We start from the raw sequence: 48,067 nt of genomic DNA on the forward strand, positions 1-48,067 counted from the left end.
GTGGTCAATTTCTCGCGAAATTGACCACGCCCCGGGTGACGGAGCGCGTTCCGAAGGGTGTTTGCTCTGGTGGCTACGCCGTGCTGGGTATAGCCCGGTGGTGTTCGGGTCAGGTGCGTTGTTGGGGGGCGTAGACCTGGTTGTTGGCCGGGGCCGCGCCGATCGGGGGGAAGCCGCCCGTGCCGCCCGGCATGGTCGACGTCCAGCCATCCTCACCGTTGTTCGCGCTGTTCTGGCGGCGCGGCGGGGCCGAGCGGTCCTGTTCGCGCTGAGCCAGCTCCTCGTGCAGCTTCCGCAGCAGGTTGCGCTCCCGGTCGGTCAGCTTCGCGTCGACCGCCGCGGGCACGCGCATCCCCGGCCCCTCGGCCACCGCCTCGGCGCTCCGCGCGACCGCCCGGAGCTCCTCGCGCTGCGGCTCCGCCTCGCGCTGCGGTTCCGCGCTCTGCTGCTGCTCGCTCCGCTCGCTGCGCAGCTCCGCGGCGGGTGCCGCTAGCGCGGCGGCCGGCTGCGCCGCAACCACTTCGCGCTGCTCCGCGGGAGCCGGCGGAACCACCGGAGCGTGCTGCTCGACAGGGGTCTGCTCCACCCGAGCCTGCTCCACCCGAGCCTGCTCCACCGGCGCCTTCACCGGAGCCTTCACCGGAGCCGGAGCGGGAGCAGGAGCAGGCTCCGGAGTCGGCTCAGCCGGAGCCTGCTCCTCAACCACCTGCTCCACCGGACGCTCCGCAACCGGTTCGGCCGGCGCCGCGTCCAGGTGCACGCGGTGCGCCGCAGCCAGCGCCTCGCGGTGGTATTCCGGCAGCTCAGTACCGCTGCCGAAGACCTCGACCGAGCAGTTCAACCCAGCCCGGCGCAAGGCCTCGAGCAGCTGATACGCCACAGCCGGAGTCGATCCGTCGGTACCGACCTCGGCGAGCAGAACCCGGCGCGGCACCACCCCGTAGCTCACGCCAGCCGGGGTCGTCCGGTCCGTGCACCACAGGCCGCGCAGCCCCTGGAGACGGGCTGTGACCGGGGCCAGCGCCGCAACGAGGTTCGCGTCGACATCGCCCGGGTTGCCGAAGCGGTGCTCCCCGGTCGACGCCCCGTCCACCACGTTCAGCCGGTCGGCGAGGGCCTGCGCGGAGCGGGTTTCCTCCAGGACGCGGCGCAGCTGGTGCTGCTCGGTGGTGTTGACCGGGATGCGCCCGGCGATCAGGCAGCCGGTGAGGTATTCCGCCGCGGCGTCCGGGAGTCCGGTGCCCAGCAGTTCGCGGGCCGAGTTGATCCCGTCGTCGTCCACCCGCCCGGCCATGGCCAGCAAGAGGTTGTGCAGCCTGTCCTCCGGGCCGACTCCCTCAGCCACGTGCACCACGTTGCCTCCTTCGGATGTCCGCTCAGCCACGACGACCGGCGAGTTCTTCGGCACCCGCGCAGACCAGCGCCGATTGGGCGAGCGCCGCGCGGTGGTAGGCGGTCGGTTCGTGCTCCGGTGGGAGCACCTCGACTCGGGGTTCGGATTCGCCGAGGGCGCGCAGGACGCGTTGAATCTCCCCGGTGAGGGCGACGGGATCGGTGGATGCGGTCACCAGCAGCACCAGCTTGGCGGCGCTGCCACCACCGGTGCTCCACCAGCTGCTGCGCACTTCCCGGACACCGGACCGGCCGCGCAGCGTGGCGCCGAGCACGAGCAGCGCGGAGTCGGCGACCGGCTCGCCGGGGCTCTCGGGGCTGAACGCGTGCTGCGGGAGCGGTTCGGGGTCCGCGGGGAGGACCGCGTTGACCATCGCGGGGTCGGCTCCCAGCGGGAGCAGGGCTTCGGCCAGCAGTCGGTGTTCGTCGTCTTCGATGCCGATTCGTTCGCGCACGAGCGTGCCCGGGAGCACTTGCGCGATCACTTCCGCCGCGTCACCGGCGAGCCAGTCGCGGAAGCGCCACAGATGCCGGTCGGGCAACCGGTCGGCGAGTCGAAGCAGCAATTCGTGGCACACGTCGTTCTCACGCACCGCCAACGTCGGCCCCTCCCAGCCTCGTCCACGTCGATGCGGGTGTCGTCCCCCGACTCAAGTTACACCCGTCCAGGTGAACCTTGGTCGCACTGGCGAGATCACACAAGCCTCTGAGCGACCGTTTCGCACCACACTGGATTTGATCGCCCCCTGATCGAGCTAACCGGTTCCGGCGAACCCAGTCACGGGATGATCGCAGCGTACTGGTCGACGCGGCTAGTACGCGGCCCAGCCGCCGAAAAGCCGATGTGGATCACCCGACGTGTTCCGAAAAAAACGCGGCGTCACCCGAAAAGGGCGACGCCGCGCGTTCGATCCGAAAAGTCTCACTCGACCTCGACGACGATCTCCACCTCGACCGGGACGCCGAGCGGGAGCTCCGCCACGCCCACCGCGGAGCGGGCGTGCTTGCCGGCCTCGCCGAAGATCTCGCCGAGCACCTCGGACGCGCCGTTGACCACGGCGGGCTGCCCGGTGAATCCCTCGGCCGAGGCGACGAACCCGACGACCTTGACGACCCGGACCACCGAGTCCAGCCCGACCAGGGCGTCCACCGCGGCGAGCGCGTTCAGCGCGCAGATCCTGGCGTACTTCTTGGCGTCGTCGCCGCTGATCTCCGCGCCGACCTTGCCGGTCGCAGCGACCTGGCCGTTGACCACCGGCACCTGGCCGGCGGTGAAGACCAGCGAGCCGCTGCGCACCGCGGGCACGTAGGCCGCGACGGGCGTCACCACGTCGGGCAGCGGAATGCCCAGCTCAGCCAGGCGGTCAGTCCAGCGCCCCATGTCAGGCCTCCTTCGGCCGCTTGAGGTAGGCCACCATCTGCTCGCCGGTCGGGCCGGGCAGCACGGAGACCAGCTCCCAGCCGTCCTCACCCCACTGGTCGAGGATCTGCTTGGTCGCGTGGCTCAATAGCGGAACAGTCGCGTACTCCCACTTCTGCATGCGGGCAGCTTAGGAGACGCACCTCGGAGGGCGCCGCCGCGGAGGCGTGCTCGTGATCTGAACGGGGCTCACCGGGCGACCCGCAGACATTTCACCGACCCGGGACCTACGCTGATCGCGTGACCGACTGGAACGGGGAACTGAACCAGGCCCGATTGCATGTGGTCAGTGGCAAGGGCGGCACCGGCAAGACCACCGTCGCGGCCGCGCTCGCCCTAGCCCTGGCGACCGGTGGCCACAAGGTGCTGCTGATCGAGGTCGAGGGCCGCCAGGGCATTGCCCAGCTCTTCGACACCGCGCCACTGCCCTACTCCGAGGAGTGGATCGCCGCGGCGCCCGGCGGCGGCGAGCTCCGCGCGCTGGCCATCGACGCCGAAGCGGCGCTGCTGGAGTACCTGTCGATGTTCTACAACCTCGGCTTCGCCGGGCGCACGCTGCGCAGGATGGGGGCCATCGAGTTCGCCACCACCCTCGCGCCGGGACTTCGCGACGTGCTGTTCACCGGGAAGATCAAGGAGTGCGTCGGCCGCACCGACGAACGCGGCCGCCACGTCTACGACGCGGTGGTGGTCGACGCGCCGCCGACCGGTCGGGTGGTCAAGTTCCTCGACGTCACCCGGGCCATGGCCGATCTGGCCAAGGTCGGGCCGATCCGCGATCACAGCGACGGCGTGGTGCGGCTGGTCCACTCCAGCGACACCGTCGTGCACCTGGTGACGCTGCTGGAAGAGCTGCCGGTGCGCGAAACCCTGGAGGCGGTCGCCGAGCTCGACGCCGCTGACCTGCGCCCCGGCGGAGTGCTGTGCAACCGGGTCCGCCCCAACCGGATTCCCGACGATTCCGTCACGGACGCTGCCGAGGGCCGGGTCGACGCTGACAAGGTTCGCGCCGGCCTGGAAGCCGCCGGGCTCAGCTTGGAAGACGACGAGCTCGACGGGCTGGTGCACGAAACGATCGAGCACGCGATCCGGGTGCGCACCGAGGAGAGCGCTCGCCGCCAGCTCGCCGAGACCGACCTGCCCACCGTTCCGCTGCCCGACCTGACCGCCGGGATCGACGTCGCCGAGCTCTACGAACTGGCCGAGATACTCACCGAACACGGCATCCGGAGCCCCCGATGAGCGAACCGCTGCGGCCCTCGCAGGTCGACGTCGACGCCCTGCTGGACGACCCGAGCACCCACGTCATCGTCTGCTGCGGATCCGGCGGCGTGGGCAAGACGACCACGGCGGCGGCGCTGGCGGTGCGCGCGGCCGAGCGCGGCCGCAAGACCGCGGTGCTCACCATCGACCCGGCGCGGCGGCTCGCTCAGGCCCTCGGCCTGCGGGAACTCGGCAACCAGCCGAAGCAGGTCATGGCGGAGGGCTTCGAACCGGCCGGGGATCTCAACGCGATGATGCTGGACATGCGCCGCACCTTCGACGACATGGTGCTCGCGCACGCCGGACAGGAACGCGCCGAGCAGATCCTGAACAACCCCTTCTACCAAACGATCTCCACGTCCTTCTCCGGCACGCAGGAGTACATGGCGATGGAGAAGCTGGGGCAGCTGTCGGCCTCCGGCCAGTGGGACCTGATCGTGGTGGACACCCCGCCGAGCCGGTCGGCGCTGGACTTCCTGGACGCCCCGCAGCGGCTGTCCACCGTGCTGGACGGGCGGCTGATCAAGATGCTGTCCAGTCCGGCGCGGGTCGGCGGCAAGGGACTGCGCAAGATCGTCGGGGCCGGGTTCGGGATCTTCGCGAAGGCCGTTTCGATGGTCATCGGCGGGCAGCTGCTGGCCGACGCGGCGAGGTTCGTGCAGGCCTTCGACTCGACCTTCGGCGGATTCCGGGAGCGCGCCGAGCAGACCTACCGGCTGCTGCGCTCCCCCGGCACGGCGTTCCTGGTGGTCGCGGCACCCGAACCGGACGCGCTGCGGGAGGCCACCTACTTCGTGGAGCGCCTGGCCGGCGAGCAGATGCCGCTGGTCGGGCTGGTCGCCAACCGGACGCACCCGGTGTTCGCCGGGCTGGCCGGGGCTCGCGCGACGGCGGTCGCTGAAGAAATCGAGTCCGATGGTTCGGCGCCGATGGCTTCCGCCGCGCTGCGGGTGCACGCCGATCGCGTGGCCATCGCCGAACGGGAGAAGCGGTTGTTGGCCCGGTTCACCCGAGCTCACCCGGAAGTGGCGCTGGTCGGAGTTCCCGCACTTCCGTCCGATGTGCACGATTTGACGGGACTGCGCGAGATCGGCCGCAGACTGGCGGGTGAATAACGGGCAACGGGGCCGGACAATCCGCGATGGAATTGCCCGGCCCGACCCAAATGAACTAGCTCACTTGGTACTCGTCGAAATCGACGTATTGCTGCCGAGCCGCTTCCAGCAATTCCCGCCAGTTGCGGACATCGGGCCGACGACGCAGCAGCGCACGGCGCTCCCGCTCCGTCATTCCACCCCACACACCGAATTCGATCTTGTTGTCGAGCGCCTCGCTCAGGCACTCGGTGCGGACCGGGCAGCCGAAGCACACCATTCGCGCCTTGCGCTGCTCCGCACCTCGAACGAACAATTGGTCCGGATTCTGGTCACGGCAAGCGGCGGTTACCCGCCAGTCCCCCTGCTCGAACATAGAGTTCCCCCAGCTCCTCACTGGATCGTCGGCGACCGTATTTCGTCCGGAGCCCCCCGGCACCGGATGCTGCGGCGGTACGCTTCATCCGCAGCAGTGCTGTCGCTGGACGTAGACGGACTGTAGAGCCACTCGGTTCCACAACCAACCAAGGGTTGTCGCTCCGTTATCTTTCGAACTCATCACATCGGGCGGACTTCTCCTGTAACACTCCGTCACGAACAGGTTCCGATTTAGGCTGGCGAAGTGCGTGTCCGGGACAGCTTGTTGAAGCTTTTCGGTCTGTGTGTGCTGGCTGGCGTACTGGTCGCCGGATTGTTGTTCCCGATAACGGGGTCACTCGGCGTGGTCTCCAACCGGGCCAGCGATGCGGTGAACAGCATCTCCGCGGACCTGATGACCAAGGAACCTCCGCTTGTGACTACAGTCACAGATAAAGACGGGAGGCCGATCTCCTACCTGTTCGACCAGGACCGGACCCCTGCTGCCCCGGATCAGATCGCCGACACCATGAAGGCCGCGATCGTGGCCATCGAGGACCGGCGGTTCTTCGACCACCAGGGCGTCGACTGGGCCGGCACGCTGCGCGCCGCGATGACCAACCAGGTCTCCGGCGCCATCTCCCAGGGCGGTTCCACGCTCACCCAGCAGTACGTGAAGAACTACCTGGTGCACGTGGTCGCCGGCGGTGACCCGGTCAAGCAGCACAAGGCCATCGAGCAGACCCCGGCGCGCAAGCTGCGCGAGATGCGGATCGCCCTCCAGCTCGAGAAGCAGCTGCCCAAGGAGGAGATCCTCACCCGGTACCTCAACGTGGTGCCCTACGGGAACCGGGCGTACGGCATCGCCGCCGCCTCCCGCACCTACTTCGGCACCACCCCTGACAAGCTGACCATCGCGCAGGCCGCGCTGCTGGCGGGCATGGTGAACAGCCCCAGCGCGCTGAACCCGGAGAGCAATCCCAACGAGGCGCTCGACCGGCGCAACCTGGTGATCAAGGCGATGGAGGACCAGCAGCGGATCACCCCGGAGGCCGCGGAGGAGGCGAACAACTCGCCGCTCGGCCTGGTACAGCCGCTGCAGAGCATCCCCAACGGCTGCGTCGGCGCCGGGCCGTCCGACGGGTTCTTCTGCAAGTACGTCATCGACTACCTCGAACGCGCCGGGTTCACCGAGGAGCAGCTCCGGACCGGCGGCTACACGATCCGCACCACGCTGGACGAGAAGGCCACCACTGCCGCCAAGGCCGCTGCTGAGAAGGGCGTGCCGAAGACGACCAGGGGCATCGCCAACGTGATGAGCGTGGTCGAACCCGGCAAGGAGAAGCACCGGGTTCGAGCGCTGGTCGCCAACCGGGACTTCGGCCTCGACGCCTCGCAGGGGCAGACCGCGTACGCACTGCCCAGCGGTGTGATCAAGTTCGGCGCCGGGTCGGTCTACAAAGTGTTCACCTCGGCCGCCGCGATGGAGAAGGGGATGGGCATCTACAACACCATCCAAGCTCCGGGCAGCTACAGCTCGCCGGTCTACAAGAACGGCACCGCGCCCTACACCGTGGGCAACGCCGAAGGCGTGTCACCGGGCCCGCGGACCCTGCAGAAGGCCCTGGCGACCTCGCCGAACACCGCGTTCGTCGCGCTGGAGGAACGCGCCGGGCTGGATCAGACGGTGGACATGGCGGTGCGGCTCGGCATGCGGCAGACGCTGCAGAACTACACCGCCTCCGGTGATCCGATCGGAGCGAACGGCTCCAGCGGCGTCTCGCAGGGCGACTTCGTCAAGCAGCACAACATCGGGGCGTTCACCCTCGGGTACGCACCGACCAGCCCGCTGGAGATCAGCAACGTCGGCGCGACGATCATGAGCGGCGGCACCTGGTGCCCGCCGACGCCGGTCGAGCAGATCCTGGACCGCAACGGCAACCCGGTGTCGATCACCGAGGACCCTTGCGAGCAGGTCGTCGACGAACCGCTGGCGAACGCTCTGGCGGTCGGCATGAGCCAGGACGACCAGCCCGGCGGCACGGCGGCCGCGGCGGCGTCCGGAGCGCACTGGAGCCGTCCGCTGGCGAGCAAGACCGGTACCACCGAGTCGTACCAGTCCGCCGGGTTCCTCGGCGCCACCCCGCAGTACTCCGGGGCGGTGCTGACCTTCAGCGACGGCACCTCGCCGCAGGGCATCTGCGACTCCGATCCGCCGCGGCTCTGCGGGGCCAACGGCGGCAACATCTACGGCGGCAAGATCCCGGCGCGGACCTGGTTCGACGCGATGAACGTCATCCACGAGGGCCTGCCGGTCGAGCCGTTGCCGCCGACCACCGACCGCTACGAGAACGGCGGCGACGAGTTCCAGGTGCCCAACGTCGTCGGCATGACCTCGGACCGGGCCACCGACGCGCTGCAGAAGGCGGGCTACAAGGTCCAGGAGCGTTCGGTGAACAGCGCGCGCAAGCAGGGCCTGGTGGTCAGCCAGACGCCGCGCGGCTTCGCGCTGCCGGGCGAGACCGTGACGCTGTCGGTGAGCACGGGTTACGTCCCGCCGCCCTCGCCGGAGAAGCCACCGCCCCAGCCGACGGCGCCGTCGAAGCCACCACCCGAACAACCACCGGCGCCACCACCGGAACAACCGAATCCGCCCGGCAACCCGCCGGACGCCTTCCCGCCGTGACCGACCAGTGCGGGCGTCTCCGAACCGGAGGCGCCCGCACCATCGTTTCCGGTCCTGTGGACAACTCCGGGTCCCTGTGGAGAACTTCCACGATTTCAATGAGGTTTTTCCAGGCTCGTTTTGCGTGGCGGTGCCGGGGACGGGACCGTGGCGCGGACGCTGAGTGCCTGTCTTTAATCCTGGTTCTTGGTCTTTTGCCTTGATGCGCCGAGGCGGCGTCTGAGGTTCCGCTACCTGCACCGCCTCGCAGAACGGGTTCGAGACAGGCACTTAGACTCGGTTGTGTGACGAACACGCAGGTGAGCACCAGGCGCGCGCGATCTCGGTACCGGTTGCTGGAAGTGCGGTCCGCGGAGCGGATCACGCCGCGGATGGTGCGGGTCGCGCTCGGCGGCGAGGAGCTCGCCGACTTCGTCAGCAACGGCAGCGACCAGCGGATCAAGCTGTGCCTGGCGCAGCCGGGCCAGCCGATGCCGCTGGGCCGGACCCGCGCCGAGGTGTTCGCGCTGCCCCGCGAGCAGCAGCCCCGGCAGCGCACCTACACGGTCCGCTCGTTCGACGCGGAGCGGCAGGAGCTGTCGATCGACTTCGTGGTGCACGACCACGACGGCCCGGGCAGCGCGTGGGCGGTGCAGGCGACACCGGGCGAGCAGATCGTGACGGTCGGCCCGAGCCCCGCGTACCAGCCGCAGGCCGACGCGGACCCGCTCGTGCTGGTCGGGGACGAAACGGCGCTGCCCGCGATGTCGGCGATCCTGGAGGAACTGCCCGTCGAGACGAAGGTGCAGGTCTTCGCCGAGGTCTCCGACGCTGCGGAAGAGCAGGAGATCAACTCGGCGGCCCAGGTGGAGTGGCACTGGCTGCACCGCAACGGCACCCCCGCCGAGGACAGCACGCTGCTCGCAGACGCGGTCCGCGCGGCCAGTCTCGGTACGAACCCGCACGTCTGGATCGGCGCGGAAGCCGAGATCGTCCACGAACTCCGCGAGCACTGCCAGCGCGAGCTCGGCCTGGAACGCCGCCGCCTCTACGCCCTCGCCTACTGGCGCCGAAACACCGCCGCCGACTGACGGCTCCGCGCGGCCAGAGGTCGTGAGTGAGAACCGCCGTCCCCACTCACGCCCCCAAGCCCACCACTGCGCGTTCCGCCCGGTCCCCGACCACAGTTTCAATTGAAACTGTGATCCGTCGTGCCTGGGATTTACAGTTTCAATTGAAACTGTGGTTCTGTACCAGCGGGACCGGAGCTTCGGAGCTGGTGATCAGCTGGCGAGTTCGGTCTTGACGAGGGCTGCGACCTTGCCGCCCTCGGCGCGACCCGCGACCTTGGCGTTGGCCGCCTTCATGACCTGGCCCATCTGCTTCATGCCCGGGCGCTCGCCCAGTTCCGCCTCGACCTCGCTCACGGCGTCCTTGACCAGCTGCGCCAGCTCATCATCGCCCAGCGGCTTCGGCAGGTAGCCGCGGATGATCTCCGCCTCGCCGAGCTCGGCTTCGGCCTGCTCCGCGCGTCCGGCGCCGCCGAACGCCTCGGCCGCCTCCTCGCGCTTCTTGGCCTCCTTGCTCAGCACGCGCTGCACCTCTTCGTCGGAGAGCTCGCGCGCCTGCTTGCCGGCCACCTCCTCCTTGCCGACGGCGGCCAGCACCATTCGCAGCACTCCGGTGACGACGGTGTCGCGTTGCTTCATCGCGGCGGAGAGATCCGCCCGCAGCTTGTCCTTGAGCTCGGCCATGTGTCGATTATCCCGCCGTGCGCACGGGCCGGGCACGCGGTCCGCCGTGTCGACGTAGGGTTGGTGGGGTGAACAAGTTCGGGCGATTTCTGCTCAGCGCGGGCGCTCTCGGCGCCGCGACGGTCACCTACTCGGCGGCGATCGAGCGGCGGCACTGGACGCTGCGACAGGTCTCGCTGCCGGTGCTCGACGAGGGCACTGCCCCGCTGCGGGTGCTGCACATCTCCGACCTGCACATGACGCCGAACCAGCGGTCCAAACAGCGGTGGGTGTCCGAGCTGGTGGACCTCGACCCGGACCTGGTGGTCAACACCGGCGACAACCTCGCGCACCCGCAGGCGGTGCCGGCGGCGCTGCGCGCGATGGGTTCGCTGCTGGACCGGCCGGGCATTTTCGTCTTCGGCAGCAACGACTACTACGGGCCGACCGCGAAGAACCCGGCCCGCTACCTGCTGCCGTCGTCGAAGACCAAGCGCAGCCACGGCGATCCCCTGCCGTGGCGGGACCTGCGCGCGGCGATGGCCGAGCGCGGCTGGCTGGACGCGACGCACCGGCGCCACGAGATCGAGGTCGCCGGGGTCCGGATCCACATCGCAGGCCTGGACGACCCGCACCTGCACGCCGACCGCTACGACCTGATCGCCGGGACGCCGCCGGAGGGCGTGCAGCTGCGCCTCGGCGTGACGCACTCCCCCGAGCCGCGCGTGCTGGACAGCTTCGCCGAGGACGGCTACGACCTGGTGCTGGCCGGGCACACGCACGGCGGCCAGCTGCGACTGCCGGGCTACGGCGCGCTGGTGACCAACTGCGAGCTCGACCGGCCCCGAGCGCGCGGCGCGTCCACCTGGGGCGAGCGGATGCACCTGCACGTCTCGGCCGGGCTGGGCACTTCGCCGTACGCGCCGGTGCGGTTCGCCTGCCCACCGGAGGCGACTTTGCTGACTCTGCTGCCCCGCTCCGAAAATTCGGCCGCTACCAGCGGAAACGTCAATAAGGGGACCCCATTCGGGACGGGTGAGGGCGTCCGGTAAAGTACTCTTCAGCGGTTGGGGCGAGCACCCGAGATGCTCCTCCGCTGAAGTATCGGGGTGTGGCGCAGCTTGGGAGCGCGCTTCGTTCGGGTCGAAGAGGTCGTGGGTTCAAATCCCGCCACCCCGACAGGTGAAAGGGCCTGGTCAGGACTTCGCAAGAAGTTCCGACCAGGCCCTTTCTTCATGCCCGACCCCCACTGTTGGGAGAATTCTGGGAGAAAATCTCGGAATCCTCTCCCCTACCGGCCTCCCTTCCGTGCCTGCAGCAGCTCGTCCAGGGCGCCTACCGGCGAGCTCGGCGACATGGCCAGCCGGGCGTCCAGCGCCTCTTCCCAGCGCCGGGTCAGGTCGCTGGCGAGGCGGGTCCGCATCTCTGACGTCACATGCGTGTAGCGCCGCTGGACGGACCCGTCCGTGTGTCCGATGCGGTCGTCGGCGAGCACTGCTGGCGTGCCGAGCTCTTCCATCAAGGTCCGGTGGGAGTGACGAAGGCCATGCGGGGTGAGCCCCGGTGCAATCGGCACCCAGCACGCCTCGGCGCGTGCGTGCGCGCCTCGCCCACGTGCCGGCACTCCTGGCCATGGTTCGGCCAGAACCGGAACCGGCTGCGACGGCCGCGGGGACTTCTTGGGGTACCACCCGGTGGCCGCTGGCTGGAACAGCCACGTGGCGAACCCGGTGCGTCTCCAGTGAGGAGCAGGAACCGGCGCTCCAGCGCCGCGCACATACCCGAGATCAGCGATCGCCTTCTCCACTCGCGTCCGGGTGTCCTCGGCGACCCCGGCCGGACGGTTCAGCACGTTCGACACCGTGCCCGTGGACACCCCAGCCCGCCGAGCCACATCGATCAGCCTCGCGCCCGGTCGGCCAGTCGCGCCGTTCGCAGTGCCGAAACCTCGGAACACGTACGTCCGGCCGTGGCATGGGCACGGCTTCGGCGAGGTCCGGGCAATGTGACCAGAGACCAACCTCGACAACCACGGCGGCATGTCGACCGTGCGGTACGAATCATCCTTCGGCGGACAGCGCAGCAGCTCGCCAGAGTCCAGCTCGTAGAGCTGCCACTCCACCCGCACTGACTTCTCACGGGCGAATCGTGTTTCCAGGCCGACCAGCTCAGCCCACCGCAGTCCGGTGAAGCCTTTCAACGTGACGCCAACGAACTCGTCGTCGCGACCAGCGAGCAGTGCGGCCCGCTCCGCGATCAGCAACACCCCGAGCGGGCCGGTGATGACCTTCTCCGGGCCTCGGTCGCTGGAGCGTCCGGCGCGCTTGCCCCGTCCCCTTCGCTTGGTGGCCGGATTCGCGCCAATCAACTTTTCCTCGACCGCGTCGGCCAGCACCAAATGCAGCGTGCCCCGCCAGGTCTTGATGCTCGACACCGCGTAACCGCGTTCCCGCTCCTTTCGCTCCCATCCGTCGACATCTGCGGTCAGGATCTCGGCCAATGCGTGGTGCTCGAACTCCGGCAGCAGGTGTTCCTCGATGTGTCGGCGATAGTTCTGCATCGTTGACGCCGCCAGGTCCTGACCGGCATACCAACGCCGCACGTAGGCGCCGAAGGTGATCCGGCCAGCCGACGGATCGCGCCACCCGCCCGCCCGGATCTTCGCCTCTTCGTCATTCGCGGCCGTCTCAGCCTCGCGCTTGTTACGGAACTTCGCCGTCGCGCCGGACGCATCCCGGACTGTGCCGTAGCGTCCGGGCGCGATTTTGAACCTGGCGCGGAAGTAGCTGCCGCGATTCTCCGCAAAACCCATAACCTGGCGTTTTCCTCTCAGGGTTCACTAATCCCGTCACCTGACGTCCTCGACGAGTCACGTCACGCCGCGCTGGATGCGTCATCCGGTGCTGCAGGTCGGCTCCGACGAGGCGGCCGAGCTCGAAGCTGGACGACGGATCCGCTCGACGAGAGCTGACGCCGGGGGCGCCTGCTGGCCGCGCGCTCCTGCTGCGGCGATGACTCAGGGCGGCGCTCCAGGACCTGCAAGACCTCGTCAAACTGTTCACGGGTAAAGCGGATCGCGCCCGCCGCCCGCGTATGAGGAAAGCGATCACGTCGGCACTGCTCTCGCACCCACCAGCCGGACCGGCCGAGCGTCCGGCCCACCTCTTCCGGCGTGTACAGCACTGGCAGGCCGCCCTCGCCTCGATTACGTCCATTCGTCACTGCTGACCTCCTGTGCTTCCTTTTCGAGCAACGCCACGTACTCGTTGAGCCGGTTCGGAATCTCTTCCGGCGTGAAGTGCGCAGTGGGCCTGGATCCTCTAGTTGGTGACTGACCAGAAGAGGCGGCTGCAGGCGGTGCACAGCCAGCGGCGGTTGTCGAGCTGTCGCCAGTTGTCGCTTTCGGCGGAGGAAGCGACTTCTTCGCGGTGGGGGGAGATTTCGGGGAAGTCGTCGCAGAGGACCTCGTCGCATCCGCGGCGGGCGCAGTGCAGTTCCCAGAACGGGTCGGACAGTCGGCTGATCGTGAGGTCGAAGCTCTCGTCGGTGTCCCCGACGTAGAGGTTGCCGAGCTGGAGGGCGAGGCGTTCCGCCTGGGCATAGGTCCAGCAGCAGGATCCGTCGAAGAAGTCGCCAGCGGTGTCGACCATGGCGACCGACCAGGGCGGCGGGATCTGGCGCCAGCTGGTGTCGTGCAGCAGGACGGGGCGGTGCTCGAGGATCGCGGGAGTCGTCTGTTCGCGGAGCGACTCGACGGCGTCGAGCGCTAGCGGGTCCGTGCGTAGGAGTTCGGCCGGCTGGGTCCAGTCGGTACGCCCGCGGCCCAGGATGTCGGCAGCCTCACGGGCGTGCCCCAGGCCTGCGTCGATCAGCCACGCCACCACGTGGCCGGATGCGGCGTGTACCACCTGCCACTCACCGGTGAAGCACCACTGTCCCTCGCCGGGCTCTCGGCTGATCCGTGGTGCGACGACCAGGCCCGCTGCGGAGGAGGCTTCGACGGGGCCTGGCACTGGGGTGGCAAGGGGGCCGAAGAGGTGGTCGATGACGGTCGGGGTGGTCGGCGTGATGGTGCGCATGACGGTTCTCCCTTCTCGGCGCCTGTTTCAGGCGACAGCTGCGGTGGTGGTGTGTCCGGGAGCGCGGGCGATTCCGGTGAGGAGGTGCTCGGCGGCGGGCAGCCGGGCGCCTGACAGAAATGACGTAAATGACAGAAATCGCTGGCGCCACTATTTGTGCTGGTCAAAGCTTTGGATGACGGTGTGGGTGGGCTCTGACAGAAATCGACGAAAAATCTGACAGAAATCCGGGAGGGCGCCTCGGCGGTGGTCGGCGGCCCGGTGCGGCACTCGTGGCGGCGTATTTGTGTCAGATTTTCGGGCGGTTTCTGTCAGGCCTCCGCCGGGCGAGCGGGCGGCGGGTGTGACCTGCGGTTTCGGCCTGCTGCTGGGGTTTGTGTCATTTCCGTCATTTCTGTCCGGGGTGGTAGCGGGGATGGGTCCAATAGGACGGGCTGCGCGGCCTGCCCCGGCCGGTGTGGGGCTGCTCCACGCAGGCGATGTGGCCGTGGTCTTCGAGCATGGCCAGGGCGGGGTTGAGGTCGGTGGCGCTGGGGAAGCGGCTGGCCAGGGACCGGTGCGCTTCGCGTTTGGTGAACGCCCGGATCTGGTTCTGGGTGATCCACTGCAGGACCGCGTGCGCGCCCTGGACGGCGGGGTCGGCGCCGAGTCGCTCGAACACGGCGAGCGCGTGCTGGGCGAAGTAGTCGCCGAGGGTGCGTGCGGCTTCGGCGAGGTCGCGGTCGACGGGGCGGGCCCACGGTTCGCCGGGGTGTTGGGCGGCGTGCAGGAGCGCGGCCAGCCGCGCGGTCTGGCCGACCTGCTTTCCGGCCCAGTCGCCGATGTGGGCCCATTCCCCGCGCTGGGGGTGCAGTTTCGGTTCGATCGTGTTGTGCAGGTCGATGAGGACCTCGTTGGCCTCCGGGGAGAACGCGAACACCGCCGGGTCGGTCCAGTCGTGCAGAGTCATCACCAGCCCGCGCAGGTTCTCGTCGTAGGTGGCCGAGATCTCGGCGGGCACCGGGGGCGGGTCGGCGAGCCGTGTCCCGACGGTGTTTTCGGGCAGGGAGTAGAGGAATCGGGCGAGCAGGCCGGTGCCGCGGAATATGGCGGTGCGACCGAGCTCGTCGATGACCGCGGGCTGCACGGTGACGCCGAGGGTGAGCGCGGGGTTATCGACCCGCTCGGGCGGGCGGCCTTTGCGGTCGACCAGCAGCAGGTCCCCGCCGTGGCCCTTGAGGAAGACACCGAGGTTCGGGGACCCGCTGTAGCGGCCGGCGAGGATGTCGAAGATCCCGCCCTCGGCGGACAGAACAGCCAGACGCCCGCCGTGCTGGGACAGGAGCGTGGCGACCTCCTCGGGGGTGATGTCGTCGACGATGAGCCGCGGCTCGGCCGGGACTTCCTTCTCCTTTGCTTCCAGGGCGGCGTCGAGGGCCTCGGCCAGTGCGGTGTCCCGGTCCCCGCTGTCGGCGGTGGCGGCGGCTCGTTCTGCCCTCTCCAGCACGGATTCGGCGGTCTTGCGCTCGAGCCGGGCCTGCTCGATCACCGGGGTCATCTTCGCTGTCAGCTCCCGCTCGGCAGCGGTCAGCGGGGTGGTCATCGCCCGGAACACCGCCGTTTTCCGGCTCGCGGGCGGCAGAGCGACCACGCTGTAGATGTTGACCGGTTCGTCCCAGCCCTGACGGATCCGGGCGACGGCCCGCCCGCCGACCGCGGTGGACAGTGCCGCCAGCGCCACGCACCCCGGCAGATCCGGCGGGGTCTGCGTCGCGGTGGCCACCGCGTTGACCTGCTCGGCCAGCCAGTTGGGCAGAACTTCGACCGGGAACGGCGGCAGGACACGCTGGCTGCCCAGCGGAACGGGCTGTTCCCAGATCAGTCCGGGTTGTTCTCCGGCGTCGGGCATGTCGGGAACGGCTGCCAGGTGTGCGGCCACCGGGGCCTCCTCTCCAGCGTCGGCGGGGTGGTTGGGGCGCTGAATGCGCCCCAACCCAGGGGTTTGCGGAAGCGGGGAGCTCATGCCGCCAGGGCCTCCCAGCCGGTCGGCGGCTCGGCGCCCAGCAGGACCGGCATGGCGCGCGGCCTGCGGGTGATCGCGATCAGTCGGTCCGCCGCGACCACCGCTGTGAGGGCCTCCAGCTCCCCGGTGCGGTCGGGGTGCCAGTGGCGAACTCGGTACGCCGGGCGCCCGTGAACGCACTCGGGGTGCGGGCACTCGACCTGGCCGACGCCGGCGTATCCCTGGTGCCCGCCGGGTTTCCGGCACGCCCGGTGGCAGGCCGGGGTGTAGACCGGGTCGCGGTGGAAGGTCACCCAGTCCCCGCGCCGGGGCTGCAGGTAGCCGCTCATGCCGCCACCTGCCCCGAACCGGAACCGGTGTGCCTGTCGATGCGCCGGGGCGAGGTGGCCGCCGTGCGCAGGCCCGAGCTGATCGTGGCGTCGATCGCGCTCGGGGTCCACGGATCGTGCGGGCGGACGTCGGGCAGCCGGGACATGGCGCGGTGCAACACATCCCGGACCCGCGCCTCCTCGACCGCACCGCCCGCGACCAGACGGCCGAGCGCGAGCGCGGCGGTGTAGAGGGTGTTGTTCTGCTGCCCTGGTTCGGCCTCCCTGACCCGCTTCGCCTCGGCCCGCAGTGCTGCCGACACGTAGGCGGAGGGGCGGGCAGCGGCGATCTCACGAGGCGCTGAGATCACCGGAGACGGCCGAAAAGCCAGCGCCTGGGCCAACCACCCCGGCAAAACCGCAGGTTCGGAGTCGTCGTAGAGCTCGTACCCGCCCTGCAGGGTGATCGATCCGGCGGCGACGACGTAGCCGCCGTGGCCTCGGGTGTCGATCAGCGGCCCGAGCACTCCGGAGGTGTTGCGCAGTTCGGTCTCGGCCGGTGCCCGGAAGTACAGGTGGGTGCCGCCGGACGGGGTCGTCACGGTGTAGGTCTCCGGGACCTCTTCGCCATGCCGGCGGGCCAGGTCCGCCAACCGCTCGGCTCCGCTCCGCTCCTCCTGCCCAGGCTTGGGCTGGTCGAGGTCGATGACCAACTGCAGGGAGGGGCCGGTGGCCAGCCCGATGTTGTACGGGCGGTGCGCCCAGCACCGGCAGATCCGGGTGGGGTCGGAGGTGGCGCGCTGCTCCCACCCCAGGTGCCCGTCCCGGCAGACGCCCTCGCCGGTGCAGGTGCGGTGTCCGTGCAGAGCGGGCCGCTTCGTCCCCGGCAAGAGCGGAAACACCTTCCACCCGAGTTCGGCCAGGCACAACGCCCACTGGCGGAGCTGTTCGACTGTCGTGTTCACTGCTCAGCCCTCCACGCTGCGATCTGGCGCAGACGAGCGGCGGTGACCTTGATCGGGCAACCAGCCGTCAGACGAACGCCGTGAAAAGTGAGCGCGCCCACGTCCTCCAGGTCGAAGTGCGTCCACACAGCCACATTCCGGGCGGTACGTGTCGCAGCGGAGATCTTTGCCTGGACGAATCTGGAGGTCCTGGTGATGGATACATCAGTCGCGAGGTGTTCGGCCCAGACGGCCATGGCGATCAGGGAGTCGTCGGTGGTCCCCAGTTGGATCTCCACTTCGTCCACCCACAGCCCGCTGGGGCGGATGCTCACGTTCGTGACCGGGGGCAGAACGTCGAGCGGCAGGCCGTCAAGCCATTCGGCGAGGTCGGTGGTGATGGTGGCGAGGTCGGACATCAGGCTGCCTCCTTGGGGAGATCGCGGCGCCGCGCTGTCGGCTGCGGGGCGCGGGTGGGTCTGGCGGTGGGGTCAGACGGTGGTGAGGTGGCCGGCGCGGGTGAGGCGGTCGGCGAGGCGCTCGATGCGGGACCAGTGGGTGACGAGCTGGCGGTGTGCGAGCTGTCGGGCGGCGGTTTCGGTGGGCAGGTCCTTGCCGAGGCGGCGGTACTCGCGGAACGCCGCCATGTCGTGCTTGCAGCCGGGGCGGCTGTCCCGGATCGCCGCTCCGCGCGACTGTTTGAGGTGGTTGGCCCGCCACAAGGCCTCGGCTTCGTGTCCGGCGACCGCGGTGTGCAGGCTGGCGGTGAGGTCGTCGTGGTTGTCCTCGTCGATCGGGGTGAGGACGTGCCCGGCGTAGCTGTGTCCGCTGCGCCAGATCTTGATCTCGGTGACCTGCAGGCCGAAGAGCACGGCGATGATGGCGTGGCCCGCTTCGTGGGTGGCGGTGAGGCTGCGTTCCAGGCCCAGGAGGTCCGGGCCGCCGTCCTGGAGGTCGAATCGCGTCACTGGGGTTCTCCTTTCTTCCGGCCGTGGTGGGTCAGGCGAGGAACAGGGCGAGCAGGGCGACGGCGAGGGCGAGCAGGAACAGGTAGACGGCGTAGGCGATGCGCTCGTACTTGTTCACCGCGAGCCGGGAGAGCTTCGCCAGCTCGGCGGCCGCGTGCCCGGTCTCCAGCTGGGCGGGGCGTTCCAGGTCGGCCAGGAGCGCTTCGGGCTCACCGACGAAGTGCGCCCACCGCACGAATCCCGCTTGGGCGCCGCCGAGGAAGGGGCGGATGGTCAGTGCCAGGAACACCACCGCGGCGGCGGCCGGGATCGCGGCCAGCACCAGCAGCACCTCGGCGGCGGTGGACACCCCGGTGCGGGTCAGGCCGACGATGCCGGCCAGGGTGCCGACGATCAGACCGAGCAGGATCTGCGCTTTGGTGTCGGCCCGCTTGAGTTCCTCGACGACGCTGGTCTTGTTCTGGGCGATCCGGTCGGCCTGCGAGGAGGCCGGAACGTACTCCACCATCGGTCTCTCCAATCTCATTTCAACTACCCTCTGTAGTCGATACTGGGCACACTTCGAGCCGTGCAAGTGGGGTGTGCAAATTTGGAAACGTTGTTATAAAACCCGTTTCGCGCGCGCACGCGCCCGCGCGCATTGGTCCGGGACTAGAGGGGTGTGTGCACGGTGCGCACTGTGTGCACGCCTCACGCACCCCTGTTTGTCACGCTGCGTGTCCGCGCGCGGAGCGGGTGCGGTAGGTGCCCGGGTCGTCCGCGCGCTCGATACGTCCCTGTTCGGCGAGCGCGGAGAGCTCGCGGGAGGCCCAGGAGCGGTCGCGGCCGTGCAGGTCCTGGGGCACGTCCTTGGGGCCGAATACCTCGGTCTGGCGGGCGATCCAGTCGGCCACGGCTGCCTTGGCCTGTGCCAGGCTCGGCTTGATCTGGGGCAGGTCGATCGTCGCGGTGCCCTCGTCCAGCTCGGGCAGCTCGGCGTCGGGGTCGACGTCGTCCAGGTCGGTTTCGGTCTCCGGGGGCAGCGGCGTCAGCCCGGCCTCGGGGTCGTCCGGGTCGTCCTCGAAGTCGGCGTCCTCGCCCTCCAGGGAGTCCTCGAAGTCGTCCAGCCGGTCCGCGTCCTCCTCCGGGACCGCATTGGGGTGCAGGGCCACGACGTTGTCCTCCTTCCCGTCGTCCTCGGTGTCCTGGGCCCGCTGGGGCAGGCCCAGGGTCTTGGCGGTCGGGGCCCACATCGCCGGGGCGTGGTGAGCGTGTTCGGCGATGTCGGCGGTCAGCTGCTCGTCGGAGACGCGGAAGGTGCGGGCCGGGGTGGCGAACCGGGTCTCCTCCACACCCGGGGCTTCCATGTAGAAGGCGCCGGGCAGGCGGTTCTTCCAGCGGTGCGGGGCGGCGCCGGCGTCGAGGGTCTCGTCGGACAGGGAGTACCCGGCGTCTTCGGGGTCGTTGACGCCGAAGCAGATCGCGGTGCCGAGCTGGGCTCGCACGTCGGTGCTCATCTGCCGGAAGGTGCTGCGCTGCTGGGAGAGCACCAGGCTGATCCCGGCGGAGCGGGCTTCCTGGGCGATGGTGGTGAACTTCTCGTTGCCCTGCAGGAGCTTGCTGGCCTCCTCGACCCACACCACCAGGTACGGCATGCCGTGCTTGGTGAAGGCCTCGGGAACCCACTGGTCGTAGCCCCACTGGCCCAGCTGTGAGGCCCTTTCGGTGATCGCGGCGGGCAGGTTCTTCACGAGCTTCTTGCACTTGGCCGGGTTGGTGACCGGAAACGCGGGGCTGCCCTTGAGGAAGGCCACGGTCTGGTCGCCCTTGGACGGGTCGAGCACCACCAGGTTGACGTCGCGGCGGGTGAGGATGTCGGTGGCGATTTCCTTGAAGCCCTGCGACTTCCCGGAGCCGTTCATCCCGTTGATCTGCACGTGCGTGGCGTTGCGGCCCGCCGCCTTGTCGCCGGGCAGCCACATCCGGACCAGCTCGGTGTCCTCGTAGACCCCGAAGACGATCGGGTCGGCGATCGATCCACCGGGGTGGGACGGGCCCTCCCAGTCCATCGACTCGCGCAGCACATCGCGCGGCACGATGGTCATCTCCGCCTGCGAGGCGTCCTCAGGGTTCTCGGCGATGCGCACCGCGCCCTTACGCAGCCCCAGGTAGGAGGCGATCAGATCGGCCTTCTTCTGCACGTCGTTGGCGTCGATCTCACCCGGCGGCAGTTGCAGCGGTCCGGAGACCTTGTTCGGCTCGACCGCTAGCGGACCGGTCGTGACCCCGGCGAGCTTGACCTTCTCCCACAGCCCGTCCTTGCCGCCCTCGGAGTCCCCGCCCCGCTTAAGGGCCTTGAAGATCGACCAGGACAGCGCCACCGTGGCACCGCCGAACGCCCACAGCTGGAACAGTGGGGTCTCCCACGGGCCCTGGATCGTGGCCGCCGTGGTCCACGCCGCGGTGATCCCGGAGGTGGCGGTGGCGAACCGGCGCACCACCACCGCCCGAGCCCGAGCGCAGTACCAGGTCAACGCCGTCACGCCGGTGCCCAGCAGCGTCAGTCCGGCCGAGGCCCACGGCAGCGCTTCCGGCGTACTGGTCATCCACAGGTGCGCCCCGGCTGCCACGGGCCAGGTCGCCAACCATCCGCCCCATTCGCTGGCGTATGGCGCCAGGCGGCTGCCCCAGTGCTTCTTCGGCACGAAGTAGGCGGCGTCGGCGACCGCGAGGTCACCCTCCCCGTTCCGCTTGCTGACCATGACTTTTCGCTCCTTTCCGGTGGCCTCGCGGTCACACATCACGCAGTGGTCGGTGGTTACTGGTCGTTGACGTTGAACGGCCGGCGCCTGCTGCCCTTGTTGGTTTCGAACTGCTGCAGGAAGTGCTTGTGGTACGAGGTGAACGTGCGCGTCATCTCCACCGACGCCACCTCGATGCCCTGCGCCGCACGGCCCAGGTGGCTGGCCACCAGCCGCGCACGAACACGGGCGTCCAGCCCCATGAACACCGGGGATCCGTTCGTCGGGTGGTCCTTGAGCACCGCCTGCAGCTCCTCAGCGCTCAACGCCAAGTGCAAGTAGGCCTGACGCAGGACCTTGCGGCCGTTCTCGCAGAACTCCCGGATCGCCCGCGGCGACTCGAAAACCGGCTGGTCCAGCAGCTTCGACTTCTCGTCCATAACTGACTCCTCCTCAACAGCGGGTGGAAAACTCAGGCGGCCATGCCGGATGCGTGGGCGGTGTCGTAGGTGAAGCACAGGTCGATGTAGACCCCCGCGCGCTCCATGTCGCCGTAGGTGGCGGGCACATAGGTCTTTTTGATGGCCTCGAAGGCGGCTTCCAGGTAGCGCTCGCACGGGTGCGGGAGGGTGGCCACAGTGGCGAGGCGGCGGGCGATCTTGGCCTGCTGAAGGAAGGAGTCCTCGAACGCGGGGCTCTCGGCGGAGCGGTTCAGGAGCTTCTCGGCCAGTTCGAGGTAGGTCTGGACTCGGTTGGAAGCGGGCATCGTGCTGTCTCCTGTCGGTCTCAGGCGGCCTTGTTGCCGCTGTCGTCTTGGTGGAGCAGCCGTCGCAGTTGCGAGGCGCGCTTGCGCTGGATGCGCAGAGCGGTCTGGATGTCGGTGACGGTGGGCTGTGCGGCCAGTTCTCCGGCCGCGATGAGGCTCCGCACCCGTGCGAGGTCGCGGGCGTCATCGGCGCGCTCGTCAGCGGAGGGTTCCTGTGGCGGTTCCGCCCCCGGTTCCGGCACCCGCGCGAGGCCCGGGGTGAGGACCGTCAGGTTGCCGAGTTCCCGCTGGTCATCGCTCTGGGAACCAGTTCCGGAACCGCTGTGCGGCTTCGACTGGGTGTCGAGGCTCAGCCAGTTCTCGACACTGTCGACCCAGTCGTCATGTCCCGGGTCCACGGGCTGGAGAACAGGACGCCGGAACCACCCGGAACTGACGAGCTCGACAGTCGCCGAGGCGTACATCAGCGCCACACGACCGTCCGGGAACACCCGCCCCTTGGCCTGGCGCATCGCGGCGCGACGGATCCTGCGTGCCCGCCTGCCGGCGACCGCAGCCAGCTTCCGTTCCTCGCGGGGACGGTCGTCGAAAACCTCGGTCACAGGCTGCCCGGTCACCGCTGCCCGGCGAGAGGCGGAGGCTGCCCGCCACGGGGCCCACAGCCACCGCAGCCCTAGCCGCGGCTGGCGAACCTCGCCCCGTTTCGCGGCGGCGTCCATCGACACCTTGATCTGATGCATCACCAGACCGGCGACCGACACCGCAGCCATCACCACACCGGCCATCCAGCCCTTGGCGTTCAGACCGTGCATGAAGATCATGGCCGCAGCAGCACCGGCCACGGTCCACATCGCCACCCGGGCCCGGCCAACAGCCACACCCTGCTCCATGCGCCGGCCGATCTCGAAAGAGATCACCCACGCCGCCGACTCGGTCAGCACCGGCAGCAACTCACCGATCGACCCATACAACGCACGCCCCTGCTCGGCCTGGGCATGCCAGGCCATCGCCGTAGGAGCGGCGATCAGCGGCACCCACAACCCGTAATCCCGCAGGACCCGCCAGCACGACGCCCCGAACTCCCGACGCGCGGCCCTGCGAGCCTCGGCCTTCTGGGCGCTCAGCCGAGACTTGTGCTCCCGGTCGAGCCGTGCCTGCTCCCGCCGCTCCCGATCGGCCGCGAGCTTGCGCTCAGCCGCACCATTCCGGCGGGCTTCCTGCGCCTGGGCATAGTCGGCCATGCTCACCAGCGATCACCCCGCCCCGACCGGCGGCGCCGCGGACCAGCCACGTGCACAGTGCCCCGCGCCAACGACCGCAACTCACCGCTCACCTGGACCTGCCACAACCGCAGCATCACCAGCGCCCACACCACGCAGAACACGATCGGCACCAGCAACCACGGCGCCCCGATCGCGGTGTAGAGCCACACCGAAAGCGCACCGAACAAGGCCGGGAGCAGCAGGAACTTGATCAGGCGAAACAGGACCCGGAACGGGAACGTCGCCACCCTCACCGCGTCAGTCATCACTGACCACCGCCCTGCTGCGCACGTTCCCGCTCGACGAAGGCCACGGCCCACATCTCGAGGTCCTCGCTGTGGCTGTCCCAGTCGATGCCGGGGTCGGCGTCAAACTGCCTCGCGCCCCGTACCGCGGAGGCCATGTCCGGGAAGTTCAACGGCAGCGACTGGAACCGGTGTCCGAGGTCGCAGGTGGCCTGCCAGAGGTCGAACCGGATCCGGATCGAGTTGCTGTCCTCGTCGGCCTCGGCAACCGGGTGCACGAACACCGCACCGGTCACCTGGCTCTGCGGGGACGGGAGGTTGTAGGAGATGCCGCGAACGGTCATGGTCACGCTCGGCACCGAGACGCCGCCGGGCACCCGCTGGACGTTCACCAGGTTGACGTGGGTCATGCCGCCGCACCCCCCTCGATCACCGCGAACCGACGCATCGGAACCACCTGCGCCACCCGCGACACCGCCCGCTCGGTGTGCGCCAGCGCCCGCCGCCGCTGCAGACCCGCCAGCACCTTGCGCTCCGCGGCACGCGCCTTGTCCAACCGCCACATCGCCAGCTCGTCAGTCACGCCGGCGTCCTCGGCCTCCATGACCGCGGCCTCGGCCTCGACCACCGCGAGACCAGCCGCAACCACCTCGGGGTGCTCGGCCAGCGACGCGAACTCCTCCACCAGCAGCTCGCCCTGGCCCGGGCCAGCGACGCCCGCCAGCGGGTCGTCCATGTACTCCTCCGGACCGGACTCCTCGTCCAGCGCCTTGCGGATGTGCAGCGCGAAGTACTCGGGGGTGATCTCCCCAGCCTGGTGCGCACCTGGGAAAACGTTCATCGTGACCTCTCACTGTGTTGATACGAACGGGCCAAACTGACTCGTTTGCCGGTTTGAGGGTTTGCCTACAAACTGGCGATGACGAGAACGTTAGCCCGGAAGCGGATCACACGCAAGGGGTTTGCCTACAAACCTTCAAACCGGCGTACTATGCGACACATGGAACCTCGACCGACCGCCGTCGCAGCGCCAATGCAGCTGCGCATCGCGGATGACATCCGTATGCAGATCGAGCGCGGCGATCTGGCACCGGGCGACCCGCTGCCGACGCTGCATGAGCTAGCCGACAGGTGGCGTTGCTCGCTCAACTCCGCCCGGGCGGCGATCTCCCTGCTCAAGCAGCAAGGGCTGATCACTGGCGGCAGAGGGAAGGCGCCCGTTGTGCGCACTCAGCCGCGGCAGGTTGTCCGATCCTCGAACCGGCATCAGGTCGAAAAGGACCTGGTGCTGGCGGCGGAGGGCGAACGGGGACAGAACGGCGTTGCCGAGAACGACCTCGGCGTCCCGCTCGACGACCTGGAATTCACGGCCACGCACGACACCATCAAGGCCGATGCCGACCTCGCAAAGGGCTTCGACATCGAGCAAGGGGCCGACGTGCTCCGCCGCGTGTTCCAGCTGACTGACCCGGAGTCAGGGCACCTCGAAGCGTGGAGCGTGTCGTACATCCCGTACGACCTGGTCAGCGCACAGCCGGAGATCTTTGAATCGACCAGGCCCCACCCCGGCGGTACTCAGCACCAGCTCTACGCAGCCGCCGGTATCGAGCTTGCCCGCATCGATGATGAGGTCACCGCCGCCATGCCCACCACGGTCACGGCACAGCAGTGGGGCATGGACCCCGGCATTCCCATGATCCGTATCCGTCGTATCTCCATCGACACGCAGGGCAGGACCGTTGAAATCTCCGACGCCGACTTTCCCGCCGATCGAACCAAGCTGAGCTTCTCGACGCCGCTGACCTTGTGGTGACCCCTCCCCCGAACTGCGCAGGAACGGAGACCTCATGCCCCGGATTTCGATCGTCACGGCAGCGTACGGCCCCACCGCGACTTACTTGAGCGACACGATCGAGAGCGTCAAGGCTCAAGAGCTCCCAACCGGTTGGGAGCTCGAATGGGTCGTGCAGGAAGACGGGCCGGCCCCGTCGCTGGCCGCGCAGTTCGACGGGCTCGACTTCGCTCGCTATGAAGCCAACGAAGCGCAGCTCGGCCTCGCGATGACCCGCAACCTCTCGCTGTCGAGGGTGACCGGCGACCTGGTGCAGATCCTCGACCACGACGACATCCTGCTGCCTGGCTCCTTCACGACCTTGATTCCGCGGTTCGCCGACCCCTCGATTCACTGGGCGATCGGGCAGGCCGACGACCTAATGCCGGATGGCAGTCGTGCCTCGTTCAGGTCGATGCTCGACCACGGCGTCGTCCCGGCAGGCCGCGTCAACGCATGGGCCGCCGACAACGGCGGGAACTGGCCGATTCATTGCGCCGGGCTCATGATGCGCACCGCGACCCTCCGCGCTCTTGGCGGCTGGGCCGCTTCCCCTGCGGATGACGACCTGGTGATGCTCGCGGCGTTGTCCGAAGTGGTCGACGGCTACAACGCCCCCGCCTTGACCTGGCTTTACCGGCAACACCCCAACCAGACCCACAAGGCGCAGGCCTGGAAGGCGTGGGGCGGTGCCGGCCGAAGGATCGCCCTTCAGCGCGCAGCCGCGGTCCGCGCTGCCGGGATCTTCGCGGCAGAGCCGAACGCGCCCGCCGTGGATGGAACCCCGGTTGAGGTGGTCGAGGTCGGGAAGCTCATCCCGAAGGCCGACTACCCCGGCCGCTGAGCCGATTCCCACACGGCCGCCATGGTGCACATCGCAGCGCACCATGACGGCCGTTCTGTTCGCGCAGGCTCAGGCGCTCGTCTCGTCGACGATGGCGAGCTGGCCATTGGTACGCAGGACGGTCGCGAGTTGGTCAAGGCGGTCAGCGAGCGTTGCCCGTTGCTCCTCGCTGTATCGCCCGCCGCCGATCTCGAACGCCGCTTCGTCAAGCTCCCACTGAACCGCGCGAAGAAGCACTGCGAGCGAACACGCCTGGCTGGCCATGGTCAGACCCCCAAAAATCGAGACAAACGCGCCAAGCAAGCCAATCAAGTCTTACGACGCGAACGAGTCTGCCGACAGGAAGACAAACGCGTCAACTGCGACAGTCGATTGTGTGACACGGAATCGGCTGGTCACCTCGGGTGAGTTGGCGCGGGAGCTTGGAATCAGCCCGCGCACCGTGGCCCGCTACGTCCGCGAAGGCCTGCTCAAGCCGACGGAAACGACGCTCGGTGGGCACTACCGCTGGGATGTCGAACAAGTTCGCGAGCAGATCCGCGAACTGCGGGCCAAGCCGGAGGAATGACCCCGCGATCGACATCAATCCGGCGTTGCCTCGTGCCCCGGTAGCGGTAGGCCGCTCTCGTCGATGCTCCGCTCCCGCTCTTTCATCTCGGCTTCGAAAACGTGCCGCCGACCTTGAAGCAGCAGGTCACGAACTCGCCGCTCGTGTTCGCGGAAGCAGGCCCAGTAACCGTCGTCGAATTCCTCGACGACCTGGAACGTCCATCGCCCTGGGATGACATTGCGGCCAACGAGTTCGCGTTCGATCGTGTCGGCCAACTCTCCATGGCCGCACTCCTTCAGGGCTGCCACAGCCTCACAGAGAGCGGCCGCACCGGAACCGATCAGCTGGTGGAACTCGTAGAGGTGGCCGCGTGCTCGCTCGACGGTTTCCAACGCTTCGCTGAGCTTGCCGACGGCAACCACCGTGGAGTCGTCCACGCCGCTAGGGCGTTTATGTTCCAGCTTCGGCCGGTCCATGGCTGCTCGCTCTGCTCTGGTCAGTTCAAGTTGACGCAAGTGATCGGCGTCCATGCGGCCATTGTGGGCTCGATCGACGCAATTCGGCCTGTTGGGGCGACGACGCACGAGCGTGGCCGAACGGGCAGCTGAGGCGCAGCAGCGGGCTGAATTTCGCGCCCTCAGATCGCCTGAGACTGATTGAAATAGCGTTCCCGGGAAGGAAGGACCTACCCGGCGGCGAGTCATCATCGATGTTGGCGGACTGGCGTGTCAGCCGTAGCCTGGCCACCCTTCCGTCCGCACGGGCAGGCCCTTGGGGTTCTCGCCGCGTCGGTGGCGGGCATGTAGGACACCAAGGCCTTGGTTCGGCTCTGCTTGCCGGACGCAGTCTGGCGCTGTGAGCGCGTTGTGGTGATCAGCTTCGTTATTTGGAAGTCCGTGACCGAGCTCGCTCACCCTGCAGGGACGTCCGTTAGGGCGATGGATGGCGTGGCGTCTTGCCGTAGCCCGAGAGAAGCTGAAGCGGCGATGTCCCCCGGGGCGTCCCCGTCGAAAGGATCGGTTTATGGCCCAACGGCGTGTGCCTGATGGAGAGCAAGATAAAAAGCAATGGTCACTGGCTACCTATCAGGCGGTCGCCCAACGGAGGGCGCAATACGACACACTGATGTGGCAAGTTCCGGCACTTGGGCTTACGGCACAGGCGTTTCTCCTGACGATCACGCTCGGCCATGAATCAGGGCGACTGTCTCGAATTCTCGCGTCTGGCCTCGCCGCACTTGTCTCCGTCTTGACCATGCAGCTTATGGCTAAGCACCGATGGCATGAACGAGTAGACAGCCAATGGCTTGAGGAGTTCGAGAAGCGCCACGGCCTGGACGTCGTTCATCAACATCGGCGCAGACTCGCTTGGGAGCTCAATCTTGGAGCCCCAGGGTTCGCCGCTCGCTGGCGCTCGTACCGTCTTTGGCAATTTGGTATCGGGCTCTTCGGCGCCGTTGGCCTTGCGTGCGCCATCCTCGCACTGGTCGCCCCTCACGCCTTCGCCGGTTAGTTACCGTGGAGCGGCGGTGGCGAGAAAGGGGCAAGCTCGGCACAGACTTGAACGGGCCACGGGAAACCGCGCCAGACGCTCCCGGCAAGTGACAAGCTTATGCCGTCGATCATCATCCGGGAAGCGGTCTGTCGTGCCAAGTTTCGCTGCCCGCATGATCAATATCACCACACCCAAACGGCGGTACCAATACGCGAAATAGACATGCGCGGACGCCGTTTTGGTTATCTTTCAGCGAAACATCAAGCCAAGGAGCAAAATGGAACAAGACGCCAACCTTCACAATTACAGAGAAAAAGTCAAAGAGTACGAGTTAGCCTCAAATCAGCTTTCTCGACACAAATCTAGCCAGCGCGCATACTGGGGAATGGTAATTGCGAGCAGCTTACTCGCACTCCTCCTCGGGTACTCAGTCGTAATTGGACTATGGCGAGAACAGCCGGTAATAACGCAATATGTCAGCCTTTTCGCCGTCTTATTCTTGATGGCACTCGGATTCTGGCTGGCATGGCGAAACAGTCCCGAGATTACAGACAAGACGCTCACCGTCAGAAATCTCGCCCATGACAAACAAACTCTTGCCGCAAGACTGCCGCTAGACTCCCCGGAAACTCTTCGTATCTACCGAGAAAGCGCACTTGACTGGATCGACCACTACCGCCAGCGAGCTTCCAGAAATCGCCGCATAAACAACTCCTTTCAAGGTATCATCATTGTCGCTTCTGCTTTAGCTTCAACATTTACAGCCATATCCGGAGCAGGAGAGTTTTCGACACTTCAGCTAATCGCCACAGCATTAAGCGCGACTGTTACAATTTCAGCGGGACTTACCGCCTACTTCAAGTTCCGCGAACGCGGACAAGGTCTCCAGACTACTGCCGACGAAATCGAAAAGCACTACACCGCTGCGCAATTTAAACTCGACGACTTCGCGGACGATGCCACTGAAGAGGAGAGACTCGAACGCTTTGCGCGTTACACAGAGCGCCTGAAAGAAGAGCAACGCAAACGCGAATTGCAACTGGAACAATCTCCCCAAAAGGGCGAGGAACGCGGCTAACCAAGCCATGTAGCTGCCGAAATGAGCTCTACAGGGTGGTCAAGCCGCCTTCGGCGGCGTGGCTGCGCGGCTTTGCTCGGCGCTTGCGCAGGCCCATGGCGGCCATTCACTGGTCGCGGCGTTCGCTGCCACACAGCTTCAGGCCCACGACGGCCGGGAGAAATCTGGGAGACGATCTTGCCCCGGAGGCCGGATCACACCTCCTGAGACCAATGCATGCCAATAGCCTGACCTGCACTGGTGCACAACCATGCAGGTAGCACCACATCTCGTTCTTCGTTCGGGTCGAAGAGGTCGTGGGTTCAAATCCCGCCACCCCGACAGAAGTCGAGGGGCTTGGTTCACAGCGTGAACCAAGCCCCTCGACTCATTCTCGCACCTTCCCCCAGGAACAACCTCAGTGTCCAGGTCCACACCCCGGTTGACACGCTCCTACGCATCGAGAAATATAGATATGTACTTGCGCGGCGAGCTAGCAGGAGCACTGTGGACACCCTGGCCATATTCAAGGCGTTGGCCAATCCGACGCGGCTGCGGTTCCTGCAGTGGCTGAAGAACCCGGCGGAGCACTTCGACGAGAGCGCCTACCGCCAACAGGGCCTGGGGTTTCACATCGGAGTCTGCGTCGGTGACATCCAGGCCCGGTCCGGGCTCTCCCAGTCCGTGGTGTCCAGCTACCTGCAGATGCTGAAGGACGCCGACCTGCTGGAGTCCGAGCGGATCGGCAAGTGGACGTACTACCGGCGCAACGATCGAACGATCGAGGCGCTCGCCACGCACATCCGCGACGAACTCTGACCCCGGCCCGCGCCAGCAGACAGGGCCCTGAAGCAGGGCCCTGCAGGCCGTCAAGACTCCGCTGCAGTTTCACATATCTAGAAACCGCGTTATGTAGTTAAGGCGCCCAGGGGTCTCGCACCAGAAAGATGATCATGAGAAGAAGCTTGTTCACCGTTCTGTCGCTCGCCTTGGGCGTGTTCAGCATCATCACGACCGAAATGGGCATCATCGGCGTGCTGCCACAGGTCGCAGCCAGGCTGGAGGTCAGCACATCCACGGCGGGGCTGCTCGTGGGCTCCTTCGCCTTCGTCGTAGCCCTGTCCGGCCCTTTCCTGACCCTCGCGGCCGCCGGCATCGACCGCCGAGCCGTGCTGGCGACGACCATGGGCGTCTTCGCCGTCTCGAACGCCGTCTACGCGCTCAGCACGCACTTCGAGCTGACGCTCGCCTTCCGGATCATCCCAGCTCTCCTGCACCCGGTCTTCTTCTCCGTCGCACTGGCCACCGTGGGGAGGCTCGGGCGATCGGCGGACGCGGCCCGTGCGACCGCACGGGTGTTCGCCGGCGTCACCGCGGGCTTCGCCTTCGGCGTGCCGCTCACCTCCTACCTGGCGGACCACTTCTCGCTCCCGGTCGCATTCTGGTTCGGTGCGGCCGTCAACCTGCTCGGTCTCATCGGCATCCTGTTGTTCCTGCCCGCGATGCCAGTGGGCGAGCGACTCTCCTACGGACGCCAGGTCGGCGTGCTGCGTGGCGGCCGAATCTGGCTGACGATCCTGTCGATCGTCCTCGTGTTCGCGGCGCTGTTCTCCGTTTACGGCTACTTCGCCGAATACCTCGACACCGTCACCGGCATGAACGGCACGTGGATCAGCGCGATGCTTCTGGTGTTCGGCGTCGTGATGATCTTCGGCAATTTCGGCTTCGCAGCACTGCTGCGGCGCGGCGTCGTCCGCACTGTGCCGATCTTCCTCGTGCTCTGCGTCGTCAGCTACGTGCTGGTCTTCGCCCTCGGCGCTCGATTCACGCCGATGATCGCGATCGTCGCGCTTTGGGCAGCCGTGCATTCCGGCGGCCTGATCGTTTGCCAGAGCTGGTTGAGCCGGGACACCGCGGACGCGCCGGAGTTCGGCAACAGCCTGTTCGTCTCGTTCTCCAACCTGGGCATCACGGTGGGCACGACCGTCGGAGGCTGGGCGCTGACCGCCTTGAACGCCCGCGCGCTCCCCTGGGTCGGAATCGGGTTCACTCTCGCCGCGCTTGCGGTCGTGCTGCTGCGCCTGGCGTTGGACAAGCGTGCCGGCGCAGGACGCACGGTGCAGGCCCCGCTGGCGGCGAGCAAGGTCGACTGACAGCTGCTGCGCCGGAACGCGGGGCCGCCGGCGCCGCGCACATGACGGCACTGAGGCTCGGGAGCGAAGGGGCTGTTTTCCGCCAGCTTCGGGGTTCTTCGGCGACCAGGATCGAGGCATGGCTTTCCAGGTGATGCCCATCGAACCGATCGTGCTCGACGAACTCCGCAAGCTGGACGACGGCGGGCGCGCACCGTCCACCTACATCGAAGAAGACGAGTTCGGCGACCCGCTGCGCTGCTGTCTGCGCCGCAGCCAGCCGGGCGAGCGGATCGCATTGGTCTCCTACGCTCCGCTGCGGCGCTGGGCTCGGGACGCCGGGGTTGACCCCGGCGCGTACGAGGAGGTCGGGCCCGTCTTCATCCACGCCGACAGCTGCGACGGACCGGCCTCCCCGGAGTGGCCCGAAGCGCTGCGTGGGACTCGGCGGGTCCTGCGCTACTACTCCAACGACGGCCGGATCCTCGGCGGCATCCTGCTCGACGGCAACACCGAACTGTCCGAGCGCGCGGCCGACGACCTCCTGCTGGACCCGGAGATCGCGCTGGTGCACGTGCGGGCGGTGGAGTTCGGCTGCTTCCTGTTCGAAGTCCGGCGCTGACGTAACCCCGAAGGGTGTGCAGTTTCGCGAGAAATCGACGTTCACCCGAGTGACGGGTGGGGCGTTTCTCGCGAAATCGTCCCCACTTCAGGTGAACGGGTGATGCTGTACCTGCTCCTCAGGCGGCGGTGCCATCGGGCAGTATCGAGGCGTGAGCACCTACCCCGAGGCGAAGATCCCCGAGAAGCTTTTCGACGACCCCGAGCGGGAGGCTCGGTGGCGGGCCCGCTTCAGCGCGCCGCGCGTGTCGTTGCCGGACTGGGCCCGCGACGCCCCGCAGCGCAGCCTGTACGTGTCGAACTTCAGCGGCACCTGGGAGCTCTACGCGTGGGACCGCGACGCGGACAAGCACCGCCAGATCACCGACCGTCCCAACGGGACGTTCCACGGCACGCTGTCCGCGGACGGCGAGCAGATCTGGTGGTTCGACGACACCGACGGCGACGAGTTCGGCAGCTGGCGGGTGGAGCCGTTCGCCTCGGGCGAGGCGAAGCCCGCGCTGCCGGACACGCACCCCGGCTACCCGGCCGGTCTGGAGCTGGGCCGGTCGGTGATCGGCATGGGGATGTCCACCGATGACGGCGTGACGGTGTGGGTGGTGCGCGACGGCCGTCCGGAGGTGCTCTACGAGCACGAGCAGGACGGCGGGCTGTCCGCGATGTCCTGGGACGAGTCGATGCTGGTGATCTCGCACTCCGAGCACGGCGACAGCCGCCACCCGGCGCTGCGGGTGCTGCGCACCGACGGCTCCGAGGTCACCGAGAAATGGGATGGCCCGGGCAAGGGGCTGGACGCGCTGGCGTTCGCGCCGGTCACCGGCGACCCCCGGCTGCTGGTGCTGCACGAGCGCCGCGGCAAGGAGGAGCTGCTGGTCTGGGACGTCGCGGCGGACACCGAGACCGAGATCGAGCTCGACCTGCCCGGCGAGGTCTCGGCCGACTGGTACCCGGACGGCAAGTCGCTGCTGATCGCGCACACCCACCACGCGCGGACCACCATGCACCGCTACGACCTGGCGGAGAAGACGCTGACCGAGCTGGCCACGCCGCCGGGCACGGTGGCGGGTGCGTCGGTGCGGCCGGACCACGCGGTGGAGTACGTGTGGTCGTCGGCGGCGGCGCCGTCGCTGATCCGCACGGTTTCCGCGGACGGCGAGGACCAGGTCCTGCTGACCCCGCCCGGTGACCGGCCGCCGGGGTCGGAAGCCGTCACCGACGTGTTCGTCGAGGTGCCGTACGGGCCGAACGACACCGTCCACGCGCTGGTCGCTCGCCCGGCCAACACCGGGGACGGGCCGATCCCGACGGTGTTCAACCTGCACGGCGGTCCGCACGCGGCCGACGAGGACCGGTTCTCCGCCTACCGCGCGGCCTGGCTGGACGCCGGATTCGCCGTGGTGGAGCTCAACTACCGGGGCTCCACCGGCTACGGCTCCTCCTGGCGCGACGCCATCGAGGGACGGCCGGGGCTGACCGAGCTCGAGGACGTCGCGCGGGTGCACGACTGGGCTGTCGAGGCCGGGTTGACGACCCCGTCGCTGAGCGTCGTCGCTGGTGCGTCCTGGGGCGGGTACCTGACGCTGCTGGCGCTGGGCACGCAGCCGGAGCGGTGGGCCGGCGGTGTCGCCGGTGTTCCGGTTGCCGACTACGTCTCGGCGTACGCCGACGAGATGGAGCCGCTGCGGGCCTACGACCGCGCGCTGTTCGGCGGTGCGCCGGAGGACGTGCCGGAGGTGTATGAGAAGGCCTCGCCGATCACCTACGTGGACCAGGTGCGGGTGCCGACGCTGGTGCTGGCCGGGGACAACGACCCGCGCTGCCCGATCCAGCAGATCCTGAACTACCTGGACCGGTTGGGGCAACGGGACATCCCGTTCGAGTTCTACCGCTACGACGCGGGCCACGGTTCGCTGGTGGTGGCGGAGACGCTGCGCCAGGTGGCGGCGGAGATCCACTTCGCCCGCCGCGCCGTCGGTCTGGGCTGATCACCCCGGTTCGGCCGACCCTGCCCAGCGGGGTCTGCCGAGCCGGAACTTCCCAACTTTAGGGAAATTTGGAACTCCCCCGACCTCGGTGCCGGGCTGTGGTGGGTATCCAACTTTAGGGAAATTTGGAGCCCCCTGGCGCTACCGCTCTGGCCAGGGGGGTTCTCCAGCTCGGCGGGAGCTTCGGAGCCAGCTCAGTTCTCGTTCGTACTGCGGGTCGGCGTGGGTGGCGACGCCTTGGACGAGCGGGACGCGCACGTGCGCTGCGGGCCAGAACCAGTCGGCGCGGCGCACCACCATCCCCGCCAGCTGCACCTGGGACAGGACTTCCACGTTGAGGCTGCAGCGCCGGGTTCCCCGCAGCATCTCCTGTGCCTTGTCCTGGGCCTGCCCGACCACGCCGGGCGCTCGGGTGTGTTCGAGGAACAGGAACAGCCCGACGGGGCGCAGGACTCGGCTGACCTCCAGCAGCACCGCGGGCGGTTCCACCGCGCAGCACAGCGAGAAGCGGTCGACGACCGCGTCGAAGGTGTCGTCCGGGAACGGCAGCTGCTCCGGGTCGGCGTCGATCTGATCCACCGCGAGGTCGCTGCGGGCGCGGCTGGCTTCCGGGGTCTCGCCGATCAGCGCCAGCTGGCGGACGTGGCGGTAGCCGAGCAGGTCTTCCGGGGCGAACGCGCCGATGTCCAGGACCCGACCGGCCGCTCGCTTGCCGGTCAGGGTGCGGAAGCGGTGGAGCATCTCCACCGGCGCGGGCACGTCTTCGCGCTTGTAGTGGCACCGGACGCGCATCGCTTGGGCCCTCGGTGTCATACCCGCAGAATGCGCGGCTCGCAGGCCGTCTACCAGGGGATTCTGACCCAGTCAGCTGACCAGAATGTGAGATGACCAGCGGGTCGGAATATCTCGTTCCGCGCGGTTGTCGATGCCTGTCGTGAGCCATCTCTTCGAACCGATCAAGCTGCGCGACCTCGCCATCCGCAACCGCGCCTGGGTCTCGCCGATGTGCCAGTACTCCGCGACCGACGGCGTGCCGAACGACTGGCACCTGGTGCACCTCGGCCAGTTCGCCACCGGCGGCGCCGGGCTGATCATCGCCGAGGCGACCGCCGTCGTCCCGGAAGGCCGGATCAGCCCCGGTGACACCGGCCTGTGGAACGACGGGCAGGTCGCGGCCTGGCGTCGGATCAACGACTTCGCGCACGCGCAGGGCGCGGCGACGGGCGTGCAGCTCGCGCACGCCGGGCGCAAGGCGGCCACCTCCGCGCCGTGGGAGGGCGGGCAGACGGTTCCGGCCTCCGAGGGCGGCTGGGAGACGGTCAGCTCGACCGGCAACGCCTTCGGCAACCTCGCCGCGCCGCGCGCCCTGACCGAAGCCGAGGTCGCGGAGCTGCCCGCCCAGTTCGCGGCGGCCGCGCGCCGGGCCGAGGAGGCCGGGTTCGACGTGATCGAGCTGCACTTCGCGCACGGCTACCTGGCGCACCAGTTCTACTCACCGCTGGTCAACGACCGCACCGACCGCTACGGCGGCGACTTCGACAACCGGGTTCGGGTGCTGCTGGAGATCACCGATGCGGTCCGCGAGGCGTGGCCGGCGGACCGGCCGCTGTTCGCGCGGATCTCGGCGACCGACTGGATCGAGGGCGGCTGGACCGGCGAGGACTCGGTGCGGCTGTCCCGCATGCTCGCCGAGCGCGGGGTCGACCTGGTGGACGTCTCGACCGGCGGCGCGGTGCCGAAGGCCGACATCCCGATCGGCGCCGGCTACCAGGTGCGCTTCGCCCGCCAGGTCCGTGCCGAAACGGACGTGCCGACCGCGGCGGTCGGCTCGATCACCTCGCCGGAGCAGGCGGAGGAGATCGTCGCTTCGGGTTCGGCGGACGCGGTCCTGCTCGGTCGCGAGCTGCTCCGCGACCCTCACTGGCCGCTCCGCGCGGCCGACCGGCTGCACGCGGACAACATCTGGCCGAAGCAGTACGAGCTAGCCCGCCGCATCTGATTTCCCGAGGCAGCGGGCGTCTTTCGCCGACTTCACCGGCGAAAGACGCCCCTCCAGTTACGTCCACTGCGGACTTCCGGTGTTGAGCGAACCCCGTGGTGACGCGATTTCAATGGAAATGGAACATCTCATTGAAATCGCGGAAGTTGTCCACAGGGAGGACGGCCTGTCCGCAGGCGTCGGACCGGATCAGGTGACACCCGGAGTTCTCATTCGAAGTTGCCCCGGGGGTGTTCGATTCGCGTAGCCTCACCCCAAGAACTCCTAGAACGTGAAGATGGGCATGCGTACAACACCAGTCACAGCCGCAGCCGCGTTGACCGTCACCGGCTTCCTGCTCACCGGGTGCGGGCCCAGCTCGGACAACAGCGCGCCTCCGGCTGACGGGGAACCGTTCGTCGGCCCGTCGCTGGCCGCGTTCGACCCGTGCTCAGCGCTCTCCCAGAGCGATCTCCAGCACGTCGGAGTCACCGAGGCCGGAGAACCGGTCGAGGAGAACGGCGAGGTCGGCTGCGACTTCCGGGGCGACGACGAGTACCTGCTGCGGATCTCCAAGGCAGAGCAGACCGACCTGGCAGCCTGGCAGACGCAGCGCGGCGGCTTCAGCGCTTTCGAGCCGAACCAGGTCGGCGCCCACCCCGGGATCAGCGCGGTGCCCAGCGGGGCGGAGTTCTCCTGGTGCCGTCAGATCGTCGGGGCCGGCAACGGCTCGGTCTCGGTGGAGATCAAGTACACCGCTGACAACGGCCCGGCCGACGCCGAGACCTGCGAGAAGGCCCTGCAGGTCGCCCAGGTCCTGGAGCCCAACCTGCCGTAGTGCCGCGGTCAGGACGCGATTTGCGCCTGCCACATCCAGTGGGACTTCTCCAGGTCCGCGGCGACCGCGATGAACAGGTCCTGGGTCACCAGGTCGGTCTTGTCCGACTCGTCGATGCGGACGCGCAGGCGGCGGACCAGTTCGCCCAGCGTGTCGATGATCGACTCGATGACCGACTTGTCGCTGCGCCAGTCCGGCTCGAACTTCGGCAGCCCGGAGCCCGCGGCCACCGTCGCGGCCCGCCCGTCCGGTGCGACGCCGATGGCCGCAGCGCGTTCCGCGACGTCGTCGGCGAAGCCGCGCGCGGTGTCGACCAGTTCGTCGAGCTGCAGATGCACGTTGCGGAAGAAGCGGCCGACGACGTTCCAGTGCGCCTGCTTGGCCACCAGGTGCAAGTCGATCAGGTCGAGCAGCGTCGCCTGCAGCAGCTTGCCGGTGACGTCCTGGTCCTGGTCGTTGAGCAGGCTGGTGATCGGAGACTTCTGGGCCATGATCGGCGCAACCTCCTCGGACGCGAGCTACCTCGCCCCGAGGGTCCTGCGTACCGAGCACCCCCCGCACTTCGGAGCGCCCAGGAGCCACAAACCGGGCAGCGACAGCCACTCGCTCAGGAGCGAGTGGCGAAGTCCACTACCTGGTGGCCGATGGTGCGCAGGACGCCGGCTACCTTCTGATCAGCGCATTCGCCGCCGGCCTCGAAGTGCGTTTCGGCGGAGTTGACCGCGCCGCCGAGCGGAGTCGGCCAGCCGCGCAGCGCGTGCACGACGGAGCGCAGCGCCTGCAGCGTGGTGACCGTGGCCTGCCAGCCGTGGGCGATGCCGATGCAGCCGACCGCTCGGCCGTCCAGGTAGGGCCGCTCGTCGTCGCGCAGGTCCTCCGCGTAGTCCAGGGCGTTCTTGATCAGGCCGGAGACGGTTCCGTGGTAGCCGGGCGAGGCGAGGATGACGCCGTCGGCGCTGCGCAGCGCCTCCACCAGCTCCAGCGCGCTGTCGGTGCGTTCGGTCAGGTGCGGGTCGTAGAACGGCAGGGCGAGGCTGCTTCCGGTGATCGCGTGGACCTTGGCGCCGGCCTCCCTGGCCCCCGCCAGCGCGGCGTGCAGCACGCGCTCGGACTGCGAGTCCGGCCGCACCGAGCCGCCGATTCCCACCACGGTCACCGTCATTGCACAGATCCTTCCACCTGCTCGCCGCGCCTGTCTTCCCCGGCGGACCACGCCACGCTACGACTTCGAGTCGGGTCGAGGTCAAAGCCGCGAGCGGTGTCCTGAAACACACCTACTAGCAGGTAGCCTCGATTCCACCCTGCTGCCTTCCCGGGAAGGTCCACGCCCATGCCCAACGTCCTCGAACAGGTGCGACCGATGCTGGAGGTCGCGGCGGTCCACGGCATCTTCGCCCTACCCCGCCCCGTGCGTCGGCTCATCGCCGGATCGCCCATCCGCTTGGACGACCAGGAACTCGCCCTGGACGCCCAGTTGCTGCTCAAGCTGCAGAAGCTCAGCGGACAAGAACAGCTCACGGCTCCCACGCCGCAGCTGGCCCGCGCGGGCATGAGCCGGGCCACCCGCATCAACTCGGCGCCGATCGACGGGGTGGTGGTCGCCGACCGGCAGATCCCGACCGAGCACGGCGGCCTGGGCGCCCGGCTGTACCGGCCGCGGGAGCTCACCGGAATCAGCCCGCTGCTGGTGTTCTTCCACGGCGGCGGTTGGGTCACCGGCGACCTGGACAGCCACGACGACGTGTGCCGGTTCCTGGCCAAGCACGCCGGTATCCGAGTGCTGTCGGTCGATTACCGGCTCGCGCCCGAACACCGCTTCCCGGCCGCGCTGGACGACTGCCTCGACGCCTACCGCTACGCCGTCGACAACGCCGCCGACCTGGGCACCAGCAGCGACGCGATCGCGGTCGGCGGGGACAGCGCGGGTGGCAACATGGCGGCCGCGGTGTGCCAGATCGCCGCTCGGTCTGACCTGGCCGACCCGGCGTTCCAGCTGCTGCTCTACCCGGCGGTGGACGCCACCACGCGCCGCCGCTCGCGGGAGCTGTTCAGCCGCGGCTTCCTGCTCACCGATGCGGACCTCAGCTGGTTCATGGACCACTACCAGCCCGACGAGAGCCTGCGCGACGACCCGCGCCTGTCGGTCCTGCTGACCGAGGACCTCAGCGGGCTCCCTCCGGCGTGCGTGGTCACGGCCGGTTTCGACCCGCTGCGCGACGAGGGCGAGGCCTACGCGGCCCGACTGGCCGAGGCGGGCGTTCCGGTGATCAGCCGCCGATTCCCGGACCTGATCCACGGTTTCGCCAACCTCCGCACCATCGGCACCCGCTTCCAGGAGGCCCTCTTCGAGATCGTCGGATCCCTCCGAGCCGGCCTCTCCCTCCAGAAGCTCTGACCTCCCCGTGAGCACTTTCTGGTGCTATGGCGGGTTATGGCGCCAGAAAGTGCTCATTGGGTGCCGAGGAGTTCGCGGAGTCGGTTGAGGAGGTCTTCGCGGTTGGCGCAGCCGAGCCGCTGTTTGATCCGGCTCATGTGGTGTTCCACGGTCTTCGCCGAGATGAAGAGGCGTTTGCCGACCTGCTTGTAGGTCAGGCCCGCTAGGACCAGTTCGGCTACTTCCTTCTCGCGCTCGCTGAGCAGGCCGTTCTCGTCGCCGCGCACTGCGCGTGGACGTGGCGGCTTGCCCTGCAACGCTCGGGCGCACTCCAGGAGAGCAGGCATCGCGCGGCGGTCTGTCGTGCGGATCGCCGCTTGGCCTGCCAGGCGGGCGCCGTCCCAGGCGAGACCGGCTGCATGTAGGGCCCGCGCAGTCCGCTCAACTTCGTCCTGGTCGACCTGACCAGCGAGGATCCCCAGCCATACTCGAGAAGCTTCGGCCATCGCTGCTGCGAGCGGGTTGTGGTGGGCCATGCCGGACAGTTCCGCCGAGCGCTGCTGGGCCGTGTCCAGCTCATCGAGCACGATCGACGCCTGCAGGCGCTTCCACGTCAGTATCGACGTCCAGAGCGGAGGGTTGTCCAGGCGCTCGAGCAGGGACAACGCCTCGGTCAGGTAAGGGTCGATCCAGTCCAGGTCGCGCAGGCGGGCCGCCGCGACCACCAGCTCCCCCAGCGGCATCAGCGAGAACAGGTCCACCGAGTGCTCGGCGACGACCTGGCGGGCCTGCCCGCGTGCGGCGGCGAGCGCGGCCATGTCGTTGTCCCGGCTGGCGATTCCGGCTTCGATCGCGGTCGCCACCAGCCGATCCCGCGCGGCCATGGCCCCTGTCGGAAGCTTCGCCCGCGCGGCCACCGTGTCGCCGCGCACCAGCGGCAACCACGCCGCCAGCAGGCGATGCCGGTCTCTTAGCAGTGGACCTCCCGCGCCAGCACCGACCGCCCGGTCCAATGTGGACTCGGCAACGTCCAGTTCACCGCAGTGCAGGGCGACCAGCGCCGCCACCGACGCAGGCGAATCCGGCAGCAGCACACCGCGCCCCACCGGCTCCGACAACGACGCCGCGCGCACCAACTCGGACAGCGCAGCGGAGGCAGATCCGGTGACGGATTCCCGAACTCCAGCGGCCAAATGCGCAGCAGCGCCGGTCATCGACGTCGGCGGACCGGCGTCGTCGGACGAACCCAGCACGTCGTCGGCATCGGCCAACCGCCCGACCCCGATCAGACCGACGGCCGCGAACTCCCGGTCACCCGGCCACCGCAGCCGTCCCACCGACCAGCGGCACATCTCCGCGGACCGCTCCAGCAGTCCGCGCTGCGCCAGCACGCTCGCCGCGACCTGCACACCGAGCTCCCGGTCCGGCACCGCGGAGTCCACGATCACCTGATCGGCCAGCCGCAACGCCTCGTCCAGCTCCCCCGCCACGGCTGCGGCCCGCGCCCGCCGCGCGCCCACGGAGGCAGCCGGCGCACCCGCCGACACAGCCGCATCGAACAGGCGCGGCGCCAACTTCGGCGCATCCAGCAGAGCTTCTTGCCCGGCCTGCTCAAAAGCCTTGGCCAGCGTCGCTTCCGGCAGCAACGCGATCTCAGCCCCAAGCAGCGGGCTGACCAGCGGCAACACCGGACCACCCCGAGCCAGCTGGGTTTCGACCAGGCGGCGGGTGATCTGGAGTCGGCGCTCCCACGGCGTCAGCCGCAGCACGGCCTCCCGCACGATCGGCAGCAGCACGTCGTCGGCCACCACCATGCCCCCGGATCGCACCGCCAGCAGCGCCGCGCCGACCGTCGCAGCGTCCAGGTCGAGCAGCGCCGCGAGCAGGTCCGGGTGGGGGGTCGCACCGACCGCCATCGCCGTCACGCTCGCCCGGCCGGCCTCGCCGAGCCGATCCAGGTCGTGCTGGAACTGGTCGAGCGCACGCGCAGGCAGCTGCGCGACACCCGGCTCAGCAGCGGCCAGCACCCGACTCACGTAGCGGGGAACACCACCGGTCTGCGCGTGCAACCAGCGAATCCAGTCCGCAGAAGCAGTTCCGACCTGAACCGCGAGTTCTTCCTGGCTGAGCGAGGAAAGCAGCACCGGCGCACCGAGCTCACCGATCAGCTCGGCCAGCGCGTCGGGACGCGGACCCGGCCGGTAGGCGACCAGCAGACGGGCTCCCGGCTGCCGGGCGACCTCGACCAGCTGGCCGAGCACGGACGGGTCGAGCCGGTGCGCGTCGTCGACCAGCACCGCGCCCTCGCTCGCCCGATCCAGGTCCGCCGCGCCGAGCACCGGCACCCCGGCGGCGCGGTAGGCGTGCGCGAGTTCGGCCAGCAGCGCGGTCTTGCCGTAGCCGCCAGGGCCTTGGACACCTGCGGTGATGGGCGCGGTCGGGGCCGTGGCGACCGCCGACCGGAGCCCGGCCGCGTGCCCGTCCAGGAGGGAGGTCGTCGAATGGTTCACGCCTGCAGTCCTTGTTGCGTCATTGGCGCATGTACTGGAAGAGCCCTGACAAGCCGCCACCCGTCGGAGGATTCGGCCCGAGGAAGGTGAGCAGCAGGCCGCCGATGATCAGCACGGCCGCCACCGACAGCTTAATGATCTTGAACCGTCGCTTGCGATCCTCATCGGGGGGATCCAACGGCATCGGCTCCACCTCGACCGGCGGCCGCGGCGCCTCCGGGATTTCGGCCTCCTCCTCGTCGAAGTCCGACCCCTCGATGCGCACCAGCACGCTGGTCTCGGAGACCAAACCCTCTTCGCTGTCAGTGGAAAGCAGCTGGACCGCGGCCGAGGCAGCACCGCTGGCCGCCGCCAGCTCCGGCGAGACGTCGACCTGCGGCGGCACCGTCAACCGCTCGGCGACCAGCTGCTTGAGCAGCGGAACCCGAGCCGTGCCACCGGCCAGCACCACCGCGTCCAGATCGTCCTGGGACAACGTCGCCGACTGCACCGCCTGCAGGACCAGTTCCGGCACCCGCTCCAGGTGAGGCCGGACGAGTTTCTCGTATCGGGCACGGGAAATCGCGAACTCGGTGCGCACACCGGGAAGTTCCACCCGGATCTGCGCCCCGGCCTGGTGCGACAGCGCTTCCTTCGCCCGGACGCACTCGGCGCGCAGGTGGGCCAGCGCCGCCCGGTGGTTGAGATCACTGAGGTCCAGGGCGTCGAGCTGGTCGCCGAATTCCGCGCGCACCGCACCGAAGATCTCGTCGTCCAGGTCCTGGCCGCTGGGGTGCTCCGCGGCCAGCGAGGAACCGACCACCTCGAACCCGCGCTGCCTGCGACGAAGCACGGTGGCGTCCATCCCGCTGCCGCCGATGTTGGCCACCGCGATCGGTTCGTGCTCCGGAACGCGTTGCTTGGCGGCGTAGTCCAGCGCCACCGCCAGCGGTTCCGGCACCATCGTGACCTCGTTCAGCCCGAGCTGCGCCAGGGCCTGCTGCACGAGTCGGATCCGGTGCGGGCCCCAGGTGGCGCTGTGCGCGATCGCGATGTGCTCGGCCGGATGCCCCTGCTTGCCGGCCACCGCGTCGGCGACCCACTCGACCATCGTCGCCACCAGGCGCTGGGCGGGGACGAAATCGCTGCCCACCAGCAGCGGGAGGTCGTCACCGAGTCTCGCGGTGAACCCTCTCGCCACCCACTCGTGGTGCGCGATCTCCTGCCGCTGGGCGGCTTCCCCGGCCACGAACGACCCGTCCTGCACCTTGCACAGCACTGTCGGCACCACCGGCCCGGCCGCCAGCGGGACCGGCGTCGCCTCAGCCCAGCGGCTGCCGTCGCGGCGGGCGATGGCGGCAGTCGTCGCCGTCGCACCCAGATGAACGCCCAGGACGTAAGGCATGCAATCCCTTCGGGTCATCGATCGGCCACCATCGGGCGATACCGGTGGCGGGGCAGGGTGGACACAATTTAGCGCGCGATCGATTACGCAGAGGTATCGGACACCCCGCATCACCCCCTAACGGGCCACCTAGTGGATCCCCTAATAGAGGTTTCCGTGACTAGGAGTCGTACCCGATGACTAGGGGGCTTCCACCCAATAGCGTGATCGCCACAGGGGTGAGGACCTCGTTTCCTCACTCGGAATCCGCAGGCGAGCAAGCTGAGCATCGGGAGGCCCAACGATGGCGAGCCCTCAGCACGCGACCGATCGGGCCGAGTCCTCCACTCCAGACCCCGGGACGCACTCCGCCGGCCTGCCGGACCAGCCGACGCTGTACGAGTTCCTCACGCGCCTCGTCAGCGACCCGGCTTCCCGGTCGGCCTTCGACGCCGATCCGCAAGCCACGCTGGATCAGGCCGGACTCGGGGCAATGAGCGCGACGGACGTCCTGCACGCCACGTCGCTGGTCCTCGACTACGCACCGGTCGAGGTGGTGACGGAGTACGGGCGCTCACTCCAGAGCAGCGTCGAGAAGTTCGCTGCGAGCTCCCAGGCTGTCGCGTTCAACGAACTGCATCCCGCACATCCACTAGATCAGGAAGAGCAGAGCATGCTGCAGAACACCCCTCAGCCGGCCGACTTCGGCAAGGACAACGACGTCGACGCCAACCTGCCCGAGCCGCAGGCCCCGGCCAACAACACCGACGTCGACGTCGACATCGAGCAGAACGACTCGCACAACCTGATCAGCATCCACCACGTGCTGAGCGACAACAACATCAGCATCGGCAACGGCAACGGCAACATCGTCGGCAACACCGTCGGCCAGGTCGGCGACAGCCTGGACCTGGGTGAGGTCGCCGGCGTCGCGGGTGACGTGGTTTACGGCTCGGTCACCGAGATCAACGGAACCGCCAACCACGTCTTCGACACCACCGTCGACCTGACCGCCGCTGCGGGCTCCACGGTCTACGGCGATGTGACCAACATGGTCAGCAACGTCTCCACCGGCGACGTCACCAACATCGCGGGCGACCTGAACGTCGTCAACATCCTGGGTGACGTCACCAACGTCGCGGGCGACCTCAACGGTGGCAACGTGACCGAGATCGTCGCGAACGCCCCGGTCGTGGGCGACGTCGTGGGCCAGGTCGGCGAGATCGCCACCAACGCCCCGGTCGTCGGCGACGTCGTCACCAACGTTGGCGACACCGTGACCAACGCCCCGGTCGTGGGCGACATCGCGAACACCGCCCTCACCGGTGACATCACCGACGTGACCGGCGTGGTCGGCGGCGTGGCGGGCAACGTCACCAGCATCGCGGGCGACGTCCCGGTCGTGGGCGACGCGGTCGGCGTGGTCGGCGGCGTGGCGAGCAACGTCCCGGTCGTGGGCGACGCGGTCGGCGCGGTCGCCGGCTCGGGCGACGTCAGCGCCCTGCCGATCGACGACGCGACCTCGGTTCTGCCGGTCGACGACGTCACCTCGGCCCTGCCGCTCGACGACGTGACCTCCGTGCTGCCGGTCGACGACGTGACCTCCGCGGTCCCGGCCGCCCCGCTCGAGACCGTCACCGACACCGTCAGCAGCCTGCCGGTCGCCGGCGACCTCGTCGGCGGCGTCGCCGACACCGCCACCTCGGCGCTGCCGCTGGACCACGGCCTGCTCTGAACGCAGTGAGCGACTGAATGCCGGGATCCGCCGAGTGCGGATCCCGGCATTCGGTGCATTTCCGCAGCTTTTCGACGACGGTGGGCGACCAAAAAAGTGTGAGTTCGACCGATCGGGTTTATCTATTCGCGACGAGCCGCCACAATCGACGCCGTGATCGAGACGGCATTGGTGGAACTCATCGATCGCGCGACTGCGGAATGCTTCGAGCAGCAGCGCGCGGATCTGCACAACCGCCTGCGCCAAATCCGGACCAGAGTGCTGGATCCGACCCAACTCGTGCTGGTCGTCGGCGAATCGAAGCAGGGCAAGAGCGCGCTGGTCAACGCAATGGTCAACGCCCCGGTGTGCGCTTCCGGCGACGACGTCACCACCGCCGTGCCCACCCTCGTCCGCTACGCCGACGAACCCACCGCGCTGCTCATCGAGCACGAACCGCGGCAGGGCCCGGCAGCGCTGGACCGCATGCCGGTGCCGATCGAGCAGGTCCGCGAACACCTGGACCGCGCGCTCGAACTAGGACGTCCCGTCACCCGGGGTGAAGTCGGCATTCCGCGCGCTGTGCTGCAAAACGGGCTCGCGCTGATGGACACGCCCGGTGTCGGCAGCGTGTCCTCGTCGCTGACCGCCACGACACTGGCCGTGGTCGCCGAAGCCGACGCGCTGCTGATGGTCTCCGACGCCACCCAGGAACTGACCACCAACGAGCTCTCGTTCCTCAAGCAGGCCACCGCACTGTGCCCGAACGTCGCGCTGGTGCTGCCCAAGATCGATCGCACGCCGCACTGGCGAAAGGTCCTCGAGGTCAACCGGAGACACCTGGAGAACGCGGGTATCTCGGCCAAGCTCTTCCCGGTTTCGTCCAACATCCGGATGCGCGCGATGCAGGCCAAGAACAGCACGCTCAACGCGGAATCCGGATTTCCACCGCTGTTGGAATACCTGCAGACCGAACTGGCCGGCAAGCACGAGCAATTCACCCGGCGCCTGGTCGCGCACAACGTTTCCGAAGCGCTGACCCAGGTCAACGACTCGCTGAAAGCCGAACTCGCCGCGCAGAATCCGCGCACCGCGGCGGAAACCCTGGTCGAGCTGGAAACCGCGCAGCGCCGCGCAGAAGACCTGCGCCGCGTCTCCAACCGTTGGCAGAAGGCGCTCAACGACGGCATCTCCGAGCTCTACGCCGACATCGAGTTCGACTTCCGCGAGCGCAGCTGGGCCGTCATGCACGAGGCCAACGAGATCTTCGAGACCGCCGACCCGCTGGTGGTCTGGGACGAGTTCCGCGAGTGGCTCGCCGACCGGCTCACCGATGCCATCGTCGAAACCTTCCAATGGCTGGAAGAGCGGCGGGCGCAACTCGCCGAGGCCGTCGCCGAGGAGATGCGCGCCGAGCACGGCGCCAACGCCCCTGAGCTGGACCGCATCCGGCCGCCGGACCCGCTGGACGAGGTGCCGGAGGTGAAGCTGCCGGCACGCTCCGAGTACAAACGGTCCGACCAGCTCCTCACCGGTTTGCGCGGTTCCTACGGCGGCGTGCTGATGTTCGGCATGATGACCTCGCTCGGCCTGGGTCTCGGGTTGTTCAACGTCGTGTCGATCTCGGCGGGCGTGCTGATCGGCGTCAAGAGCCTCGATGAGGAGAAGGATTCGCGGTTGCGCCGCCGCCAGGCCGAGGTCAAGACCTCCGTCCAACGTCACGTGGAGCAGGTCATCTTCCACGTCAACCGGGAGGCCAAGACCACCATCCGCACCGTGCACCGAGGACTGCACAGCCACTACATGCAGATCACCGAAGACGCCCAGAACGAGGTCAGCAGGTCCATCCAGGAGATCAAGCGCTCCGCCGAGCGCAGCGCCGTGGACCGCGACCAGCGCGCGCGGGAGATCCGGCAGAAGCTGGAGGACATCACCTCGCTGCGCCGCCAGGTCACCATGCTCACCCAGAAGCGGATCACCGCGGCATGACGGGCGAAGCACTGCTGGACCGCGCCCGTGCGCTGCTGATCCGCACGATGACCTTCTACCGCGACGACCCGCGCACGTCGACCTGGCTGCGCGGACGGCTGGAACGGCTCGACCAACCGCTGCGCATCGCCGTCAGCGGGCGGGTCAAGGCGGGCAAGTCGACGCTGATCAACGCGCTGGTCGGCGCCGAGCTCGCCCCGACCGACGCCGAGGAGCGCACCCAGGTCAGCACGTTCTACCAGTACGGGCCCGAGCCGAAGATCCTGATCCACACCCCGCACGGCGCGGTGCAGAACGTTCCGGTGTCCACATTGGATGCCAGCACCATTCGCGACCTGCAGCACTGGCGGCCCGACGAGGTCTCGCGACTGGTGATCGAATCACCCACTCCCGGGCTGCAGGCGATCACCCTGATCGAGACGCCGGGCGTGGCCTCGGCCGCGGTGCAGGAGACCGGGCGATCAGCGCTGGCGCAGATCCTGTCCGAGGCCGACGCGGTGCTGTACCTGACGCGCTACCCGCGCCAGACGGACCTGCAGTTCCTGCAGTCGGTCAACGAACTGCAAACCGCCCGCAGCGTCCCGATCAGCACGATCGTCGCGTTCTCCCGCGCCGACGAGACCGGCAGCGGCGGCCCGGAAGCGCTGCAGGCCGCCGAGCGGATCGCCGAGAGCTACCGCAACGACCCGACGCTGCGCTCGTTCGCGCAGCACCTGATCCCGGTGGTCGGCCTGCTCGGGCAGGCGGCGGCGACCATGACCGACGAGGAGTTCACCGCCCTGGGCAACCTCGCCCGGCTGTCCCAGAACGACCTGGAAGCGCTACTGCTGTCCGCGGACCGGTTCATCAACAGCAAGATCGAGTCGATCCCCGGGGCCATTCGCCAGCAGCTGTTCGAGCGGTTCGGCCAGTTCGGCCTGGAACGCGCGCTGACGCTGCTGCGCAGCGGCACGACGGAGCCGAAGAAGCTGCGGTCGGCGCTACTCGAAGAGAGCGGCCTGAACTCGCTACACGAAACCGTGCACCAGCAGTTCGTGGAGCGCCAGGACGCGCTGCGCGCCCGTTCGGCGCTGCTGGCGGTGGACATGGTGCTGCGCGCCAATCCTCGTCCCGGGGTGCAACAGCTGCACGGCGAGTTCGAGCGGCTGCTGGCCAATGCGCACGAGTGGAACGAGCTGCGAGTGCTGTCCGAGCTGGACTCCGGCCAGGTGCGCTTCGCGCGCCCGCTCCAGGCGGAGGCGAAGCGCCTGCTGGGCGCGTTCGGCGCCAGCCCGCAGGAGCGGCTGGGCCGCGACGAGACGGCGCTGACGGCGGACCTGGCCGACGACGCGGCAGCGGCGTTGGCGCGCTGGCGCGTGCAGTCGGTGAACCCGCTGCACGACCGCATCCACCGCGAAGCGGTCCGCACGGTCCTACGCAGCTGCGAACGCCTGATCCTCAACCAAGCCCAAACCCCACAACAACCCGCTCAGGCGGCTCAAGCACAAGCACAGTCCGCACAAGCACAGTCCGCACAAGCACAGTCCGCACAAGCACAGTCCGCGCAAGCTCAGGCAGCGCAAGCACAAG

The 48,067-nt window shown here is 68.5% G+C and carries 48 protein-coding genes and 1 tRNA gene; 21 read left to right on the forward strand and 28 right to left on the reverse strand.

The window, feature by feature from the left end:
* Window positions 1–109: 109 nt before the first annotated feature.
* The 4 genes from ACWCO2_RS14015 to ACWCO2_RS14030 all read right to left on the reverse strand — a co-directional run bounded on the left by ACWCO2_RS14015 (window position 110) and on the right by ACWCO2_RS14030 (window position 2,933).
* On the reverse strand, window positions 110–1,354 hold the full coding sequence (locus tag ACWCO2_RS14015; protein ID WP_450128116.1) for a hypothetical protein: 1,245 nt from the start codon (window positions 1,352–1,354) through the stop codon (window positions 110–112).
* Window positions 1,355–1,376: 22 nt separating this feature from the next.
* Complete coding sequence (locus ACWCO2_RS14020) at window positions 1,377–1,991, reverse strand: hypothetical protein (protein WP_450128117.1); 615 nt, start codon at window positions 1,989–1,991, stop codon at window positions 1,377–1,379.
* Between the two features lie 323 nt (window positions 1,992–2,314).
* Complete coding sequence (locus ACWCO2_RS14025; protein WP_450128118.1) at window positions 2,315–2,773, reverse strand: RidA family protein; 459 nt, start codon at window positions 2,771–2,773, stop codon at window positions 2,315–2,317.
* Between the two features lies 1 nt (window position 2,774).
* Window positions 2,775–2,933: a hypothetical protein gene (locus tag ACWCO2_RS14030; RefSeq protein WP_450128119.1), complete on the reverse strand. Its 159-nt coding sequence runs from the start codon at window positions 2,931–2,933 to the stop codon at window positions 2,775–2,777.
* A gap of 119 nt (window positions 2,934–3,052) precedes the next feature.
* On the opposite strand from ACWCO2_RS14030, the gene ACWCO2_RS14035 reads away from it, so the two are divergent.
* Both ACWCO2_RS14035 and ACWCO2_RS14040 read left to right on the forward strand, forming a co-directional pair.
* Window positions 3,053–4,054: an ArsA-related P-loop ATPase gene (locus ACWCO2_RS14035; protein WP_450128120.1), complete on the forward strand. Its 1,002-nt coding sequence runs from the start codon at window positions 3,053–3,055 to the stop codon at window positions 4,052–4,054.
* On the forward strand, window positions 4,051–5,190 hold the full coding sequence (locus ACWCO2_RS14040) for an ArsA family ATPase (RefSeq protein WP_450128121.1): 1,140 nt from the start codon (window positions 4,051–4,053) through the stop codon (window positions 5,188–5,190). The genes ACWCO2_RS14035 and ACWCO2_RS14040 overlap by 4 nt, the downstream gene beginning before the upstream one ends.
* Window positions 5,191–5,245: 55 nt before the next feature.
* On the opposite strand, the gene ACWCO2_RS14045 is transcribed toward ACWCO2_RS14040, so the two are convergent.
* Window positions 5,246–5,545 (reverse strand): WhiB family transcriptional regulator, encoded by a 300-nt coding sequence (locus ACWCO2_RS14045; RefSeq protein WP_270947444.1) that lies wholly within the window; start codon window positions 5,543–5,545, stop codon window positions 5,246–5,248.
* Between the two features lie 417 nt (window positions 5,546–5,962).
* Here ACWCO2_RS14045 and ACWCO2_RS14050 point away from each other — a divergent pair, with 417 nt between their 5' ends.
* Window positions 5,963–8,212, forward strand: coding sequence for a transglycosylase domain-containing protein (locus ACWCO2_RS14050; protein WP_450128122.1), 2,250 nt, complete (start codon window positions 5,963–5,965; stop codon window positions 8,210–8,212).
* A gap of 284 nt (window positions 8,213–8,496) precedes the next feature.
* The gene (locus tag ACWCO2_RS14055) at window positions 8,497–9,282 is read left to right on the forward strand and encodes a siderophore-interacting protein (protein WP_450128123.1); all 786 of its coding nucleotides are present in this window, start codon (window positions 8,497–8,499) and stop codon (window positions 9,280–9,282) included.
* A 192-nt stretch (window positions 9,283–9,474) separates the two neighbouring features.
* On the opposite strand, the gene ACWCO2_RS14060 is transcribed toward ACWCO2_RS14055, so the two are convergent.
* Window positions 9,475–9,945 (reverse strand): GatB/YqeY domain-containing protein, encoded by a 471-nt coding sequence (locus ACWCO2_RS14060; RefSeq protein ID WP_450128124.1) that lies wholly within the window; start codon window positions 9,943–9,945, stop codon window positions 9,475–9,477.
* 68 nt (window positions 9,946–10,013) lie between these two features.
* Here ACWCO2_RS14060 and ACWCO2_RS14065 point away from each other — a divergent pair, with 68 nt between their 5' ends.
* Window positions 10,014–10,976, forward strand: coding sequence for a metallophosphoesterase (locus ACWCO2_RS14065; protein WP_450128125.1), 963 nt, complete (start codon window positions 10,014–10,016; stop codon window positions 10,974–10,976).
* Window positions 10,977–11,029: 53 nt separating this feature from the next.
* Window positions 11,030–11,103 (forward strand) — tRNA-Pro (locus ACWCO2_RS14070).
* A 112-nt stretch (window positions 11,104–11,215) separates the two neighbouring features.
* Here the strand turns inward: ACWCO2_RS14070 and ACWCO2_RS14075 are convergent.
* From ACWCO2_RS14075 to ACWCO2_RS14145, 15 genes are all read right to left on the reverse strand, one after another.
* Window positions 11,216–12,736: a LacI family DNA-binding transcriptional regulator gene (locus ACWCO2_RS14075; protein ID WP_450128126.1), complete on the reverse strand. Its 1,521-nt coding sequence runs from the start codon at window positions 12,734–12,736 to the stop codon at window positions 11,216–11,218.
* Between the two features lie 508 nt (window positions 12,737–13,244).
* Window positions 13,245–14,003 (reverse strand): hypothetical protein, encoded by a 759-nt coding sequence (locus tag ACWCO2_RS14080; protein WP_450128127.1) that lies wholly within the window; start codon window positions 14,001–14,003, stop codon window positions 13,245–13,247.
* Between the two features lie 388 nt (window positions 14,004–14,391).
* The gene (locus ACWCO2_RS14085) at window positions 14,392–15,921 is read right to left on the reverse strand and encodes a YfjI family protein (protein ID WP_450128128.1); all 1,530 of its coding nucleotides are present in this window, start codon (window positions 15,919–15,921) and stop codon (window positions 14,392–14,394) included.
* An 80-nt stretch (window positions 15,922–16,001) separates the two neighbouring features.
* Window positions 16,002–16,334 (reverse strand): hypothetical protein, encoded by a 333-nt coding sequence (locus ACWCO2_RS14090; RefSeq protein ID WP_450128129.1) that lies wholly within the window; start codon window positions 16,332–16,334, stop codon window positions 16,002–16,004.
* A complete protein-coding gene (locus ACWCO2_RS14095) occupies window positions 16,331–17,278 on the reverse strand; it encodes a bifunctional DNA primase/polymerase (protein ID WP_450128130.1) in 948 nt (315 codons plus the stop codon). Before ACWCO2_RS14095 ends, ACWCO2_RS14090 begins: the two co-directional genes overlap by 4 nt.
* Window positions 17,275–17,676, reverse strand: a complete 402-nt coding sequence (locus ACWCO2_RS14100) for a hypothetical protein (RefSeq protein WP_450128131.1) — start codon at window positions 17,674–17,676, stop codon at window positions 17,275–17,277. The genes ACWCO2_RS14095 and ACWCO2_RS14100 overlap by 4 nt, the downstream gene beginning before the upstream one ends.
* A gap of 72 nt (window positions 17,677–17,748) precedes the next feature.
* Window positions 17,749–18,225 (reverse strand): hypothetical protein, encoded by a 477-nt coding sequence (locus ACWCO2_RS14105; RefSeq protein WP_450128132.1) that lies wholly within the window; start codon window positions 18,223–18,225, stop codon window positions 17,749–17,751.
* 31 nt (window positions 18,226–18,256) lie between these two features.
* Window positions 18,257–18,733, reverse strand: coding sequence for a Pycsar system effector family protein (locus ACWCO2_RS14110; RefSeq protein WP_450128133.1), 477 nt, complete (start codon window positions 18,731–18,733; stop codon window positions 18,257–18,259).
* 199 nt (window positions 18,734–18,932) lie between these two features.
* On the reverse strand, window positions 18,933–20,966 hold the full coding sequence (locus tag ACWCO2_RS14115; RefSeq protein ID WP_450128134.1) for a hypothetical protein: 2,034 nt from the start codon (window positions 20,964–20,966) through the stop codon (window positions 18,933–18,935).
* A 56-nt stretch (window positions 20,967–21,022) separates the two neighbouring features.
* Entirely contained in the window at window positions 21,023–21,385 is a 363-nt protein-coding gene (locus tag ACWCO2_RS14120) for a hypothetical protein (RefSeq protein WP_450128135.1), read from the reverse strand.
* Window positions 21,386–21,417: 32 nt separating this feature from the next.
* The gene (locus tag ACWCO2_RS14125; RefSeq protein WP_450128136.1) at window positions 21,418–21,711 is read right to left on the reverse strand and encodes a hypothetical protein; all 294 of its coding nucleotides are present in this window, start codon (window positions 21,709–21,711) and stop codon (window positions 21,418–21,420) included.
* A 20-nt stretch (window positions 21,712–21,731) separates the two neighbouring features.
* Window positions 21,732–22,958 carry a hypothetical protein gene (locus ACWCO2_RS14130; protein ID WP_450128137.1) on the reverse strand — a complete coding sequence of 409 codons (1,227 nt, stop codon included), beginning with the start codon at window positions 22,956–22,958 and terminating at the stop codon, window positions 21,732–21,734.
* Complete coding sequence (locus ACWCO2_RS14135) at window positions 22,955–23,239, reverse strand: hypothetical protein (protein ID WP_450128138.1); 285 nt, start codon at window positions 23,237–23,239, stop codon at window positions 22,955–22,957. Before ACWCO2_RS14135 ends, ACWCO2_RS14130 begins: the two co-directional genes overlap by 4 nt.
* Window positions 23,239–23,628, reverse strand: a complete 390-nt coding sequence (locus tag ACWCO2_RS14140; protein ID WP_450128139.1) for a hypothetical protein — start codon at window positions 23,626–23,628, stop codon at window positions 23,239–23,241. The genes ACWCO2_RS14135 and ACWCO2_RS14140 overlap by 1 nt, the downstream gene beginning before the upstream one ends.
* Window positions 23,625–24,059 carry a hypothetical protein gene (locus ACWCO2_RS14145; RefSeq protein WP_450128140.1) on the reverse strand — a complete coding sequence of 145 codons (435 nt, stop codon included), beginning with the start codon at window positions 24,057–24,059 and terminating at the stop codon, window positions 23,625–23,627. Before ACWCO2_RS14145 ends, ACWCO2_RS14140 begins: the two co-directional genes overlap by 4 nt.
* A gap of 159 nt (window positions 24,060–24,218) precedes the next feature.
* On the opposite strand from ACWCO2_RS14145, the gene ACWCO2_RS14150 reads away from it, so the two are divergent.
* The gene (locus ACWCO2_RS14150) at window positions 24,219–25,031 is read left to right on the forward strand and encodes a GntR family transcriptional regulator (RefSeq protein ID WP_450128141.1); all 813 of its coding nucleotides are present in this window, start codon (window positions 24,219–24,221) and stop codon (window positions 25,029–25,031) included.
* A gap of 34 nt (window positions 25,032–25,065) precedes the next feature.
* Window positions 25,066–25,893 (forward strand): glycosyltransferase family 2 protein, encoded by an 828-nt coding sequence (locus tag ACWCO2_RS14155; protein ID WP_450128142.1) that lies wholly within the window; start codon window positions 25,066–25,068, stop codon window positions 25,891–25,893.
* A 69-nt stretch (window positions 25,894–25,962) separates the two neighbouring features.
* Here ACWCO2_RS14155 and ACWCO2_RS14160 read toward each other — a convergent pair whose 3' ends face one another.
* Window positions 25,963–26,157: a hypothetical protein gene (locus ACWCO2_RS14160; protein ID WP_450128143.1), complete on the reverse strand. Its 195-nt coding sequence runs from the start codon at window positions 26,155–26,157 to the stop codon at window positions 25,963–25,965.
* Between the two features lie 112 nt (window positions 26,158–26,269).
* Between ACWCO2_RS14160 and ACWCO2_RS14165 the strand changes: the two genes are divergently transcribed.
* Window positions 26,270–26,461: a MerR family DNA-binding transcriptional regulator gene (locus ACWCO2_RS14165; protein WP_450128144.1), complete on the forward strand. Its 192-nt coding sequence runs from the start codon at window positions 26,270–26,272 to the stop codon at window positions 26,459–26,461.
* A 14-nt stretch (window positions 26,462–26,475) separates the two neighbouring features.
* Here ACWCO2_RS14165 and ACWCO2_RS14170 read toward each other — a convergent pair whose 3' ends face one another.
* The gene (locus ACWCO2_RS14170; RefSeq protein ID WP_450128145.1) at window positions 26,476–26,973 is read right to left on the reverse strand and encodes a hypothetical protein; all 498 of its coding nucleotides are present in this window, start codon (window positions 26,971–26,973) and stop codon (window positions 26,476–26,478) included.
* Window positions 26,974–27,466: 493 nt separating this feature from the next.
* Here ACWCO2_RS14170 and ACWCO2_RS14175 point away from each other — a divergent pair, with 493 nt between their 5' ends.
* The 6 genes from ACWCO2_RS14175 to ACWCO2_RS14200 all read left to right on the forward strand — a co-directional run bounded on the left by ACWCO2_RS14175 (window position 27,467) and on the right by ACWCO2_RS14200 (window position 33,732).
* Window positions 27,467–27,955 carry a hypothetical protein gene (locus tag ACWCO2_RS14175; RefSeq protein WP_450128146.1) on the forward strand — a complete coding sequence of 163 codons (489 nt, stop codon included), beginning with the start codon at window positions 27,467–27,469 and terminating at the stop codon, window positions 27,953–27,955.
* Between the two features lie 259 nt (window positions 27,956–28,214).
* Window positions 28,215–29,015 carry a DUF4231 domain-containing protein gene (locus ACWCO2_RS14180; RefSeq protein WP_450128147.1) on the forward strand — a complete coding sequence of 267 codons (801 nt, stop codon included), beginning with the start codon at window positions 28,215–28,217 and terminating at the stop codon, window positions 29,013–29,015.
* Window positions 29,016–29,501: 486 nt separating this feature from the next.
* Window positions 29,502–29,813, forward strand: a complete 312-nt coding sequence (locus ACWCO2_RS14185) for an ArsR/SmtB family transcription factor (RefSeq protein WP_450128148.1) — start codon at window positions 29,502–29,504, stop codon at window positions 29,811–29,813.
* Window positions 29,814–29,947: 134 nt separating this feature from the next.
* Entirely contained in the window at window positions 29,948–31,147 is a 1,200-nt protein-coding gene (locus ACWCO2_RS14190; protein WP_450128149.1) for an MFS transporter, read from the forward strand.
* A gap of 118 nt (window positions 31,148–31,265) precedes the next feature.
* Window positions 31,266–31,748: a DUF1203 domain-containing protein gene (locus ACWCO2_RS14195; protein WP_450128150.1), complete on the forward strand. Its 483-nt coding sequence runs from the start codon at window positions 31,266–31,268 to the stop codon at window positions 31,746–31,748.
* A 151-nt stretch (window positions 31,749–31,899) separates the two neighbouring features.
* On the forward strand, window positions 31,900–33,732 hold the full coding sequence (locus ACWCO2_RS14200; protein ID WP_450128151.1) for a prolyl oligopeptidase family serine peptidase: 1,833 nt from the start codon (window positions 31,900–31,902) through the stop codon (window positions 33,730–33,732).
* Between the two features lie 141 nt (window positions 33,733–33,873).
* On the opposite strand, the gene ACWCO2_RS14205 is transcribed toward ACWCO2_RS14200, so the two are convergent.
* Window positions 33,874–34,545: a class I SAM-dependent methyltransferase gene (locus ACWCO2_RS14205; protein WP_450128152.1), complete on the reverse strand. Its 672-nt coding sequence runs from the start codon at window positions 34,543–34,545 to the stop codon at window positions 33,874–33,876.
* 112 nt (window positions 34,546–34,657) lie between these two features.
* On the opposite strand from ACWCO2_RS14205, the gene ACWCO2_RS14210 reads away from it, so the two are divergent.
* Together ACWCO2_RS14210 and ACWCO2_RS14215 are read left to right on the forward strand one after the other, a co-directional pair.
* Window positions 34,658–35,731 carry an NADH:flavin oxidoreductase/NADH oxidase gene (locus tag ACWCO2_RS14210; RefSeq protein WP_450128153.1) on the forward strand — a complete coding sequence of 358 codons (1,074 nt, stop codon included), beginning with the start codon at window positions 34,658–34,660 and terminating at the stop codon, window positions 35,729–35,731.
* Window positions 35,732–36,014: 283 nt separating this feature from the next.
* Window positions 36,015–36,548, forward strand: coding sequence for a DUF3558 family protein (locus tag ACWCO2_RS14215; RefSeq protein WP_450128154.1), 534 nt, complete (start codon window positions 36,015–36,017; stop codon window positions 36,546–36,548).
* 8 nt (window positions 36,549–36,556) lie between these two features.
* Here the strand turns inward: ACWCO2_RS14215 and ACWCO2_RS14220 are convergent, their stop codons facing one another.
* Window positions 36,557–37,039 (reverse strand): Dps family protein, encoded by a 483-nt coding sequence (locus tag ACWCO2_RS14220; protein WP_450128155.1) that lies wholly within the window; start codon window positions 37,037–37,039, stop codon window positions 36,557–36,559.
* Window positions 37,040–37,155: 116 nt separating this feature from the next.
* A complete protein-coding gene (locus ACWCO2_RS14225) occupies window positions 37,156–37,710 on the reverse strand; it encodes an NADPH-dependent FMN reductase (protein WP_450128156.1) in 555 nt (184 codons plus the stop codon).
* A gap of 168 nt (window positions 37,711–37,878) precedes the next feature.
* On the opposite strand from ACWCO2_RS14225, the gene ACWCO2_RS14230 reads away from it, so the two are divergent.
* A complete protein-coding gene (locus tag ACWCO2_RS14230; RefSeq protein ID WP_450128157.1) occupies window positions 37,879–38,943 on the forward strand; it encodes an alpha/beta hydrolase in 1,065 nt (354 codons plus the stop codon).
* 53 nt (window positions 38,944–38,996) lie between these two features.
* Here the strand turns inward: ACWCO2_RS14230 and ACWCO2_RS14235 are convergent, their stop codons facing one another.
* Window positions 38,997–41,432, reverse strand: coding sequence for a helix-turn-helix transcriptional regulator (locus tag ACWCO2_RS14235; protein WP_450128158.1), 2,436 nt, complete (start codon window positions 41,430–41,432; stop codon window positions 38,997–38,999).
* Window positions 41,433–41,451: 19 nt separating this feature from the next.
* Window positions 41,452–42,834, reverse strand: coding sequence for an Hsp70 family protein (locus tag ACWCO2_RS14240; protein WP_450128159.1), 1,383 nt, complete (start codon window positions 42,832–42,834; stop codon window positions 41,452–41,454).
* 265 nt (window positions 42,835–43,099) lie between these two features.
* On the opposite strand from ACWCO2_RS14240, the gene ACWCO2_RS14245 reads away from it, so the two are divergent.
* The 3 genes from ACWCO2_RS14245 to ACWCO2_RS14255 form a co-directional block, all read left to right on the forward strand.
* Entirely contained in the window at window positions 43,100–44,530 is a 1,431-nt protein-coding gene (locus ACWCO2_RS14245; protein ID WP_450128160.1) for an IniB N-terminal domain-containing protein, read from the forward strand.
* 153 nt (window positions 44,531–44,683) lie between these two features.
* Complete coding sequence (locus ACWCO2_RS14250; protein ID WP_450128161.1) at window positions 44,684–46,498, forward strand: dynamin family protein; 1,815 nt, start codon at window positions 44,684–44,686, stop codon at window positions 46,496–46,498.
* On the forward strand, window positions 46,495–48,067 hold a 1,573-nt coding region (locus ACWCO2_RS14255), incomplete at its 3' end, for a dynamin family protein (protein WP_450128162.1). The genes ACWCO2_RS14250 and ACWCO2_RS14255, both read left to right, overlap by 4 nt.

This window comes from Saccharopolyspora sp. NPDC002376, from assembly GCF_053593195.1.

What these genes read in the sequence shown, in the direction of transcription:
- ACWCO2_RS14025 (WP_450128118.1), bottom strand. Translation starts at nt 2,773, where the DNA reads ATGGGGCGCTGGACTGACCGCCTGGCTGAGCTGGGCATTCCGCTGCCC.
- ACWCO2_RS14030 (WP_450128119.1), bottom strand. Translation starts at nt 2,933, where the DNA reads ATGCAGAAGTGGGAGTACGCGACTGTTCCGCTATTGAGCCACGCGACC.
- ACWCO2_RS14040 (WP_450128121.1), top strand. Translation starts at nt 4,051, where the DNA reads ATGAGCGAACCGCTGCGGCCCTCGCAGGTCGACGTCGACGCCCTGCTG.
- ACWCO2_RS14045 (WP_270947444.1), bottom strand. Translation starts at nt 5,545, where the DNA reads ATGTTCGAGCAGGGGGACTGGCGGGTAACCGCCGCTTGCCGTGACCAG.
- ACWCO2_RS14060 (WP_450128124.1), bottom strand. Translation starts at nt 9,945, where the DNA reads ATGGCCGAGCTCAAGGACAAGCTGCGGGCGGATCTCTCCGCCGCGATG.
- ACWCO2_RS14075 (WP_450128126.1), bottom strand. Translation starts at nt 12,736, where the DNA reads ATGGGTTTTGCGGAGAATCGCGGCAGCTACTTCCGCGCCAGGTTCAAA.
- ACWCO2_RS14080 (WP_450128127.1), bottom strand. Translation starts at nt 14,003, where the DNA reads ATGCGCACCATCACGCCGACCACCCCGACCGTCATCGACCACCTCTTC.
- ACWCO2_RS14090 (WP_450128129.1), bottom strand. Translation starts at nt 16,334, where the DNA reads ATGAGCGGCTACCTGCAGCCCCGGCGCGGGGACTGGGTGACCTTCCAC.
- ACWCO2_RS14100 (WP_450128131.1), bottom strand. Translation starts at nt 17,676, where the DNA reads ATGTCCGACCTCGCCACCATCACCACCGACCTCGCCGAATGGCTTGAC.
- ACWCO2_RS14110 (WP_450128133.1), bottom strand. Translation starts at nt 18,733, where the DNA reads ATGGTGGAGTACGTTCCGGCCTCCTCGCAGGCCGACCGGATCGCCCAG.
- ACWCO2_RS14115 (WP_450128134.1), bottom strand. Translation starts at nt 20,966, where the DNA reads ATGGTCAGCAAGCGGAACGGGGAGGGTGACCTCGCGGTCGCCGACGCC.
- ACWCO2_RS14120 (WP_450128135.1), bottom strand. Translation starts at nt 21,385, where the DNA reads ATGGACGAGAAGTCGAAGCTGCTGGACCAGCCGGTTTTCGAGTCGCCG.
- ACWCO2_RS14125 (WP_450128136.1), bottom strand. Translation starts at nt 21,711, where the DNA reads ATGCCCGCTTCCAACCGAGTCCAGACCTACCTCGAACTGGCCGAGAAG.
- ACWCO2_RS14135 (WP_450128138.1), bottom strand. Translation starts at nt 23,239, where the DNA reads ATGACTGACGCGGTGAGGGTGGCGACGTTCCCGTTCCGGGTCCTGTTT.
- ACWCO2_RS14140 (WP_450128139.1), bottom strand. Translation starts at nt 23,628, where the DNA reads ATGACCCACGTCAACCTGGTGAACGTCCAGCGGGTGCCCGGCGGCGTC.
- ACWCO2_RS14145 (WP_450128140.1), bottom strand. Translation starts at nt 24,059, where the DNA reads ATGAACGTTTTCCCAGGTGCGCACCAGGCTGGGGAGATCACCCCCGAG.
- ACWCO2_RS14150 (WP_450128141.1), top strand. Translation starts at nt 24,219, where the DNA reads ATGGAACCTCGACCGACCGCCGTCGCAGCGCCAATGCAGCTGCGCATC.
- ACWCO2_RS14155 (WP_450128142.1), top strand. Translation starts at nt 25,066, where the DNA reads ATGCCCCGGATTTCGATCGTCACGGCAGCGTACGGCCCCACCGCGACT.
- ACWCO2_RS14160 (WP_450128143.1), bottom strand. Translation starts at nt 26,157, where the DNA reads ATGGCCAGCCAGGCGTGTTCGCTCGCAGTGCTTCTTCGCGCGGTTCAG.
- ACWCO2_RS14170 (WP_450128145.1), bottom strand. Translation starts at nt 26,973, where the DNA reads ATGGACGCCGATCACTTGCGTCAACTTGAACTGACCAGAGCAGAGCGA.
- ACWCO2_RS14175 (WP_450128146.1), top strand. Translation starts at nt 27,467, where the DNA reads ATGGCCCAACGGCGTGTGCCTGATGGAGAGCAAGATAAAAAGCAATGG.
- ACWCO2_RS14180 (WP_450128147.1), top strand. Translation starts at nt 28,215, where the DNA reads ATGGAACAAGACGCCAACCTTCACAATTACAGAGAAAAAGTCAAAGAG.
- ACWCO2_RS14190 (WP_450128149.1), top strand. Translation starts at nt 29,948, where the DNA reads ATGAGAAGAAGCTTGTTCACCGTTCTGTCGCTCGCCTTGGGCGTGTTC.
- ACWCO2_RS14195 (WP_450128150.1), top strand. Translation starts at nt 31,266, where the DNA reads ATGGCTTTCCAGGTGATGCCCATCGAACCGATCGTGCTCGACGAACTC.
- ACWCO2_RS14205 (WP_450128152.1), bottom strand. Translation starts at nt 34,545, where the DNA reads ATGACACCGAGGGCCCAAGCGATGCGCGTCCGGTGCCACTACAAGCGC.
- ACWCO2_RS14210 (WP_450128153.1), top strand. Translation starts at nt 34,658, where the DNA reads ATGCCTGTCGTGAGCCATCTCTTCGAACCGATCAAGCTGCGCGACCTC.
- ACWCO2_RS14215 (WP_450128154.1), top strand. Translation starts at nt 36,015, where the DNA reads ATGCGTACAACACCAGTCACAGCCGCAGCCGCGTTGACCGTCACCGGC.
- ACWCO2_RS14220 (WP_450128155.1), bottom strand. Translation starts at nt 37,039, where the DNA reads ATGGCCCAGAAGTCTCCGATCACCAGCCTGCTCAACGACCAGGACCAG.
- ACWCO2_RS14225 (WP_450128156.1), bottom strand. Translation starts at nt 37,710, where the DNA reads ATGACGGTGACCGTGGTGGGAATCGGCGGCTCGGTGCGGCCGGACTCG.
- ACWCO2_RS14230 (WP_450128157.1), top strand. Translation starts at nt 37,879, where the DNA reads ATGCCCAACGTCCTCGAACAGGTGCGACCGATGCTGGAGGTCGCGGCG.
- ACWCO2_RS14240 (WP_450128159.1), bottom strand. Translation starts at nt 42,834, where the DNA reads ATGACCCGAAGGGATTGCATGCCTTACGTCCTGGGCGTTCATCTGGGT.
- ACWCO2_RS14245 (WP_450128160.1), top strand. Translation starts at nt 43,100, where the DNA reads ATGGCGAGCCCTCAGCACGCGACCGATCGGGCCGAGTCCTCCACTCCA.